The organism is Mycobacterium sp. (assembly GCF_029961025.1).
GTDB lineage: Bacteria > Actinomycetota > Actinomycetes > Mycobacteriales > Mycobacteriaceae > Mycobacterium.
The window spans coordinates 1-52,579 of the sequence record NZ_JASBVP010000017.1; the positions used below are offsets into that span (position 1 = coordinate 1).

General features: G+C 65.8%; 52 protein-coding genes. 36 read left to right on the top strand and 16 right to left on the bottom strand.

What is annotated here, in order from left to right; all coding sequences use genetic code 11:
• A partial coding sequence (locus QJR12_RS16520; protein ID WP_300584411.1) for an acyl carrier protein occupies positions 1–471 on the top strand: 471 nt, incomplete at its 5' end.
• A gap of 21 nt (positions 472–492) precedes the next feature.
• A complete protein-coding gene (locus QJR12_RS16525) occupies positions 493–3,183 on the top strand; it encodes an NAD-dependent epimerase/dehydratase family protein (RefSeq protein ID WP_300584413.1) in 2,691 nt (896 codons plus the stop codon).
• A 4-nt stretch (positions 3,184–3,187) separates the two neighbouring features.
• On the opposite strand, the gene QJR12_RS16530 is transcribed toward QJR12_RS16525, so the two are convergent.
• The gene (locus tag QJR12_RS16530; protein WP_300584415.1) at positions 3,188–3,868 is read right to left on the bottom strand and encodes a hypothetical protein; all 681 of its coding nucleotides are present in this window, start codon (positions 3,866–3,868) and stop codon (positions 3,188–3,190) included.
• A 189-nt stretch (positions 3,869–4,057) separates the two neighbouring features.
• On the opposite strand from QJR12_RS16530, the gene QJR12_RS16535 reads away from it, so the two are divergent.
• The 10 genes from QJR12_RS16535 to QJR12_RS16580 all read left to right on the top strand — a co-directional run bounded on the left by QJR12_RS16535 (position 4,058) and on the right by QJR12_RS16580 (position 12,498).
• A complete protein-coding gene (locus QJR12_RS16535; RefSeq protein WP_300584504.1) occupies positions 4,058–4,456 on the top strand; it encodes a DUF2784 domain-containing protein in 399 nt (132 codons plus the stop codon).
• A gap of 94 nt (positions 4,457–4,550) precedes the next feature.
• On the top strand, positions 4,551–4,820 hold the full coding sequence (locus QJR12_RS16540) for a DUF6400 family protein (RefSeq protein WP_300584417.1): 270 nt from the start codon (positions 4,551–4,553) through the stop codon (positions 4,818–4,820).
• 241 nt (positions 4,821–5,061) lie between these two features.
• A complete protein-coding gene (gene pncA, locus QJR12_RS16545) occupies positions 5,062–5,622 on the top strand; it encodes a pyrazinamidase PncA (protein WP_300584419.1) in 561 nt (186 codons plus the stop codon).
• Positions 5,623–5,637: 15 nt separating this feature from the next.
• The gene (locus QJR12_RS16550; protein ID WP_300584421.1) at positions 5,638–6,969 is read left to right on the top strand and encodes a sugar ABC transporter substrate-binding protein; all 1,332 of its coding nucleotides are present in this window, start codon (positions 5,638–5,640) and stop codon (positions 6,967–6,969) included.
• Positions 6,966–7,907, top strand: coding sequence for a sugar ABC transporter permease (locus QJR12_RS16555; protein WP_300584423.1), 942 nt, complete (start codon positions 6,966–6,968; stop codon positions 7,905–7,907). The genes QJR12_RS16550 and QJR12_RS16555 overlap by 4 nt, the downstream gene beginning before the upstream one ends.
• Positions 7,894–8,736 carry a carbohydrate ABC transporter permease gene (locus tag QJR12_RS16560; protein ID WP_300584425.1) on the top strand — a complete coding sequence of 281 codons (843 nt, stop codon included), beginning with the start codon at positions 7,894–7,896 and terminating at the stop codon, positions 8,734–8,736. The genes QJR12_RS16555 and QJR12_RS16560 overlap by 14 nt, the downstream gene beginning before the upstream one ends.
• Positions 8,737–8,785: 49 nt before the next feature.
• The gene (gene ugpC / locus QJR12_RS16565) at positions 8,786–9,853 is read left to right on the top strand and encodes a sn-glycerol-3-phosphate ABC transporter ATP-binding protein UgpC (RefSeq protein ID WP_300584427.1); all 1,068 of its coding nucleotides are present in this window, start codon (positions 8,786–8,788) and stop codon (positions 9,851–9,853) included.
• A 390-nt stretch (positions 9,854–10,243) separates the two neighbouring features.
• The gene (locus QJR12_RS16570; protein ID WP_300584429.1) at positions 10,244–10,537 is read left to right on the top strand and encodes a hypothetical protein; all 294 of its coding nucleotides are present in this window, start codon (positions 10,244–10,246) and stop codon (positions 10,535–10,537) included.
• A 432-nt stretch (positions 10,538–10,969) separates the two neighbouring features.
• Entirely contained in the window at positions 10,970–11,401 is a 432-nt protein-coding gene (locus QJR12_RS16575; protein WP_300584431.1) for a hypothetical protein, read from the top strand.
• Between the two features lie 65 nt (positions 11,402–11,466).
• A complete protein-coding gene (locus QJR12_RS16580) occupies positions 11,467–12,498 on the top strand; it encodes a histone deacetylase (protein ID WP_300584433.1) in 1,032 nt (343 codons plus the stop codon).
• A gap of 203 nt (positions 12,499–12,701) precedes the next feature.
• Here QJR12_RS16580 and QJR12_RS16585 read toward each other — a convergent pair whose 3' ends face one another.
• Positions 12,702–13,544, bottom strand: a complete 843-nt coding sequence (locus QJR12_RS16585; RefSeq protein WP_300584435.1) for an SDR family NAD(P)-dependent oxidoreductase — start codon at positions 13,542–13,544, stop codon at positions 12,702–12,704.
• Positions 13,545–13,639: 95 nt separating this feature from the next.
• On the opposite strand from QJR12_RS16585, the gene QJR12_RS16590 reads away from it, so the two are divergent.
• A complete protein-coding gene (locus QJR12_RS16590) occupies positions 13,640–14,290 on the top strand; it encodes a TetR/AcrR family transcriptional regulator (RefSeq protein WP_300584437.1) in 651 nt (216 codons plus the stop codon).
• 266 nt (positions 14,291–14,556) lie between these two features.
• On the opposite strand, the gene QJR12_RS16595 is transcribed toward QJR12_RS16590, so the two are convergent.
• Entirely contained in the window at positions 14,557–14,985 is a 429-nt protein-coding gene (locus QJR12_RS16595; RefSeq protein WP_300584439.1) for a cellulose-binding domain-containing protein, read from the bottom strand.
• Positions 14,986–15,226: 241 nt separating this feature from the next.
• Between QJR12_RS16595 and QJR12_RS16600 the strand changes: the two genes are divergently transcribed.
• Positions 15,227–15,649: an MOSC domain-containing protein gene (locus tag QJR12_RS16600; protein ID WP_300584506.1), complete on the top strand. Its 423-nt coding sequence runs from the start codon at positions 15,227–15,229 to the stop codon at positions 15,647–15,649.
• Between the two features lie 89 nt (positions 15,650–15,738).
• Here the strand turns inward: QJR12_RS16600 and QJR12_RS16605 are convergent, their stop codons facing one another.
• Entirely contained in the window at positions 15,739–16,995 is a 1,257-nt protein-coding gene (locus QJR12_RS16605) for an SLC13 family permease (protein ID WP_300584441.1), read from the bottom strand.
• Between the two features lie 15 nt (positions 16,996–17,010).
• Positions 17,011–18,294 carry an MFS transporter gene (locus tag QJR12_RS16610; RefSeq protein WP_300584443.1) on the bottom strand — a complete coding sequence of 428 codons (1,284 nt, stop codon included), beginning with the start codon at positions 18,292–18,294 and terminating at the stop codon, positions 17,011–17,013.
• Positions 18,295–18,624: 330 nt separating this feature from the next.
• Here QJR12_RS16610 and QJR12_RS16615 point away from each other — a divergent pair, with 330 nt between their 5' ends.
• Positions 18,625–19,284 carry a cutinase family protein gene (locus QJR12_RS16615; RefSeq protein WP_300584445.1) on the top strand — a complete coding sequence of 220 codons (660 nt, stop codon included), beginning with the start codon at positions 18,625–18,627 and terminating at the stop codon, positions 19,282–19,284.
• A gap of 130 nt (positions 19,285–19,414) precedes the next feature.
• On the opposite strand, the gene QJR12_RS16620 is transcribed toward QJR12_RS16615, so the two are convergent.
• Together QJR12_RS16620 and QJR12_RS16625 are read right to left on the bottom strand one after the other, a co-directional pair.
• Positions 19,415–19,708 (bottom strand): ANTAR domain-containing protein, encoded by a 294-nt coding sequence (locus tag QJR12_RS16620; RefSeq protein ID WP_300584447.1) that lies wholly within the window; start codon positions 19,706–19,708, stop codon positions 19,415–19,417.
• A 302-nt stretch (positions 19,709–20,010) separates the two neighbouring features.
• Positions 20,011–21,369, bottom strand: coding sequence for an AMP-binding protein (locus QJR12_RS16625; RefSeq protein ID WP_300584449.1), 1,359 nt, complete (start codon positions 21,367–21,369; stop codon positions 20,011–20,013).
• A gap of 286 nt (positions 21,370–21,655) precedes the next feature.
• Between QJR12_RS16625 and QJR12_RS16630 the strand changes: the two genes are divergently transcribed.
• Entirely contained in the window at positions 21,656–22,993 is a 1,338-nt protein-coding gene (locus QJR12_RS16630; RefSeq protein WP_300584451.1) for an acyltransferase, read from the top strand.
• Positions 22,994–23,036: 43 nt separating this feature from the next.
• Here the strand turns inward: QJR12_RS16630 and QJR12_RS16635 are convergent, their stop codons facing one another.
• Positions 23,037–24,380 carry a DUF2254 domain-containing protein gene (locus QJR12_RS16635; protein WP_300584453.1) on the bottom strand — a complete coding sequence of 448 codons (1,344 nt, stop codon included), beginning with the start codon at positions 24,378–24,380 and terminating at the stop codon, positions 23,037–23,039.
• Between the two features lie 99 nt (positions 24,381–24,479).
• Between QJR12_RS16635 and QJR12_RS16640 the strand changes: the two genes are divergently transcribed.
• Together QJR12_RS16640 and QJR12_RS16645 are read left to right on the top strand one after the other, a co-directional pair.
• Positions 24,480–24,983 (top strand): hypothetical protein, encoded by a 504-nt coding sequence (locus QJR12_RS16640; protein WP_300584455.1) that lies wholly within the window; start codon positions 24,480–24,482, stop codon positions 24,981–24,983.
• 149 nt (positions 24,984–25,132) lie between these two features.
• Positions 25,133–25,819: a hypothetical protein gene (locus QJR12_RS16645; RefSeq protein WP_300584456.1), complete on the top strand. Its 687-nt coding sequence runs from the start codon at positions 25,133–25,135 to the stop codon at positions 25,817–25,819.
• A gap of 25 nt (positions 25,820–25,844) precedes the next feature.
• On the opposite strand, the gene QJR12_RS16650 is transcribed toward QJR12_RS16645, so the two are convergent.
• A complete protein-coding gene (locus QJR12_RS16650) occupies positions 25,845–26,225 on the bottom strand; it encodes a hypothetical protein (protein ID WP_300584457.1) in 381 nt (126 codons plus the stop codon).
• Positions 26,226–26,348: 123 nt separating this feature from the next.
• Here QJR12_RS16650 and QJR12_RS16655 point away from each other — a divergent pair, with 123 nt between their 5' ends.
• From QJR12_RS16655 to katG, 3 genes are read left to right on the top strand one after another with little or no spacing between them, the layout of a single operon-like run.
• Positions 26,349–27,755: a glycosyltransferase 87 family protein gene (locus QJR12_RS16655; protein ID WP_300584459.1), complete on the top strand. Its 1,407-nt coding sequence runs from the start codon at positions 26,349–26,351 to the stop codon at positions 27,753–27,755.
• Positions 27,756–27,781: 26 nt separating this feature from the next.
• Positions 27,782–28,210 carry a Fur family transcriptional regulator gene (locus QJR12_RS16660; RefSeq protein WP_300584461.1) on the top strand — a complete coding sequence of 143 codons (429 nt, stop codon included), beginning with the start codon at positions 27,782–27,784 and terminating at the stop codon, positions 28,208–28,210.
• 32 nt (positions 28,211–28,242) lie between these two features.
• The gene (gene katG / locus QJR12_RS16665; protein ID WP_300584463.1) at positions 28,243–30,420 is read left to right on the top strand and encodes a catalase/peroxidase HPI; all 2,178 of its coding nucleotides are present in this window, start codon (positions 28,243–28,245) and stop codon (positions 30,418–30,420) included.
• A 14-nt stretch (positions 30,421–30,434) separates the two neighbouring features.
• On the opposite strand, the gene QJR12_RS16670 is transcribed toward katG, so the two are convergent.
• Together QJR12_RS16670 and QJR12_RS16675 are read right to left on the bottom strand one after the other, a co-directional pair.
• On the bottom strand, positions 30,435–31,127 hold the full coding sequence (locus QJR12_RS16670) for a GDSL lipase (RefSeq protein WP_300584465.1): 693 nt from the start codon (positions 31,125–31,127) through the stop codon (positions 30,435–30,437).
• Between the two features lie 137 nt (positions 31,128–31,264).
• Positions 31,265–32,476 (bottom strand): acyltransferase, encoded by a 1,212-nt coding sequence (locus QJR12_RS16675; protein ID WP_366526321.1) that lies wholly within the window; start codon positions 32,474–32,476, stop codon positions 31,265–31,267.
• 508 nt (positions 32,477–32,984) lie between these two features.
• Here QJR12_RS16675 and QJR12_RS16680 point away from each other — a divergent pair.
• The 6 genes from QJR12_RS16680 to fetB all read left to right on the top strand — a co-directional run bounded on the left by QJR12_RS16680 (position 32,985) and on the right by fetB (position 37,549).
• The gene (locus QJR12_RS16680; protein WP_300584467.1) at positions 32,985–33,425 is read left to right on the top strand and encodes an STAS domain-containing protein; all 441 of its coding nucleotides are present in this window, start codon (positions 32,985–32,987) and stop codon (positions 33,423–33,425) included.
• Between the two features lie 126 nt (positions 33,426–33,551).
• A complete protein-coding gene (locus QJR12_RS16685) occupies positions 33,552–34,046 on the top strand; it encodes a hypothetical protein (protein WP_300584469.1) in 495 nt (164 codons plus the stop codon).
• A 92-nt stretch (positions 34,047–34,138) separates the two neighbouring features.
• Positions 34,139–35,137, top strand: coding sequence for an FAD-dependent oxidoreductase (locus tag QJR12_RS16690; protein WP_300584470.1), 999 nt, complete (start codon positions 34,139–34,141; stop codon positions 35,135–35,137).
• A 130-nt stretch (positions 35,138–35,267) separates the two neighbouring features.
• Positions 35,268–35,882, top strand: a complete 615-nt coding sequence (locus QJR12_RS16695) for a YbhB/YbcL family Raf kinase inhibitor-like protein (RefSeq protein ID WP_300584472.1) — start codon at positions 35,268–35,270, stop codon at positions 35,880–35,882.
• Between the two features lie 123 nt (positions 35,883–36,005).
• Positions 36,006–36,689 carry a phosphate ABC transporter ATP-binding protein gene (locus QJR12_RS16700; protein ID WP_300584474.1) on the top strand — a complete coding sequence of 228 codons (684 nt, stop codon included), beginning with the start codon at positions 36,006–36,008 and terminating at the stop codon, positions 36,687–36,689.
• Positions 36,686–37,549 (top strand): iron export ABC transporter permease subunit FetB, encoded by an 864-nt coding sequence (gene fetB, locus QJR12_RS16705; protein WP_300584476.1) that lies wholly within the window; start codon positions 36,686–36,688, stop codon positions 37,547–37,549. Before QJR12_RS16700 ends, fetB begins: the two co-directional genes overlap by 4 nt.
• Before the next feature lie 43 nt (positions 37,550–37,592).
• Here the strand turns inward: fetB and QJR12_RS16710 are convergent, their stop codons facing one another.
• Together QJR12_RS16710 and QJR12_RS16715 are read right to left on the bottom strand one after the other, a co-directional pair.
• On the bottom strand, positions 37,593–38,165 hold the full coding sequence (locus QJR12_RS16710) for an XRE family transcriptional regulator (protein WP_300584478.1): 573 nt from the start codon (positions 38,163–38,165) through the stop codon (positions 37,593–37,595).
• A gap of 252 nt (positions 38,166–38,417) precedes the next feature.
• Complete coding sequence (locus QJR12_RS16715; protein ID WP_300584480.1) at positions 38,418–38,831, bottom strand: phage holin family protein; 414 nt, start codon at positions 38,829–38,831, stop codon at positions 38,418–38,420.
• Positions 38,832–39,233: 402 nt separating this feature from the next.
• On the opposite strand from QJR12_RS16715, the gene QJR12_RS16720 reads away from it, so the two are divergent.
• Complete coding sequence (locus tag QJR12_RS16720; protein ID WP_300584482.1) at positions 39,234–40,280, top strand: hypothetical protein; 1,047 nt, start codon at positions 39,234–39,236, stop codon at positions 40,278–40,280.
• A 92-nt stretch (positions 40,281–40,372) separates the two neighbouring features.
• Here QJR12_RS16720 and QJR12_RS16725 read toward each other — a convergent pair whose 3' ends face one another.
• The gene (locus tag QJR12_RS16725; RefSeq protein ID WP_300584484.1) at positions 40,373–41,653 is read right to left on the bottom strand and encodes a competence/damage-inducible protein A; all 1,281 of its coding nucleotides are present in this window, start codon (positions 41,651–41,653) and stop codon (positions 40,373–40,375) included.
• 318 nt (positions 41,654–41,971) lie between these two features.
• Between QJR12_RS16725 and QJR12_RS16730 the strand changes: the two genes are divergently transcribed.
• Both QJR12_RS16730 and QJR12_RS16735 read left to right on the top strand, forming a co-directional pair.
• On the top strand, positions 41,972–42,103 hold the full coding sequence (locus tag QJR12_RS16730; protein ID WP_300584486.1) for a hypothetical protein: 132 nt from the start codon (positions 41,972–41,974) through the stop codon (positions 42,101–42,103).
• An 83-nt stretch (positions 42,104–42,186) separates the two neighbouring features.
• Positions 42,187–42,681: a macro domain-containing protein gene (locus QJR12_RS16735; RefSeq protein ID WP_300584488.1), complete on the top strand. Its 495-nt coding sequence runs from the start codon at positions 42,187–42,189 to the stop codon at positions 42,679–42,681.
• A gap of 11 nt (positions 42,682–42,692) precedes the next feature.
• Here the strand turns inward: QJR12_RS16735 and QJR12_RS16740 are convergent, their stop codons facing one another.
• Entirely contained in the window at positions 42,693–43,010 is a 318-nt protein-coding gene (locus tag QJR12_RS16740; protein WP_300584490.1) for an MTH1187 family thiamine-binding protein, read from the bottom strand.
• A 94-nt stretch (positions 43,011–43,104) separates the two neighbouring features.
• Here QJR12_RS16740 and dtd point away from each other — a divergent pair, with 94 nt between their 5' ends.
• From dtd to QJR12_RS16770, 6 genes are all read left to right on the top strand, one after another.
• Positions 43,105–43,539: a D-aminoacyl-tRNA deacylase gene (gene dtd, locus QJR12_RS16745; RefSeq protein ID WP_300584492.1), complete on the top strand. Its 435-nt coding sequence runs from the start codon at positions 43,105–43,107 to the stop codon at positions 43,537–43,539.
• A 529-nt stretch (positions 43,540–44,068) separates the two neighbouring features.
• Entirely contained in the window at positions 44,069–44,362 is a 294-nt protein-coding gene (locus QJR12_RS16750; RefSeq protein WP_300584494.1) for a transposase, read from the top strand.
• A gap of 4 nt (positions 44,363–44,366) precedes the next feature.
• Entirely contained in the window at positions 44,367–44,627 is a 261-nt protein-coding gene (locus QJR12_RS16755) for a hypothetical protein (RefSeq protein WP_300584496.1), read from the top strand.
• A gap of 107 nt (positions 44,628–44,734) precedes the next feature.
• A complete protein-coding gene (locus QJR12_RS16760; protein WP_300575285.1) occupies positions 44,735–46,246 on the top strand; it encodes an IS1634 family transposase in 1,512 nt (503 codons plus the stop codon).
• An 87-nt stretch (positions 46,247–46,333) separates the two neighbouring features.
• Positions 46,334–46,576 carry a hypothetical protein gene (locus QJR12_RS16765; RefSeq protein WP_300584498.1) on the top strand — a complete coding sequence of 81 codons (243 nt, stop codon included), beginning with the start codon at positions 46,334–46,336 and terminating at the stop codon, positions 46,574–46,576.
• Complete coding sequence (locus QJR12_RS16770; RefSeq protein ID WP_300584500.1) at positions 46,527–46,847, top strand: integrase core domain-containing protein; 321 nt, start codon at positions 46,527–46,529, stop codon at positions 46,845–46,847. Before QJR12_RS16765 ends, QJR12_RS16770 begins: the two co-directional genes overlap by 50 nt.
• A gap of 293 nt (positions 46,848–47,140) precedes the next feature.
• Here QJR12_RS16770 and QJR12_RS16775 read toward each other — a convergent pair.
• Positions 47,141–52,579 (bottom strand): non-ribosomal peptide synthetase (locus tag QJR12_RS16775; RefSeq protein WP_300584502.1); only part of this gene is annotated, 5,439 nt, incomplete at its 5' end.

Sequence of the window (52,579 nt, forward strand, 5' to 3'; positions counted from 1 at the left end):
GAGCAGCACGCTGTTTTGCTGGATCTGGTGCGCTCGCACATCGCCACCGTGCTGGGCAACACCACCCCCGAAGCCATCGACCCCGAAAAAGCATTCCAGGACCTCGGCTTCGACTCGTTGACCGCCGTCGAAATGCGCAACCGGCTCAAAGCCGCCACCGGACTGGCACTCTCACCCACCCTGATCTTCGACTACCCGAATTCGGCCGCGCTGGCCGGCTACCTCCGCCAAGAACTTCTCGGGAGCACGCCGTCGGAGCCGCAAAAAGTCGCCCCCGGGGAAGAGGAGATTCAGCGGGTGCTGGCCACGATCCCGGTGAGGCGGCTGCGGCAGGCCGGTGTGTTGGACCTGCTGCTCAAACTGGCGGACGAAACCGGGGACACCACGGCGCCGGAGACCACCGAAGAACAGCTTGCGGGCATGGACCTCGACGACTTGGTCAACGCGGCATTGCACACCGACGACGAGTAAGCACCACCCGGAGGTCACCAGGTGAGAGTCGCCGTCACCGGCGCGAGCGGGGTAATCGGCCGCGGCCTTGTCGCTCGGCTGCTCAGCCGGGGCCACGAGGTCGTCGGCCTGGCACGTCATCGTCCGGACAGCTGGCCCGGCACCGTCGAATTCGTGCAGGGCGACATTCGGGATCCGGCCGCGGTCCGGCGTGCTCTCGCGGGTGCGGAGGTGGTCGCGCACTGTGCCTGGGCGGCGGGCACCGGCGCCGGTGAGCACGGCGGTCACCAGGTCAACATCGACGGCACCGCCAATGTGCTTGCCGCGATGGCCGACACCGGAGCCAGGCGTATCGTGTTCGGTTCGGCGGCGCACGTCTACGCCACCCACCCCCCGGCGACCCCGCCGAGGACAGAGCGCGACCAGACCACTGCGGCATCCCCGCATGCCCGCGTCGAGCGGCTGCTGGCCGCCTGCGGCGCGGAATGGGTGGCGGTCCGCTGCGGGCTCATCCTCGGCCGTGATACCGGTGATCGGGTGCGCCGGCTGCTGGCATCGCCGGTGCTGCTCGACATCGCCGGGGCCGCCGATCGGCCCGTGCAGGTGGTGCATCCCGACGACGTCTGGCGGGTATTCCTGCGTGCGGTCCTCGACCCCGGCCTGACCAGCGGTCCGGTCAATCTCGCGGCACCGGGGGAGTTGACGCTGCGCCTCATCGCCACCACTATCGGGCGCCCGCTGATACCGATCAGCGCCACACTGATCGGAGCGCTGCGACGATTCGGCGTAACCTCGCTCGCCGCGTTCGAAGCGTTGTCGGCGGCCCCCGTGATGGATTGCTCGCGGCTGCACCGGCAGTGGGGGTTCACGCCGGCGTGGGACGCGGCCGAATGCGCCGCAGACTTCGCCATGGCGCTTCGCGGCCAGGTCAGCCTGGGTAAGCATGTGGTTTCACTGCCCTGGAGGCTGCGCCGTGTCCCGGACGTGCCCGCGGTGGATGTCCCGGCCGCGGACGGCGTGGCGCCCCGATTCGCCGGCCCCGAGGGACTTAACGGTGAATTCGACACCCCGATCGACCCGCGCTTCCCGACGTTTCTCGCCACCAATTTGTCGGAGGCGCTGCCCGGACCGTTCACGCCGTCGTCGGCGTCGGTCACCGTACGCGGATTGCGGGCCGCCGGCGTACTCACCGCCGAGCGGTTGCGGCCCGGCGGGTTGATCCAACGCGAGATCGCGACCCGCATGGTTGCCGTCTTCGCGCACCGACTCTATGGGGCCATCACCTCCGCGCACTTCATGGCGGCCACCGTGCCGTTCGTGAAACCCGCGACGATCGTGGCCAACAGTGGGTTTTTCGGTCCCAGCGCCGCAACGTTGCCGGTCTTCGGCGACCAGCCGGTGCCGCCCGAGCTCGTCCGGGCTGCCGCAAAATCGGTGCGGACCATCCGCAACATCGGGGTCTTCGGCGTCAACCTGGCCGGTCTCATCACCGGCGCGGCCCAAGACACCCGGGACTACATCGCCGACGTCGATCGGCTGGAACGGCTGGTCGGCGACGACCTCAGCACATTGGGTGAGGATCGGCTGCTGAGCCTGATCTTGGCGGCCCGCGACCGGGTGGTGTACGGGTGGGTGCTGGCAGCGGGATCGTTTCTGGTGTGCGCCGCGCTCAACGCGATGCTGCGCGGCATTTGGGGCCCGGCCGCCGCGCCGCCGGCCGGGCCGCAGTTGGTCAGTGCACGACCCCTGGACGCGGTTTACCGGTTGGCGGCGGCGGCGCGGCGCGACGCCACCGTCGCTCGTCTGCTGACCGAGCCGGGTGAACACCTGGAGGAGTCGCTGGCTGCCCAGGCGCCGGAATTTCACGCCGCCCTGCATGCCGAGCTGGCGTGGATCGGGCACCGCGGGCCGGCAGAGGTGGAGATGGCCGCGACCACCTACGGCGACGATCCGCAGTTGCTGCTTCGGATGGTGGCCAAATCGTTGGATGCTCCCACCACCGCGGAGCCCAAGCATCCGGTCATTCCGTTGCGGGCGAAGGCGATCGCCCTGTTGGCGGCGAGCCAACTGCGGGAGCGGGAAGTCCGTCGGGACAAAATGGTTCGGGCCATCTGGGTGCTGCGGCGGCTGCTGCGTGAGTGCGGCCGCCGGCTCACGGATTCCGGTGTTCTCAACACCGTCGACGACGTGTTCTACCTGCTGGTCGACGAACTCGACGCGCTGCCGCCCGATGCCTCGGCCCTGGTGGCACGTCGCCGCGCCGAACAGCGCAGGCTGGCGAGCGTGACCCCGCCCCCCGTGTTCAGCGGCAGCTGGCGGCCGGGCAGCACCCTGGCCACGGTGCTGGCGGTCGGGGAGACCCTGCACGGCCTGGGTGTCTGCGGCGGGCGGGTTCGGGGCCGGGTGCGCATCGTTCGGCCCGAGACCATCGCCGAATTGGAGCCCGGCGAGGTTTTAGTCGCCCAGGTGACTGACGTCGGCTACACCGCCGCCTTTTCCTACGCGGCAGCCGTGGTGACCGAGCTGGGTGGGCCGATGTCGCACGCGGCGATCGTGGCCCGCGAGTTCGGTGTCCCGTGCGTGGTGGATGCGCCGGGAGCCACCCGGCGCCTGCCGCCCGGGGCACTCGTGGAGGTGGACGGCCAAGCGGGGGAAGTCCGGGTGCTCGAACTCGCTCCCGTGGACAGCCGTTGGGTGCCGAGCGCGAACCGCAACCGCAAAACGCGCCATTAGCAAGTTAACAGCTGAATTTTTCGCCGACACCTTCCGGCGGCGGCACGGGCCGCAAGCAGCCGAACGGTTCGACACCGGCCGCCGAAAGCCGCACCGCCGACCGGTGGGCATAGTTCACGCACCACACGCCGGATTGACCGGCGCGACAGCGGAAGTCGCCGAATGTCAGCGACTGCCCCTCGGGCAACTCCGGTCCGTCGCCATAAATAAACGCCCCCGGATCTCCGTGCACCGACCCCACCTGCAGGTTTGCACCGTCGAAGTCGACCCAGCCGCCTTTCCACGCCCCATAGGTGATCGGCGGCCGGGGCGGCGGCTTGGACAAGTCGACGAGGCAGGACAACGTACCGCTGGTGTGTTTGGAGTCGGTCAGGCAGGTGACCTTGCCGCCCGGGGCGGTGAAGGCGATGTCATCGCCGAGTTCGGTGGTGGCCCCGTCACGCGTCGCGCTGTGATAGCGGGCGGTATCGGCGGGGACGCCGGCTTTGACCCAGGCGATGACCTCGGAGATCGGCGCTCCCGGCCCCGGTGGTCCCGGGGGCGCGGGCGGCTTGGCCGCCGACGGCGCGGCGACGGTCACCGTCGTCGACGGCGCACGGCTGAGGGTGTGCTGAGATCCGTCACCGACGGTGTGCGTGCACCCGGCCAGCAACGACGCCGCTCCCAGTACGACGGGGATTCGCATTCCGCCAGGCTAACCGGCACCCACCCGATTTACCGGGCCGGGCGAGGCTGTGCCGGCGTGCCGCACCGAAATGCGGGACGCCGTCGCGTGTCGGGCGGGCGTAGGGTAGGTGGGGCATAGCCGTTTGCTTTCGTCTCGCAGAACCACCTGGCACGGTGGCGGTTGGCAGGGTCCTCGCCGATGTATGCGATGTATGAAACCGTGGTTGCGCTGACCGCGCTCACCCACTTCACGTTCCTCGGCTACCTGGTCGTCGGGGGGTTTCTCGCCCTGCGCTGGCCGCGCACGCTTGGGTTGCACGCCGCGGCGGTGACCTGGGGCATCGTGACGACGATTGCGCATCTCGACTGTCCGTTGACCGAATTGGAGCGCTGGGCTCGCGCCCAGGCGGGGATGCCGGCGCTCCCGCCGCAGGGATTCATCGCGCACTACCTAACCGGTGTGCTTTATCCCGCCGGTTGGGTGGGCGCGGTGCAGGCCGGCGCGTTCGCGACGGTCGCGGTTTCGTGGGCGCTGTGCTTGCGGCGCTACCGGCGGCCTGCGCCCGTTCTCCGCCGCGGGTCCGCACGCCGCCCCTGCGGGCAGTGATGGATCTCATTCCCGTCGTGTGACGCCCGCCATTGTGCGCCAAGCCCCGCGCGATTAGGTTTAGGTTAACCTAACCTTATATCATCCGAACGACGTGCAGCCGCACACCCCGGGAGTTGCCGTGCTGATCGACCCGCCTAACTGGGAATTCGCCTACGACCTGACGCTCGACGAGCTCCGGCGGCGCGGTGCCGTGCTGGCGGCGATCGGCGAGGACTGGGACCCCTTGCGGGCGCTGGCTGAGGAGGAGCGGGCCTACGCCATGCTGTACGGCGATCTGGATTCCGAGCAACAGCGCTGCTACGAGCGCCTGGTCATGGCCGGGGTGCTGCCGGATCGGGCGGTGGATCGTGCTCCCGATTGACCCGGACGCCGACCGGAGCCGGCGTGCCTGGCTGGCCTGCCCGAACTGCGATCACGGTGCCGGGTGCCACGACTGCCGGCGGGGCCGCAATTGTCACAGCCATTGGCAGTATCTGCTCGGCAACGACGCCGCCGTTGTGCACCTGCAATGTCCGACCTGCGCGCATCTGTGGTCGATGGACACCAGGGCCCGGCGCCGGGGATCCGCCGCCTAAGCTCACCGGCGGCGATACCGTGGCGCTATGCGCGCGTTGATCATCGTTGACGTCCAAAACGACTTCTGCGAGGGGGGTGCGCTGCCCGTGGCGGGGGGCTGCGCGGTGGTCGGAGCCATCAACGACTACCTGGCCCGCCATCCCGGCTATGACCACGTCGTGGCCACCCAAGACTTCCACATCGACCCCGGCGATCATTTCTCGGATCATCCGGACTACTCGTCGTCCTGGCCGCCGCACTGCATCGCCGGAACCCGTGGGGCGGATTTGCACCCCGGCCTCGACACCCGCCGGATCGAGGCGGTGTTCAAAAAGGGCGCCTACGGCGCCGGATACAGCGGGTTTGAGGGCATCGACGACGACGGCACCCCGCTGCTGGACTGGCTGCGCCAACGCGGGGTCGACCAGGTCGACGTGGTGGGCATCGCGACCGATCACTGTGTGCGCGCGACGGCCGAGGACGCGGCCCGGGCGGGTTTCACCACGAGAGTGCTGCCGGATTTGACCGCCGGCGCGACGGCCGAGTCGACGGCGGCCGCCCTCGAGGAGATGCGCGCCGCGGGCGTCGCGGTGGTCCCGGGCACCTGAGGGCATAGGAGCACCATGCTCGACCAGCCGTTGAGGCGGCGGACGCTGTTGCGTGGCGCCGCAGCGCTCGGCGCCGCGTCACTGGTGCCGTGGTCGGCGAGCTGCGGCGGCGACGAGGATGCGGTGACGTTTTTCTTCGCGGCCAACCCGGAGGAAGCCGATGCCCGCATGCGGGTCATCGAGGCGTTCCAGCGTCGCCATCCCGGGATCACGGTGCGGCCGCTGTTGTCCGGGCCGGGGCCAATGCAGCAGATCTCCACCTTTTGCGCCGGCGGCAAGTGCCCGGATGTGGTGATGGCCTGGGAATTCACCTACGCCGAGCTGGCTGACCGGGGGGTGTTGCTGGACCTGGGAACCCTGTTGGCCGACGATCGGGCGTTTGCCGCGGAGCTCAACTCCGACAGCATCAGATCGCTGTACGACACGTTCACCTACAACGGCGGGCAGTACGCCTTCCCGGAGCAGTGGTCGGGAAACTTCTTGTTCTACAACAAGGAACTTTTCGCCCAGGCCGGTGTGCCGCCGCCGCCCACAAGCTGGGAGCGGCCGTGGACCTTCGGTGACTTCCTCGACACGGCGAAAGCGCTCACCAAACGCTCCCGGTCGGGCAGGACCAGCCAGTGGGGATTCGTCGACACCTGGGCACCGGCATACTCGGCGGGGCTGTTTGGCATGAACAACGGGGTCCCGTGGTCGGTTCCGCGAATGAACCCCACGCATCTGAATTTCGACAAACCCGCTTTCATCGCCGGTGTCCAGTTCTACGCCGATCTGGCCAACACACACCATGTCGCACCGAGTCCGTCGGAAACACAGTCGACGTCGACGATGGATCTGTTCTCCACCGGCAGGGCGGCGATGGCGCTGGGCGGGCACTGGCGATACCAGACATTCGACCGCGCCCGGGGCCTGGATTTCGACGTCACGGTGTTGCCGACGGGGCCGTCCGCACGCCGGCGGGGATTGAGCGCGCGCTCCAACATCGGCACTACCGGCCTCGCCATAGCGGCAAGCAGTCGCCGCAAGCAGCAGGCCTGGGAGTTCGTCAAATTCAGTACCGGCCCGGTCGGGCAGGCATTGATCGCCGAATCCGGACTGTTCGTGCCGGTGCTGAAGTCCGCGATCGACTCGGCCGGCTTCGCCGCGGCCCACCGCAGGATCGCTAATCTGGCGGTGCTGACCGGCGGGCCGGCTCACTCCGAAGGCCTGCCCGTCACCCCGGCGTGGGAAAAGGTCAACGCCCTGATGGACCGCAACTTCGGACCGGTGCTGCGGGGCAGTCGTCCGGCGGCGTCGTTGGCCGACGGGCTGTCCCGCGAGATCGACGAGGTGCTGCGCGGCTCATGACACCGACCCACCGACCCCGCGTTGCAGTAATCCGCAGCCGCAGGGCTTTCGGCCGCCGCGCCTGGGCCGGACGGCTTTTCATCGCACCGAATCTTGCCGCCGTCGCGGCTTTTATGCTCTTCCCGCTGGGATTTTCACTCTACATGAGTTTCCAGCGATGGGATTTGTTCACGCCGCCGAAGTTCGTGGGCCTGGCCAACTTTCGCACCCTCTTCACCGCCGATCCGCTATTTCCCATTGCAGTGCGCAACACGGTGGTTTTCACCGTGGGGACCATTGTTCCGACGGTGCTCATCAGCCTGGCAGTCGCCGCCACGTTAAACCGGAAAGTCAAGGGTGTCAGCATCTTTCGAACGGTGGCCTTTCTGCCGCTCGCGGTGTCGTCGGTGGTGATGGCGGTGGTGTGGCAGTTCGTCTTCAATACCGACAACGGGCTGCTCAACATCGTTCTCGGCTGGGTCGGCATCAGGCCCGTATCATGGCTTATCGAACCCAAATGGGCCATGGTTTCCCTGTGTCTGGTCAGCATTTGGCGCAGCGTGCCCTTCGCCACCGTCATCTTGCTGGCCGCCATGCAAGGTGTTCCCGAGACCCTTTATGAAGCCGCCAGAATCGACGGTGCCGGAGGGCTACGGCAATTCGCTTCCATCACTGTCCCGTTGATTCGTGGGGCGCTGTCATTCGTGGTGATCATCTCGGTCATCCACGCGTTTCAGGCTTTTGATTTGGTCTATGTCCTCACCGGTGGCAACGGCGGACCGGAGACCGGCACTTATGTCTTAGGAATCATGCTCTTTCAGAATGCCTTTGCTTTTTTGGAGTTCGGATACGCGTCCGCACTGGCATGGGTGATGTTCGCCATCCTGCTGGTGCTGACCGTGCTGCAGTTGCGGCTGGCGCACCGGCGCTCGTGGGAGGCCAATCGTGGGCTTAGCTGAGCGAGTAGCCAAAGCCAACATCGTTCCCGCCTTGGCGACCTATGCCGCACTGATCGGAATTGCGTGGTGTGCTCTTTTCCCGATCCTGTGGGCGCTATCGGGTTCGTTGAAGAATGAAGGCGAGGTGGCCGAACCGACACTGCTTCCGGCGCATCCGCAGTGGTCCAATTACGCCGAGGTATTCCGTCTGATGCCATTCTGGCGGATGTTTTTCAACACCGTGCTCTACGCCGGGTGCGTGACAGCAGGTCAGGTGTTCTTCTGCTCGCTGGCAGGATATGCGTTCGCGCGACTGCAATTTCGAGGTAGAGACACGTTATTCGTTTTGTATCTAGGCACATTGATGGTGCCGCTGACGGTGACGGTGATCCCGCAGTTCATCCTGATGCGGATCCTCGGCTGGACCGACACCCCGTGGGCGATGATCATTCCCGGATTGTTCGGCAGCGCGTTCGGAACCTATCTTATGCGGGAGTTTTTTCGCACCCTTCCGGCCGATCTCGAGGAAGCGGCGATTCTCGACGGCTGCTCCCCGTGGCAGATCTATTGGCGGATTCTGCTGCCCCACGCGAAACCCGCGGTGATGGTGCTTGCCGTGCTCACCTGGGTCAGCATGTGGAACGATTTTTTGTGGCCCCTGTTGATGATCCAGCGTAACAGCCTCGCCACGCTGACTCTCGGACTGGTCCGGATGCGTGGTGAATACGTTGCCAGGTGGCCGGTCTTGATGGCGGCATCGATGCTGATCCTGGTGCCCTTGATCATCCTCTACGCCGTCGCTCAACGCGCTTTCATCCGAGGTATCGCGGTGACCGGGCTTGGCGGATAGAGCGGATAGACATGAGCAGCACAGGTTTCGACGTGATGGGTGTTCTTCGGTGGCGTCGGTGAGTTTCGAGGAGGCGACGCGGCGGTACCCCGGGACGAACCGCCCGGCACTGGACCGCCTGGATCTCAGCGTAGGCGACGGAGAGTTCGTCGTTCTGGTCGGACCGTCCGGATGCGGGAAGACAACGTCGCTACGGCTGGTGGCCGGACTGGAACCGGTGGACTCCGGGCGGATCCGTATCGATGAGCGAGACGTCACCGATGTCGACCCCAAAGACCGTGATGTCGCGATGGTGTTGCAGAATTACGCGCTTTACCCGCACATGACCGTGGCGCAGAACATGGGCTTTGCGTTGAAGGTCGCCAAAACACCTAAATCCGTTGTCCGTCAACGAGTGCTGGACGCTGCCCGGCTGCTCGACCTGCAACCGTATCTGAATCGCAAGCCCAAAGATCTGTCTGGCGGGCAACGCCAGCGGGTGGCCATGGGCCGCGCCATCGTGCGCCACCCGAAGGTGTTTTTGATGGATGAGCCGCTGTCCAACCTCGACGCCAAACTGCGGGTCCAGACCCGCAAGCAGATCGCCGCGCTGCAACGGCGGCTGGGCACCACCACCATCTACGTCACCCATGACCAGGTTGAGGCCATGACCATGGGGGACCGGGTCGCGGTGTTGCGTGACGGCCGGCTGCAGCAGTGCGATGCACCCCGGGAGCTCTACCGCAATCCGGTCAACGTGTTTGTCGCGGAGTTCATCGGCTCTCCGGCGATGAACCTCTTTACGCTGCCGATCGTCGATGGATCAGCGTTTTTGGGGGACTGGACGATTCGAGTTCCCCGTGAGATCAGCGCCGCCACCGGCGAGGTCGTCGTCGGTATCCGGCCCGAGCACTTCGAGCTGGGTGCAACCGGTGCGCAAATGGAGGTCGACATGGTCGAAGAACTCGGCGCCGACGCCTACCTCTACGGTCGCATCGTCGGTGACGGCACACCCGATCGGCCCGTCGTGGCCCGGGCCGACGGGAACGACCCGCCCCGGCGGGGCAGCCGGCTGCGCCTGCACCCGCAGTCCGAACATCTGCATTTCTTCGGTACCGACGGCCGCCGGATCCAATGAGTGGTCTCGAGTCCTGCACTCCGGTCTTGGGGCGACGACGCAGCGGTTCCGTCGCGCCCGCTGCGCATCGGCGGACAGCACCATCGTGCCCGTCGCTCGCGCGGCCCGGTAAAAGACCATTCGGTGAACGCCGTATGACCCAGATGGCGATCGGGTTAACAACGTTGCTTGGGCGGTTCAGTTCGGTGCCGACGAGATACCGTTCCATTTGGTTTTAGAGCATGGGTACTTCGTGGCTGCGTCTAGTTGGATGTCGACATGTCGGGAGGTCCTCTCATGATGCAACACACCACGGCAATGCCTTCGACGCCTTCGACGACGCCGCCCCCGCGCATGATCGACCGCCCGGTGCACGGCCGTGTGACCGCCCGCATCCCGAGGTCTGCGACGATGCCCAGAAGTCCCGGCGGTCATCCGAAGCCCCCGGCAGTCGACACCGCGACCGGGCCGGTACATCCCGCTGACGCCGCCCAGGCGGGACTTTTCGAGGGCATTCTGCAAGCCGAGATCGCCGAGTTGCGACAACTGGCGATGCTCACGGTCGCCCGGTGGGCAGATACCGGCGCGCACCACCAGCCGAAGCCGCTTACCGAGCTGACGGCGAGCATCGAAGAACTGCACCGTCTGCTCAAGGCGTTGCGCAACCGGTTCCCGCCGGGCCCGGTGCTGCGCGAGCCCGCTTGACACCTGGTAAATTGCGCGGGTGCCAGCACGATCGCAACGGCCTAGTAGCACTGACGTATCCCGCCCTCGGTGTGATATCCGTTCCGGAGTGTGGTCGCGGACGGTATCGCAGAGACCCCGGGGAACCGAAAAATGGCGCCCGGACAGGGTGCTGAAGTCGCGTTCGAGGTGCGAAACGATTCGAGGACACATGGTGTTTTCCGGGCACCGGTACCCGCCCGAGGTGTTTTCCGCCCGGCACCGGTACCCGCCCGAGGTGAGCCTCTGCGGCCACCGGCGCGGCCGCGGTGGTGAATGCCGGCGATTTTCCGGCAAGGCCGTCTTAGTGCCGGTGCTACCGGAAGCCCGCACACCACCGTGCGTTTACGCTAGGGAACGGCGACCGGGCAAACGACCAGGTGAAAGAAACCCGGGGGTGGGGAGGTTCCGATGATGCAGTCCGCGGATTCGGGGCCGCACGCGTTGCCGCGCGACGACATGATCGATCGGCGGCGGGCCGGCAGGTCGCCGGACTACAGACGCCTGTCCCACCGGTCCAGGCGGCCAAATACCCCACGCAAATCTCCGCGTGGCGATGACGTCACCGAACCGCTCAATGCCGCCGAGGTGGCCCAGGCCCGGCTTTTCGAGGCCGTATTGCGGATGGAGATCGCGCAGTTGGAGCAGCTCGCCAGGCCCCTGGCGGATCGCTGGATGAGGGCGCGTCGGGGCCGTGTCGGCGGTGGTCAGCCACCCGAGGAACTCGTGCGGCTCCGTGGGCAAATCGAGGAGGCCTACCGGCTCTTAGAAACGTTGCGGCGCCGATTTCTGCCCGACCGCGAACGGCTCCGAGGCCGTGACAACCCGGACACGTCGCGGCCCTGATTCGCCGACGCCGGGCGGAGACCCACGTCGCGGCGCCCGGGTGCACATATAGCACATAGAGCAAGATGACGACGATCTATGTAACGCATCCGCGTTACACCGAACACGACCTGCCCGGCCACCCCGAGAATGCCGAGCGCATCCGCGCGGTATGGCGCGGTTTGGACGAGACTGGCTTAAGTGCGCGGATGCATTCGGTTCAAGCCGAACCCCTCGATCCAGGGCTCGCCCTTGCCGTGCACACGCCCGATTACCTGGATGTGCTGCGGCGTATCAGCGCCGCGCCGCGGGTGACGCATCTGGACGCGGACACCTATGCCGGACCGGACGCGCTGACCCTCGCGCTGTTGTCGGCGGGCGGAGCGGTCGGGGCGGTCGATGCGGTGCTGCGCGGGGCGGCCGGCAACGGGTTGGCGGCCATTCGTCCGCCGGGACACCACGCCATGCCGGCCCGTGCCATGGGGTTCTGCCTGCTGGGAAACGTCGCCATCGCCGCACGGTACGCGCAGGCGCGATACGGTGTTGAGCGGGTCTTGATCATCGACTACGACGTGCATCACGGCAACGGCACCGAAGCCATGTTTTACGACGACCCGTCGGTGCTATACATCTCGACACACCAATACCCGTTCTATCCGGGCACCGGCGCGGCGACCGACGTCGGCGCAGGTCGGGGTGAGGGCTACACGATCAACATTCCGTTGCCCGCCGGGAGCGGTGACACCACCTACGCAACGGTTCTCGACCGGGTCATCTGGCCAGCCGTCCTGCGCTATGACCCTCAGCTGATCCTCGTTTCCATGGGATTCGACGCCTACTGGGCGGACCCTCTGGCGGCGATGCGGCTGACGCTGAACGGCTATTCACACCTTGCCGGCGAGGTGATCCGCCTGGCGCGACGGTGCTGCCGGGGCAAGGTCGTGTTCGTGCTCGAGGGCGGCTACCATACGGAGGCACTGCGATACGGCGTCAGCGACGTGGCGCGGTTGCTGCTCGGCGAGCTCCCGGATGATCGGGCGGTCGGCGGGCCGAGCCCGCGGCCGGAGCCGGACATCGCCGCGTTACTGGCCCGGCTTCAGCAGCTACACCGGCTGTAGGGCGGCAGCTGCGGGTCGGTGAGGTCACCGGCGTTGCCGGGCCGACCGACTGAAGAACCGCGGGAAATCTGACAAGCGACGCCCACCTGGCCGCTTTGGCTATCGAACACGGCGCGGAATTGTGCTCCACCGACATCGACTTCAATGGCCGTCGTGGCACCGCAAGTTCTGCGACGGCGCCGGGGTGCATACCGTGCGGTGACTTACCGGTCTGTGCCGGGTTGCGGGAACTGGGTGGCCAGGAAGCGGTCCCACATCGCGTCGGTCATCACGCGGCGTTGCGCGATGAGCAACCTCGCCGAGAGCGTCACCCGGTAGCGGCTTTTCGGTGATCGCGCGGTGATCGCGTGCTCGATGGCCTTCGCGACGGCCTCTGGCCCGCCGCCGAGTCGGGCCATCAGTCCCTTTTTGTAGACCTCCTTGGTCGTTTGAGCCACCGTGGCGTTGAAGTCGGCGTAGGCGCCGCGGTCCGTCCCGATCCCGCTGGCCGCGGTCTCGCCGAACTCGGTGCGGATCAGCCCGGGCTGCACGATGGACACCTTCACCCCGAAGCCCGCGACCTCGAAGCGCAGGGCGTCGCTGATCGCGTCCACCGCGTATTTTGTGGCGTGATAGACACCCCCGCCAGGGAAAGCGAAATTCGCGCCCATCGAACTGACGTTGACGATCCTGCCGGACCTCTGCGCCCGCATGCCCGGCAAACACAACTGGCACATCCGGATCAGCCCGAACACGTTCGTCTCGAACTGGCGCTGCACGGCATCCATCGCCACGGTCTCGATCGCGCCGGACTGGCTGTAGCCGGCGTTGTTGACCAGCGCGCCGACCGCTCCGTGCTCGGTCATCACCGTCTCGACCGCTGCCCGCATCGAAGCCTCGTCGGTGACATCCAGTTCTAGCGTGCGGCAGCCCTGCCGTTCGAGTTCCTCCAGCGAACCGAGATTGCGTGCGGTGGCGTACACGAGATGGCCGCGCCGGGCGAGATGAGCAGCAGTGGCCCGGCCGATTCCCGTTGAGCAGCCGGTAATGAGAACGGCCTTGGACACTTCGCTGGTTTGGGTAATTATCAGAACATAATAGACATAATAGGTATTTTTTGTCAACGATGCTACGGTCGATTGTTCTACAATCAATTCCATGTTTGACGACGTTTGTCGGTGTGGAGGCTGACCGCCGGCGTCCCCGCGCGACCACCGCGCGCAGCCGTGCCACCCGCGCCGCCCTGCTGCACGCCGCGATCGCTGAGTTCGCCACGTTCGGTTTTCGCCGGGCGTCGATCGAAGGTGTTGCCCGCCGGGCGGGAGTGTCGCGCGCGACGCTTTATCTGCACTGGTCGAGCAAGGAGGCGCTGATTCGTGCTCTGGTGCAGCACCTGCACGATGAGCATCTCGCCGCCATGCAAAGGGTGCTCAACGACCCACCCGCGGGCCTGGAGGCGCGGTTGACGGCGGTTTTGGAGGCGCGCTTTCTACGGTTCGTCGAGTTGATGTCGGGCTCCCCACATGCCGCCGAGTTCTACGACATGCACAACCGGTTGTGCGGCGACATAGCCCGCGAGTCGCAGCGACGCTCTCGACAACTCCTGGCGCGATTGCTGCGGGACGCCGACCGTGCCGGGGAGGTGGACCTCGGCCGCGTCGGGCTCAATGCCGCACGGGTGGCCGAAGTGCTGTTCGACTGCGCTCACGGCGCCAAGGGCGAAGAACCGTCACTGATAAGCCCCGAGGAGTTCAAGGCACGGCTTCGGCACGCAGTACACATCCTGGTGACCGGATTGCAGGCCCGCCGCTGACACTCGCGGCCATCGCGATCGGATTCGGCGGTGCTCGAAATCGATGAATCATCAAGGAGCGCAAGTGCTATCACATGCCAGCTCGCGTGGGTCAAATGCCGATAAGCGACATTATGTAAAGTAAACAGCCGCCATCTGTGGGTACCGTCCTCAACCGGCTTGCCGAAATGCCTACCCCCGAGGCCGACATCACACCGGACTGGAACCCGGCTCACCGCGGACTGCAACCCACGATCACAGATGGCGAGGCCCCAGCCCCATACGGTCTAGGTGCACGGATATTGCCCGTTGAGCACGCAATTCATCGGTGGTAAGTAGGAACCGTTGAGCACGCCTCTCATACCACCTGTGGCTGAACCACCAGGTGCGATGATGCGATTCCAATTTGCTGGGATGAGAATATAGTGCGTGCCATATCGTGTGATAGTGCTATTCCACGTATGCGAGACGGATTCCCCTGCCGGCAAGTCGAATTCAAGCTTCCAATCAGTTAGCGGCACCGTGCTCAAGTTGGTGATGGTGAAACGAGCGATGAAACCGGTCTTCCACGTCGATGTCACGGCCAACGTCGCCGTGGCCGCAGCCGCATGAGCTACCGGTATAGCGGCGAGTCCAAGGATGGCAACGATCGATGCGCAGACGGTTACCTGAAGCGCTACTCGCCAATGCGTCACGCATTTGTTCAGGCCGGTCATAGCCTCCCACGTTAAAGGTGAACCGGCGCTATTAGCCGTGCTGTCGGGAGCAGGCTGCAGTAACTTTGTGCAACCGAAACCGTCGTGAAATTTTTGCGCCTTGACCTGCCCCTGCCGGAGTCAAGCGGTGGGTCGGACTCTTACACCGTGTCCGCCGGCATCGCCCCGGCGGTTCCGGGCCGTAGACTTCGTGCGTGTGCGAGTCGTGGCTATTCATATCGCGCCAGCCCGGCGATTGCCGATGCGATTGCTCGAAACCGTTGTCGCCGAAGCGGGGAAGGGGTTGGTCGGAGACCGCTATCACGGGAGCCGGCACCGGCAGGTGACAATTCAGTTCCTAAAGCTGCTCGACTGTGCGGCTGACGAGCTCGGGCGTTCATTTGACTGCGGCGCCACCCGCCGTAATCTCACGGTCGACGCCGGAGATATTCCGGCGCAAACCGGTACCAGGATTTTGATCGGTGATGTAGAACTTGAGGTCGTGCGTGTGGCAGCCCCGTGCAAGCTACTCGACGATGCCATAGGTCCTGGAGCCGTTACGGCGTTGCGTGGGCGGGCGGGCTTGGCATGTCGGACGCTCACCTCAGGCATGATCCGAGTGGGAGACACCGTTACCGTGCGGCCGGCGACGAAGACGCCAAATTCTGCACAATCTGATATTTAGGGTGATCGGTTGTAAGTCGTCGTTTTCAGCGAGTGAATCACTTGCGACACCGCGCCAGCCCCCGACCCAACCATGCCCCTCCTCTGCCGTTAGCTTCCGAACAGGTGCAGTGATGCCCATAACGCCACCAGGGCGGTGAGAAGTGCCGCCGGTGTGGTGAGCGCGCTAAGCCTGGTGAATTCCGTCAAGCTGGTGGCGTGGTGGTGTTGGTGCAGAATCCGTCGCCACAACATCGTGGCCAGTGAGCCGGTGTAGGTGAGGTTAGGGCCGATGTTGACCCCGATGAGCACAGCGAGCACCGCCGCGGGCCCGCCCGCGGCGGTCAGGGGCAGAAGGACCAGGACCGCGGGCAGGTTGCTGATCAGGTTGGCGGCGACTGCGGCCACTGCGGCGATGCCGAGTAAACCGGTCAGCCCACCGGTGTGGGGCAGCCAACCGTCAATTGTGTGATCGAGGCCGTTGTCGATGACCGCGTGCACCACGAGGGCTAGCGCGAGCACGAACGCTAGAAATGGCGGGTCGGCGGCACCGATGATCGTGGTGAGCCGCAGCCGCCGACACCGAGCGGCGCGTCCTGCCATCGCCAGCGCTCCTACCGCTGCCGCCCACGCCGGGTTCACACCGAGCGCTGAGGTGATGGCGAACCCAGCCAGGGTGGCGGCCAAGGTGGCGATGGCAAACCGCGGTGGGGCGCTGGGCTGGGGAGCCGCTGACTGCGCCGGTGCAGCGGCGAGATCACGGCGAAAGAAGTACCGGAACACCGCAAATTCGGTGACTATCGCGATGAGCCAGGGCAGCGCCATCAGACACGCGAACCGCAGAAAACTCAACCCGCTGGCGTGAAAAGCCAGCAGGTTGGTCAGGTTGGACACGGGCAGCAGCAGCGAGCCGGTGTTGGAGAGATGGGTACAGGCATACACGTGGGGGCGAGCCCGCGCTGCCAGGCGGGTGGCGGTAGCAAACACGACCGGGGTGAGGAGCACCACCGTGGCATCGAGGCCGAACACCGCGGTCACCAGCGAAGCCACCACGAACACCGAGGTCAGCAACCGACCTGGCTGGCCCCGGGCCATGCGCGCCATCGCGGTGCCGCACCAGCTGAACAGGCCCTCGTGGGCGCATAGTCGGGCCAACACCAGCACCGCGGCTAAAAATCCGACGACCGGTGCCAGCTCGGTCAACTCGGTGCGGGCGTCGGTCGGCGAGATCACCCCGACGCCAACCAGAAACGTGGCGATGGGCACCGCGACGACGGCCTCGGGCCAGCCGAAGGGGCGAACCGCCGCCCACGCCAATACCGTTGCCAACCCGACAACCGACCATGTTTCGGCCTCGATCGCTCCCATAACGGTGATCTGCGGCTATTCGACCGGCGAATGCGCTACACCGGGCCCACCACCCGCGCTTGTCACCCCACTGCCGTAGGCGGTGTTGTCGGGTTGCAGCACCGAGCGGTACTTGACCCAAATGATCAATGCTCCCACCGACAGCGCGCCAAGCACCGTGAATGTTGTTGGGTAACCGAATTCTTGAGCGAGGTGTCCCCCTAACAAGGGGCTTATCGCGGCGCCAATGCCCTGGGCGGTCAGCACCGCACCCTGGCCGGCGTTAATGTGGCCGGTGCCGTCCAGCAGCCGGGCCACCAGCCCGGGGACGGCCACCGAGAGCATGCCCGCGCCGATGCCGTCGAGGATTTGCACGGGGATGATTCCCCATGGGGTGATGATCCCGGCGGCGATGAGCCCGCGGATGGGTAAAGCGGTGAACGCGATCATGATGGCCAACCAGTAGCCTTGGCTTTCAGCGACACGCATGGCGCTCAGCGACGCGACGATCATCACGGTTTGGGCGATCACGACGGTGCTGGACACGGTGATAAAAGGGTTGGCGTGGGTGGCGACCACGGCCAGCCCGTATAGCGGCAGCATGGCGGCATTTCCGAGGTGAAACAGAGCGACCGCACCGGCTAGTGCCAGCAGTGCAGGGGATTCGATCAATGCCCGCAGTCCTTTCACGCGAAGCCGGTGGTCGGTTCCGGCGGCGCCGCGGGCTGCCTGATGGTCGATGCGGCATGCCGGGATCATCAGCACCGCGGTGATGGTGATCAATGCGAACAGGGCAGCCAGCCAGAACACCGCGGCAAATCCGAAACGCCAGCCCAGCAGGCCGGACAGCGCCGCGCCGGCCATGTTGCCGGCGTGGTTGTAGGCCTGATTGCGCCCGATTTGGGCGGTGAACCCGGTTTGGCGAACCACACCGAGGGTGATGCCGATAACCGCGGGGCCGAGCGCCGCGCCGGCGATCGCGGTGGCCGCTTGGGCACCGGCGATGACCCAGAATTGCCGCGACAGCAGGATCAGGCCCGAGGCCGCGACGGTGAACACACCAGCGACGATGACGATGGTCCGTTTGCGGATGGTGGCATCGATCAACGTTCCCGCTGGGGTGACCGCCACCAGCCCGGCGATGCCGCCGATAGCGGTGACGGTACCGATTGCCCCGGTGCCCCACCCACGGCTGGCCAGTAGCACCCCCAGAAATGAGCCGATGCCCGCGTGCATGTCGGCCATGAAGAAATTCACCGCCAGCAACGCCGCCCGATCGCGGGCCCGGCTCGCCGACGTTGCACGGTCCGGTGGAACCAATGGGGATGGTCCTTTCTCGCATGGCCAGCGCGGCAAGCGGCGGTGCCGCGACGGGCCGCTGTGGCGGGTGGACATGTCAAACCGGGTTCGTGGCTGCCCGACCGGGCCGGCCATGGTGCAGGAGCCGGTGCCGACAGCCAGTCACACGCTAGCGATATAAAACGATATATCTATTACTATCGCATGAAAAGACGGGATCCACATGTGCGCTGTGGTCATGTGTGCTGTGGTTAACCTGCCGCGGCCACGCGGTGCAGGTGGGGCTCGGTGGTGTCGGTCACCGCCACCCTCGTGCTGCCGATACCCTCGCCGGTATGTCAGCATTGGCAGATGATCGCACGCATCCTCGCTCGCATCGTTGGTGTCTCGGTTGTGACGACGTCGTCGCTGGCAAGCGCGCCCCTTGGCAGCCCCGCAGCAGCTGCCGATCCTTGCAGCGACATCGCGGTGACTTTTGCCCGCGGCACCCATCAGCCCCCTGGTCTCGGTGACGTCGGCCAGGCATTCGTCGACTCGCTGAGCTCGCAGGTCGGCGGGCGGTCCGTCGCGGTGTACGCGGTTAACTACCCGGCGAATGACGACTACCACGCAAGCGCGTCAGCGGGTGCGGACGATGCAAGTACGCATATCCAGGAAACGATCACCAACTGTCCGAAAACACAGCTTGTTCTTGGCGGATACTCTCAGGGTTCGACGGTGATCGATTTGGCCACATCGGAGATGCCGGCCCAAGTCGCCGATCACGTTGCCGCTGTTGCTCTTTTCGGGGAGCCGTCGAGTGGATTGTCCAGCGCGCTATGGGGTGGGCCGCTGCCGACGATCAGTCCGCTATACGCGTCCAAAACCATCAGCTTGTGTGCTCCCGATGATCCGATCTGCAGCGGAGGCGGGAACCTGATGGCGCATGTTTCCTACGTCCGGTCCGGGATGACAAGCCAGGCAGCCGAATTCGTTGCTCATAAGCTCGATCAAGGGCGTGTCCATGCCTAGCTGCTTTACCGCTAATAAAGCAGCACGTTGTCACGCAGTTGGTTGCAGCCCGCCACTGCTACTTGAGGTGACCACTGCTACTTGAGGTGAAGTATCCGCATGCGCGACCTAGCCCCGTGATCCGCTGATCTCACCAGCCGGACACGGCGGGCCCGGCCAACAGCTGACCCCATTCGTGACGAGCCGCCGATTGCGCATCGATGAAGATGTCCGGTGATTTTCCGCCGCCACCCGCGAGATGGACGAGCGCCCAGGCCATTGCGAACACCGGCACCTGGTGCCGTTGTGCCGCGCTGAGCAACTCATGCAACGCCGTCTCCGAAGAGCACCGGCGAAGGCCGATCAGGATGCCTTGTGCGGTACCGAGGAGACGCCCGCCGTGTGGGTCGGAAGAGACCTGGGCCGGCACCCAGTTTGCCATCATGCCCTACGTACCTCTCGTTGGGTTCTCCTGCCGTCATCCGCAACGGCATCCGCAACGCGGAGCCGGAAACCGCGAGGACATTCCTAATGCCTGAGCTGATCCGTTGTGGCGTACTGTGCCATGATTTGCGCCTCACCGCCGCGGCACCAGATCACCGTGCAGATCGGTACGCGCCCGTGATCGTCTTGATACCCAATGGCGCCCAATGGCGCCGATGCCGTCACCGCGTAATAAGATGCGCACGCACCACCGTGGTCGGTGGCGACCGCTCCCCGACCACCGGGATGGACGCCGGCGCCGGTTTAGCGCACACCCAAAACGCCGCTGAGGTATTGGGCGCGACACTCCCGGCGGGCCAGTTTGCCGCTGGTGGTGCGGGGAATCGCGCCGGCCGGCAGAAAACGCACGTCGGCGGCGACCAGCCCATGCCGATCCAATACCGCTGCCCGGATCGCCTCGATTGCGGGCCGGGGATCGGCGTCAGGGGAATCGGCCGGGACACGCACCGCGTGACCGGCGCAGAGTTGCCGCCGGTCCAGGTGGACTACCGTCGCCTCGGCGGCGGGTTCGATGGTTGAGACGAACAATGTCGCCACGGCCAGACCATAGGAAGGCTTGATCGCTTTACGCGGCAACCCGAACGGCGCGAACGCCTTGGTGAAGACGCTGATCGCGTCGAGGCTGACCGGTTCGGAACCGATAATCATCAGGACGTTGCTCAGGTCGACGTCCTCGCCGGGCGTGGGCAGGCCGCGCTGTGCGGTCCACTCGTAGGCGAAGTTCGGCGCTGCGGTGACCACCCGGACCTGTCGCGACTCGGCGGGCAGGGCGTGAATCCAGCGCAGGGGCCTTCGGAGGAAGGCGGTCGGCGACATCAGCGTGCAATGCCCCCCGTAGACGATCGGAAAGCCGATCAGGGACAGACCCATATCGTGATAGAGCGGCAACCAACTGACACCGCGGGTGTTTCGGTCCAGCAGCCCGATGGTGAGAATCATCTGCAGCAGGTTGGTGCCGACCGCCCGATGCGTGACCGCGACGCCGACCGGGGGTCGGGTCGCGCCCGAGGTGTACTGCAGGTGAGAAACGTCGTCCGGATCGAAATCGATGGGGACGAACGCATCTCCCGCCGGGTCGGGTACCTGGTCGATGGCGATCAGGTGCGGCTGTCCAAGCTGCGGGAGCTTGAGCAAAAACGCCTGCACAGCTTCCGCCGCCGCGGCTGTGGTCAATACGGCGGCGGGCTGCGCATCGCGCAGCGCCGTATCGAGACGTTCGGTATGGCCCGGCAATTCGGGCGCGAACAACGGCACCGCAATGCCGCCCGCTTTGACCGCTGCGTACATTCCGATGACATAGTCCAGACCCTGGGGTGCAAGGATCGCCACCCGATCACCACGGCTGGTGACGAGCTGCAAACGCGCGGCGACGGCCCGTAATTGGGTGGCGAAGCGGCTCCAGGTCAGCTCGAAGACCTGACCATCACCCGGGTGCGTGTAGTCCAGGTAGCGATACGCCACGCAGTCACCGACATTCGCGGCGTTCCGGTCGATGAGCGATATCAGCGTCACACCCGCTGGCAATGCGATCCGGCCCGTGGCATCCAGACAATCCTCGATCTGCAGCATGCCCCGGTGAGCCGCGGATTGGTGGCCGTTCATTGGCGCAGTGTAAGCAGCCAGGACGATTCGCGGCCCGCGGCGCGTTCGGCCGTGTCGGCGCCGCACTCGCACGGTACGCTCGCTACTCGCTAGCCTGAAAGGTGTCCTGGAAGAAAATGTTTGAGCCTTCCGGCCCCGGCAACTGCTGGGTACCCCTTTCAATTGTCAATTCAATTGTCAACCCGTCTTTCAACACCTCTTTACCCCTTTCATCCTTCGAGGAACAGTTGGGTTTTTTCCTCCTGGACTGGCAGCGCGGACCCGGCGCATTTCTCGCGGCCCGCTGATGGACCACCCAGACAGCGAGCTCCCGGTTCGCGACCTGGCGGTGGACTGCTACCGGGTGTCCGGTGTGGTTCTCATCGTGCTGGGCCACTGGCTGGATGCCTGTGTGACCTACCATGACGGACATTTCGGCCGGCAGAACCCGTTGGTCGACCTGCCCTGGACCCAGTGGCTCACCTGGGTTTTCCAGGCGGTTCCGGTGTTCTTCCTGGTCGCCGGCTATGCCGGTGCGGTGTCGTGGACCCATCGGCGCGACGTGGCCGGCATGTCGCGGCAGGCCTGGCTGCAGCATCGACTGGCCCGGGTGCTCGGGCCCACCACGGTGTACGTCGCGGTGGTGTCGGTGGTCGTGGTGGCTCTCGGCATCGCCGACGTGGCCGGTTCCGCGCTGGAATACGGCGGCTGGGCGGTGGCCATGCATCTGTGGTTTCTGGCCGTCTACCTGCTGGTGGTGTCGCTGACCCCGCTCGCGATGGCCGCACAGCGCCGGTGGGGCCTGTGGACGCTTGCAGTGCTGGCGGCGGGACTCGCCGCGCTGGACGCCGCGTCGCTCGGCGGCCATCTGCGTTACCTGGGCCAGCTGAAATACCTGTTGTGCTGGGGAACGCTCTACCAGCTCGGAATAGCTTGGCACGCTGGACTGTTCGCCGGGCGCAGGGCTGTGGCGCTCGCCGCCGGCACGGCGGCCGTGTTGGGACTGCTAGTCGGGCTGGGGCCCTACCCGGTCAGCATGATCGGCGTCCCCGGCCAGCCGGTGCAAAACTCGGACCCGCCCTCGCTGGCGATGCTGGCGTACGCGGGCACACAGGCCGGGGTGGTGATGGCGCTCGCTCCGGCGCTCAACCGTGCGCTGCGGTCCCCCGCTGTGCACCGGGCGGTGTCGGTAGCCAATAGCACTGTGATGGGGCTCTACTTGTGGCACATGGTGCCCGTGGTAATCGTGGCTATTGCCGGCTACCCGGCCGGGCTGTTGCCGCAACCGCCAGAGGGAACGGCGAGCTGGTGGCTGGCCAGGCTGGTGTGGGTGGTGATTCTCGGCCTGGTAACGACGGTCGAGATGACACTGCTGTGGTGGTGGCGGCGCTTTTTCGCGGCTCCCCTCCCCCTGCTCGGCACCGCGCTCCCGGGCCGCCGGGCCGAGCCGATGATGCTGGTCGGCGCCGCAATGGCGGTCTACGGCTTGTGGGTGTTTGCCGCCGATGGTTTTGCTCCGGGGGGGCGCTTTGCGTGGCTGACCGCGCTGGTATTCGCGGTGGGGGTATTCGTGGTGGCGTTGCGCCCCGCGGCGCAGGCCAGCCGGCGCCCGCTTGGTTCGCGCAGCGACGAACACGACGACTAAGGCGGGCTCCGCCGGTGGCGTCGGAGACCGTGCCCGGGTGGTGTCAGCCGTTCAGCCGGGCGTACAGCGCGGTCAGGGCCCGGTAGCGGCGTTCCACGTCGGCGCGATCCGATTCGTCGGGAACCGACTCGAGGTTGGCGCGCTGGATCATCACCGCTTGATCCATCAGCACCCGGGCCTGGTGGGCGTCGGTCGTTTGCTCCATGATCGTGGTGAGGGCATCGAGTTGGCGGATCATCAACGCGGGCATGCCGCGGCTGGCCTGACGGATCTTCTCGAAGGAACGCTGCACCAATCTTTCGTAGCTGACCTGATCGGTGATGACGCGGATGGACCCGGCACGATCGCGATACACCTGCGCCGGTGCCCACACCCGGGCGATCTTGCACAGGCTGTCGCCGAGCCAGTCCACGCACGTCATGCCCGTGAAGGTGTCGTTCACCGCCGGAGAGAGCGCCCGGATGGCGATCTCGACAAGCTGGTCGATGCCGAAGGCAACGTCTTGGGTGAGGGTGCGGTGCGGTCCGGTGGCCTGCGCGCGTTCCAGGTAACGTGCGACGTGGTCCGCAGCCTCGGGAGGCCATACGGCCGCCAGCTCACGACCTTCCACCAAAAAGTGCCCCGGACGGTAGGGCAGGCGTATCACGGCATTGGCCGCCGCCGCGACACGGACCAGCGTTTCGTGGCGGATGAACTGCAGGTAACCACTTTTCGGGGTGCGGATTACCGCACCCGAAGACTCGATGGTCTCGATCAGCGAGGCCAGTTCCGCACCATCGTCTCGCTGACTTCCGGGGTGGTCGGGGGTGTCGGCGCTTTGCACCTCGACAGCGTGAGCCAGGTCCTTGGCGATACTGGCGATCACCGAGGGGAGCTGGATTTGGGTTGCGGTGTGGTGGATGAAGTAGATGAGCACGGCCAGATCGACGAGGGTCAGCGCGAACGTGGTCGTGATCGACAGGTGCGGCACGAACTCGCCGTGATCGGCGGGGCCGATCGAGACCAGCACCAGGATGCAGTAGACGAATGTCGCCACAAACGTGCCCAGCGTCAGTTGGCTCCCGGGATCCCGGATGAAATTGCGCAGCATCCGCGGTCCGAACTGAGTCGACGCCAGCGTCAACGTGACAATGGTGATCGAGAAGTTGAGGGCGATCACCGTAATGATCGACGTGGCGATCGCGATGAGAATTTGCCGCGCCGTGTCGGCGCTGCCGCTGATCACCCACCCCGGCGGGGTGAAGGCGCCACGGTAAGCGGCACGGTCTGCGGTTAGCGTGCCGGCGAACAGGGCGATCGCCGCGAGCACTTCCAGGGCCGGCATCAGCCACAAGTTGGTCCGCAATTCTTCGCGTCGCCCCTGCGGCAATCCCGGAATCCACGGCACTCCTGCGAGGTTAGAGCACGCCGTCCGGCAGAGTATGGCGCGCGCCAGCTTGGATATGGTTGGTTAGAGTCAAACTCTCACGCGAAGCGGGAACTGGCGATGCGTTTCAACCCTCCCCCGAACTGGCCCAAGCCGCCCGAGGGCTGGGTGCCGCCACCCGACTGGTCACCGGATCCGTCGTGGCCGCCGCCCCCGCCGGGCTGGCAACTGTGGGTTGAGGATGCTCCCGTCGCTTCGGACAAAAAGCCCGCGCCGAGTCGACCCGCACGCACCGGCGATGACGTGGAGTATTTCGGCGACGATCGCGCGTGGTCCGCGGATGTCGAACAGCCACCCGCTCCGCTGCAGCCGGGTGCCGGTCCGGTTGCGTTACCACCGCGGCCTACCGAAGTGGCACCCGAAGAGCTTTCGGTGCACCACCTGGGGTGCCGCGCAACCATCAGGTGGGACGACAGCCGGTACGAAATCGGGACGATCGTCGCTGTCTCCGCGGATTCCGTGGGGATTAGCGTCAAACTCGCCGGGTTGGAACCGCCGGTTGCTTTTCAGCGCGAGGTGCCGCGTCGGGGTCCCGCCAATCCCCGGATCTACGTGTGGATCTAACAGATTGATCCGCTTTCTTAGGGCTTCCGGCTCGCGCCTGCGTGCCGGAAAACTATCCAAGCTCTCCGGGCGCCGGCTGCGGGCCACGCCGCACGGGGCGGGCAGCGTCCGGCACCGATCCGGAGCGGCCGTGGTGGCATCATCGCCGTATGGGTTTGCTGTTCCGGCTGGCCGAGTTCCTGCTGGTGCTGATACCGCTGGCCGGGGTGATCGGCGCGGCGGTCAAGGCTTTCCTGGCGGGCCAGCGGCGCGGATTCGGGTTTCGGGTCTCCCCTCCGCCGGAGCAGCCAGACGGCACACCGGCAGCTGCGTCCCCCGGGCGCCCCGGCGGGAGCCAGACCGCCCGATGGGCGACGATCAAACGGGTCCTCGAGGAGCACGCCAGAACCGACGCGCGCTGGCTCGAGTACGAGCTGGATTTTGCCAAGCTGCTGGACTTCCCGCTGATGACCGACATGCGCAATCCGCTCACGGTGGAGTTCCACAAGGCCAAATTACGGGCGGACTTCCTGCGGCCGGCGAAAGCCGAGGATCTCCTCGATGACCGTGACGCTGCCGCACAGTATTTCGCCGCTGTTCAAGACTATGTCAGCGCATTCAATGTGGCAGAGACGGAGGCGATCCGGCGGCGCCGCAATGACTTCACTCGCGAAGGCCAGCAACGGATTGCGCGCGCCCAGAGCCTGATGCGGGTGGCGTCCGATTCGGCCGCGACCGCCGAAGAGCGTCAACACGCCTACGACCTGGCGCGCCGAGAACTCGAAGGCCTGATCGTGCTGCCGGCCACGACCCAGGCGCAAATCGAACGCGGAATTTCCGGTCAGCTCGACGGCTAAAGCCGTTGAGTCCACGCCGAGCCGGTTACAGCGGCCACTCGTGCAGTGTCAGGCCGACGAACAAACAGACTATGCACAGCAGTAGATTCAGCGCGACCAGAACCAGGGCGCCGACGACAAGCCATCGGATCCAGCATCGCCGCCGGCGTTTTAACCGCGCAAGGCGTTCTGCACGTCTTATCTCGATCGCCGCGAGCGCGAAATCCACAGACAACAACTCGTCGGAGCCGGCGGGCGCGCCCGCCGCTATTTGCTGAAGACGGGTCGCAGGTATCTTCACGCCGACGCCGGCAAACCGCTGACTTAGGCGTCGCGCCTGTCTGCTGCTGAGCATCGATTCTCGCACGCCTGGCCGCCGGGACGGGTGTCCCCCGTTGCCGCCCCACAGGTTGGACGGGGTCGTCATAGGCTGTGACTTTAGTTCCACATCACCCGCCCCGCGGGTCCCGCCCAGCTGCAAACGAATTGCCTTGCCGCCCGCCGAGCACCGCCAAAGCGCGGAACTTTCGGTGGGTACCCTGGGTCATTCGTGAATCAGGACAGGATCCGGGGTCTGGCGCCGGGTAGGAGAAAGTCGCGGCGGTACGGCGCACCCATCGGGACGGCTTCACCGTGGATTCGCCGCGGGGGTCCGGCCGTCCTGGCCGTCGCAACACTGCTCTATGTGGCGGCGTATGCGCACTGGCCCACCCTGCCGGCCCAGGTTGATCTGCAGGTCTACCGCTTCGGGGCGATGCGGGCTTGGGACGGATGCGATCTCTATTCGGTCGGCCTCACCGGCAATCGCAAAGAGTTGCTGTTCGTCTACCCCCCATTCGCGGCGTTGTGCTTCTTGCCGTTGACATTCATCAGCGAGCGGGCCGCCGAGCTGGTGTGGTTGCCGACCGCAGGCGTCCTATTGACCTGCGCGGTCTGGCGCATGCTGAGGGCGCTGCGGGTTGCCCGGCCGGGTGAATTGTGGAGCCTCGCAGCGCTGCTGATCGGTCTGGCGGCCTGGCTTGAGCCCTTCAGGCTTTCCCTGCAGCTCGGCCAGATCAACATCGCGCTGTTCGCACTGGTGCTTGTGGACCTCTTAGGGTCGGCCCACCGGAAATGGGCGGGCATCGGAATCGGCCTGGCGACCGGGATCAAGCTGACCCCGGCGTTGTTCATCGTCTATCTGGCCATGATCGGGCGTCGGCGCGCTGCGTTGGTGGCCACCGCAACGTTTGCCGCCACTATCGGTGTCGGGTTCGCGCTGTTTCCCGCCGACTCCCGCTACTACTGGTTGCGGGAAGGCTTTCATGACGTCGGCCGCATCTCCCAGGATCCGCGAGCCAACACCTCCGCCGCGGGATTGCTGCTTCGTCTGCACGTTCCGGATCCGCTGGTCATCGGCGCAACGATTGCGCTCACCCTCGCCGCCCTGGCGCTCGCTGCGCTCGCCCACCGGCTGGGTCAGGCCGTGCTGGCCGCAGCCGTCGTGGGGATGGCTTCGGCCGCCGCTGCCCCGTTCAGTTGGAGCCACCACTGGGTGTGGTTCACGCCGCTATTGGTTCACCTCGGATACCGGGCGTACCTCCTGGGATGCGGGTATTCGGCTTGGGCGCTATGGCTTTCGTGGGCCCTACTGGCGGGTTGGCCGACCGCCGTGCGGGGCGGTACCCCGGAAACGGGGGTGCTCTCCTTGCGGCCCGGCGGAATGTGGAACGACATCGTCCCAGGGAGCTACCTCGTCGTCTTGCTGGCCACGATGGCAGCTACGGCAACGTGGCTGTGGCGTTCGACAAGACCCCGGGACGGAGCACCGTCCCGCCCCGGCGAAGAGGCAGCGCCCGCCGGTAACCCCGGTGAAATCCTCAACCCGGCAACCCCGGACCCGATACCCGGTCACCGAGGCGTCGACCCGGGCGGGCATCCGGCGGGATTAAAAGCGACCGGCAGAAGTATTGACTGAGTCCAGAAAAGTGCAACGATTGTGTGGTGTCCCACATGTCGGGGTACGCGCCGCGGCTGCGGATGGCCGGTTTGCGTGTAACCCGTCCGCGGGTCGCCGTGCTGGAGGCGGTGCGGGTGCACCCACATGCGGACACCGACACGATTTTCGCAGCGGTGCGCAGCGTTCTGCCCGAGGTCTCCCGTCAAGCGGTATACGACGTACTGCATGCCCTGACCGCAGCGGGTGTGATCCGGCGGATCCAGCCATCGGGCTTTGTCGCTCGCTATGAATCACGGGTCGGCGACAACCACCATCACGTCGTTTGCCGATCCTGCGGGGTGATCGCCGACGCCGACTGCGCCGTGGGTGAGGCCCCGTGTCTGACCCCATCCGATGACTACGGGTTCGACCTTGACGAGGCGGAGGTCATCTACTGGGGTTTATGCCCCGACTGCTCGACCCCGCCGGCGTGACCTATTCACCTACTCCTGAAAGGAATTATCCAGTGTCCGAAAGCACGACGAGCCCGGCAATCTCCGCCCCCGCACCCGAGTCGGGCCGACCCATGACCAACCGGGACTGGTGGCCCAACCAGCCGGATCTCTCGGTGCTGCACAAGCACGGATCCACCAGCCCGATGGGGGCGGGGTTCAACTACAGAGAGGAGTTCAAGAAACTCGATGTCGAGGCGCTCAAACGCGACATCTTCGAGGTGATGACCACCTCGCAGGATTGGTGGCCGGCCGACTACGGGCATTACGGACCGCTTTTCATCCGGATGAGCTGGCATGCCGCGGGCACCTACCGCATCCACGACGGCCGCGGCGGTGGCGGTGAGGGCGCTCAACGCTTCGCCCCGCTCAACAGCTGGCCCGACAACTGCCTCCTCGACAAGGCGCGCCGGCTGCTTTGGCCGGTCAAGAAGAAGTACGGCCGCAAGATCTCCTGGGCGGACCTGATCATCTTTGCCGGCAACTGTGCCTACGAAGCCATGGGGTTCAAGACATTCGGCTTCGGCTTCGGGCGAGAGGACATGTGGGAGCCCGAGGAGGTCTTCTGGGGCCCCGAGCACACCTGGCTTGGTGACGAGCGCTACCGCGGTGACCGGGAGCTTGCCAAGCCGTTCGCCGCTGTGCAGATGGGCCTGATCTATGTGAATCCTGAAGGACCCAACGGTAATCCCGACCCGCTCAAGGCGGCCATCGACATCCGCGAGACCTTCGGGCGGATGGCGATGAACGACGTCGAGACGGCCGCACTGATCGTCGGTGGCCATACGGTCGGCAAGACCCACGGCGCCGGCCCCGCCGACCTGGTAGGTCCCGAACCCGAGGCCGCCCCGATAGAACAGCAGGGCCTGGGCTGGAAGAGCGCGTTCGGCAGCGGCAAAGGCCGGGACGCGATTTGCAGCGGCCTGGAGGTGGTGTGGACGCCTACCCCGACGAAGTGGGACAACAGCTACCTGGAGACCCTCTACGGTTACGAATGGGAGCTGACCAAGAGCCCCGCCGGGGCGTGGCAATACGTCGCCAAAGACGCCGAGCCCGTTATCCCCGACCCGTTCGACCCGTCGGTCAAGCGGCTTCCGACAATGCTGACGACGGATCTGTCGCTGCGGATGGATCCCATCTACGGCAAGATCACCCGCCGCTGGCTGGATCACCCCGAGGAATTGGAGGAAGAGTTCGCCAAGGCGTGGTACAAGCTGCTGCACCGTGACATGGGGCCGGTCTCGCGCTACCTCGGGCCCTGGGTTCCCGAGCCGCAGCTCTGGCAGGATCCCGTCCCGGAGGTCGACCACGAACTGGTCTCGGATGCGGACATCGCCGCCTTGAAGACCAAGGTCCTCGGATCGGGATTGTCCATCTCCCAGCTGGTGTCCACCGCGTGGGCGTCGGCGGCGAGCTTCCGCGGCACCGACAAGCGCGGTGGTGCTAACGGAGCACGCATTCGCCTTGCGCCGCAAAAGGATTGGGAGGTCAATAACCCGCCGGAGCTGGCTAAGGTGCTGCAAGTACTCGAGAAGCTTCAGCAGGACTTCAACAGCTCGCAGTCCGGGGGGAAGAGGATTTCGCTTGCCGACCTGATCGTCCTGGGCGGGTGCGCGGCCGTCGAGCAGGCGGCGAAGAAAGCCGGGTACGACATCACGGTGCCGTTTGCCCCCGGGCGTACCGACGCCTCTCAGGAGCAGACCGATGTGGAGTCGTTCGCCGTTCTCGAGCCGAAGGCCGACGGGTTCCGCAACTACCTGCGGGCCGGAGAAAAGCAGCCGCCGGAACACCTGTTGGTGGACCGCGCCTACATGCTGAACCTCACCGCACCCGAGATGACGGTTCTCGTCGGCGGCATGCGTGCCCTGAACGCCAATTTCGCCCAATCCAAGCACGGCGTCTTTACCGATCGGCCGGAGACGTTGACCAACGACTTCTTCGTCAACCTGTGCGACATGGCCAACGAGTGGAAGGCGTCCGAGTCCGCGGAGAATGTGTACGAGGTTCGCGATCGCGCCACCGGTCGGCTCAAATGGACGGCTACCGCCGTTGACCTGATCTTCGGGTCCAACTCGGTGCTGCGCGGTCTGGCCGAGGTCTACGCCTGTGACGACGCGCAGGAGAAGTTCGTGCGTGACTTCGTGGCGGCGTGGGATAAAGTGATGAACCTCGACCGGTTTGACCTTCGCTGAAGACTGGCGGGTGGTCAGGGCCGCCGGGATAGCTGGGCGCCGATAAGCGGTGCGATCCTGTCCGCCAGATAGGCATGGCCGTTGTCGTTGGGGTGCACACCGTCCGGTCCGATCAGATCGGGCCGGCCGACGAGCCAGCGGTCGCCGATCGGGTCGACGAATGTTGCTCCGGCGGCGCGGGCCTCGGCGTTGAGGATGTCGCGGATCTGCAGCATGCCGTCGGGAACATCGGCCGTCGGCCATGGCGGCCCGATCACCAACAGTCTCGCCGTCGGCGCAACGCGGCGCGCCAAACCGAAGGTATCGCGCGCTTTTTCGGCCAGCAATGCGGGGTCGGCCCCCTGATCATTGCGGGAACCGAAGAACACCACCAGCGCGTCGTCGGGCCGGGCCGCGGCGGCGGTCAGATCTTCGAAAACGCTGCCGTGATCGCCACGCGCGACGTAACCGGCCCTGCCCTCCGCCGCCACATTGGCCAGGACCCGCATCCCCCGTTGGGCAAGCATGCGCCAGGCTCGTGCCGTCCATGATTGCGCACCAAGACCACCCGCATCGGTGCCGTTGGTGTAGGAGTCACCGATCACCGCGACGAGGCTTAACGGCGTGTCCAAGGTCAGCGTCCGAAAAATCCGCACCGGTAAGCGATGTCCGCCGACAGTGCTGACCAGCAACGCCAGTGAGAGGATGAAGGGCGTCAGACGGCTCAACTGCTACCTCCAGGGTCACAAACGCAGGGGCCCGGCGCCGCAATTATCGCCGGCCGATGGCCTACCCGCGGGAAAACCCGGCGTCAACGCGCGGCTTTCGCCGAGCAACCGGCCCATGGGACCGGCAACCGGCCGACTCACCCAGCAAGTGCACCGTCGATCGACTGGAGCTTGCCACCCATCGGCCCGCGGCGCTGGTCGATACGGGGCTGTGCATCGGCCCCGCGGACATCGACCATCTTGCGCATCCACCGGCGGGCCGGCTCTTCGACCAGGTGATACAGCAGGACCGCGGCACCCACGGCGATCGTCACCAGGCCCACGACGTTCCACTTCCACGGAAAGCTCTGCAGCGGAAGCTCGAACTGCTCGACGGCCCATCCCCAGGCGGTGTGCACCAGCTCGTGCACCATGTAGAGACAAAACGAGATCTTTCCGCCGTAAACCATCAACCGGGTTGACAACAATCGGGGCAGGCTCCCGGCGCCGATCGCCAGCGTGATCACCAGCGGCACGAACAGCACGTCAACGATCCCGCCGCTGTCGGTCACTCCGCTCAAGGGATGCGCGTCGAGCAGGTAGAGGATGCCACCGATGGCGAGCATCAACAGCGTGGCGAGATAGCCGGCGGCGCGGCGGGCCCGGCCGGTCAACCGTAGCCTGAGGACGGCGGCACAGGCCAGCGCGCCCGCGGTGAATTGCGTGACGATGCGCGGCAACCAGCTCCACGGGGTGTAGAACTGCCCGCTGACCAACAACAGCATCACCGGCGGCAACGACGCCGCCACAGCCAGCCAGATCAGGTTGCGTGCCCTCGTCGTCTGCTTCATCCGGAAGATCGCCAAAACAAGCAGGCCGAACAGCAGGTAGGCCAGCCATTCCGCGCTGATCGACCAGGCCGGTCCATCCCAGCTGGACCCATCGAAGAACGGCTGAAACCACAGCTGCACCAGCAGGACCTGGCGCAGGTAGCTGGCCGCCGTCAGCCGGCTCGCGTCCGGTGACGGGACATGACCGACATGCAGTGTGAAGATCACCCACAGGGCGGCGAGGTGCAATGTGACCAGGTAGACCGGCCACACCCGGGCCAGCCGCAGCCACAGGAAATGCACGGTGGCGCGCACCGACCAGGACCGGCCCATGCGCTCGAGGTAATTCCAGGTCAGGACGAACCCGCTGAGGATGAAAAACAAGTCGACACCTTGCGCACCGCAGTTGAGCACTGGCGCCAGCGCATCACGGAAATCAGGGGCTGCGTCACCCAACATCGGCCGAAAGTGAAACAGCACCACCCACGCGGCGGCGACGATGCGCAGTCCGGTCAGTGCTTTGATCTCTGCGGTATGCACACCACTCTTTCTGTTCTGTTCTTTCTGTTCTTTCTGTTCTTTCTGTTCTTTCTGTTCTTTCTGTGCCGACGCTGCCGGTCCGCCGGCCACCGGCGCAGCCGGGCGGCCATTGCGCGGTTCCGCGCACGTTAACCCGCAGCCCTCGCAGACTAACAGCGAAACCTCCGCAATCGCGCGGATAGACCGCCGTTGCTACCGGGAAAGGCCGGCAACTGCGGATAGGGGCGGATAGCGGGCGAACAGGGGTAGGGCATGGCAATCCACCGGGGTCCGCCGCGATGGCCGGGGCACGCCGGGACCGGAAAGCGCATAGCGTGCCCGCTGACCACGGCGGGTGAGCTGTCGGAACAGAATGTTGCTTGAGGCTGACACCGTGGTACGAAAGTGGTTTCTTAGCAAAGAGTTAGACGCTACTTCCGGCCTCCTTAGATTTTGCGGGCTAACGTTGGAGTCTCAAGGTTGGCTGGGCAATTAGTCGGCCGCGCATTTCTCCGGAACGAGGCTGCTGATGACTTTCGCGAGTACCACGACTCGATACGGAAACCCCGCCTTCGACTGCGGCGGCGCCCAGATTCGGGCTCATTGCCGTCATCTGGCGACCGTGGTGGCGGTCCACGGTGCAATCGAGCCGGGCAACGTCGATCGGATCGGCGCGTATATCCGACAATGCGCACGGGTGAAAAACTCCCTTGTGCTCGACCTGAGCGGTGTGAATTCCTTTGCTCCGGTTGGCTTCTCGCTTGTGTATCTTGTCGATGAGGAGTGTGGCGCAGCCGGGGTGCAGTGGTTGCTGGTCGCCAGTCCGGCCGTGATGGAGGTGCTTCGTGACTATTACGACGAGGCCGCATTCCCGGTGACGTCTTCGGTGCACGAGGCGTTGCACAACCTCGCTGACACGATCGTCCGTCGCCGCCAGCTGTTGCTGCCCCTGATCAAAAAGTCGGCATAGCGCCCGGGTGATCCCGCTGTCATCCGGCGATGCTCGACACGCCACCCGGTGACGGCCCGCCACGTGAGGCGGGTGGCAGCCGGGTATCTGACCCGCGGCGCCGGCTGCCCGGGTAGGCTTTGGTGGATGCGGTCGATGAAAGCGGTGAGTGTCGCTGCAGCTTTCGTTTTGGCGGCCTGGGGCGCGTCCGGGGCTATCGCCGGCGCCGAGCCACCCGGGCCACCCGGCCCTACTCCCAATCCGCATCAGCCCGGGTCGCCGCCGCCCGGTCCCAAGACCACCATCGACCACGACGGCACCTACGCGGTGGGAACCGATATCGTGCCGGGCACCTACAGCTCGGCGGGACCGGTGGGCAAGGGAACCTGCTACTGGAAGCGGGTCAGCGGCCCCAACGGCACCGACATCGTTGACAACGCTATGACCAAAAAGCCGCAGGTTGTCCAGATCGATCCCAGCGACAAGGCATTCAAGACCGATGGCTGTCAGCCGTGGCAGAAGACCGACCCGGCGGACACCCGACCTCCGCTGGGGCTGCCACCGTCGGCGTTGCAGGCAATCCTCGGCGGTCTCAACGGTGTCGTCGGCCAGCCCGGTGCGCCGCCGGCTCCCGGGCCCTGACGGTGCCGCCGACCCGTTGCCCTGCGGGGACACCCCGACGGTAGTGGCCGCGCCCACCAGTGGCCGGCGGGTGCTTCGGTTACCGTGCAGGTATGGCGGACGATCGGAGAGATGCGCTGGTGCTCGGTGCCGGCGTCAGCGGGCTGACCACTGCCATCTGCCTGGCGGAGTCCGGCTGGGCGGTGCGCGTGTGGGCGGCCGCAATGCCGGAGGCAACAACGTCGGCGGTGGCCGGCGCGGTGTGGACGCCGGTGTTCGCCGAACCGGTCACCAAGACCCTGGCCTGGAGCGAAACCTCGTTGCACGCATTTCACGAGCTATCAAAGGATCCCGCCACCGGTGTGCGTCTGGCGCCGGCGCTGATCGTCGGTGCGCCACCCCACCCCGATGAGCCGCCCAGGGCCGATGGGTTACCCGGACCCGGTGAGCTGGCACCGCACGCCGAGCTGGTTCCCGACCTGCGTCCGGCGGATCCCACCGAAATCCCCGACGGTTTCCGGATGGGGTTTCACGCCACGCTGCCGTTGATCGACATGCCCCGATACCTGGTCTATCTGACCGGACGCCTGGCGGCGGCCGGCGGCACAATCGAAACGCATCCGGTGCGATCCCTGGAGGAGGCCGCGGAGGCCGCGGCGACGGTCGTGAATTGTGCGGGCCTCGGCGCCCGCGACTTGACCGGCGACGAGACGGTGCGACCGGTGTTCGGCCAACACGTCGTGCTCACCAACCCCGGCTTGGAGCAGCTGTTCCTCGAGTTGACCACGGACACGGAATGGACCTGCTATTTCCCGCATCCGCAACGCGTGGTCTGCGGCGGTATCCGCATTCCCGGACGCTGGGACACCAGCCCGGACCCTGACATCACGGAGCGAATCCTGCGCCGCTGCCGCCGGATCGAGCCGCGGCTGGACAATGCGGAGGTCGTCGAGACGATTACCGGGCTTCGTCCCGACCGCCCCGCCGTTCGGGTGGCAGCCGAGCCCCTCCGGCGGGCTCGCTGCATTCACAACTACGGCCATGGCAGCAGCGGTGTCACCCTGTCCTGGGGGTGTGCCCGGGAGGCGGCCGAACTGGCCGCCCGTACCTAACTAACTGTCACTAACTGTCAGCCCTCCGCGCTGCTGAGCAACGCCGCATGACACCCGGCAGTTTCCGCACCGAGCGGCAGATGCGTCAAACGAGGCATTTCGGACCCCGGTTAGCGCGACACTAGGGGCCATGGATACTGAGGACTCGACGGTGCGCGTAGTTAACAAAGTCGTGGCGGTAGCCGCCGGCCTGGCGCTCCTGGTGGCGCAAACCGGCTGCGCCGGCGGTCGGAAGACGTCATCGCCACCGGCTACCCAAGCCACGACCGCCGGACCGTCCAGCGTGACGCCGGTCGCTGAGCACCTGACGATCGCCAGCCCGGCGTTCGCAGACGGGGCGCCGATCCCGGTTCAATTCACCTGCAAAGGCGCCAACATCGCGCCCCCGTTGACGTGGTCGGCTCCCCCGGATGCCGCGGAGCTCGCGCTCGTTGTCGATGACCCGGATGCGGTCGGCGGGCTGTACATCCACTGGATCGTGACCGGGATAGCCCCCGGTTCGGGCAGCACCACCGACGGTCAGACTCCCGACAACGGTCACAGCATCGCCAACTCCGGCGGTCAGCAAAGCTACTTCGGGCCCTGCCCGCCATCGGGCAGCGGCACCCACCACTACCGGTTCACCCTTTACCAGTTTTCCACCCCGCTCCAATTGCCCGCGGGATCGGCCGGCGCGCAGGCAGCGCACGCGATTGCGCAGGCCGCAACCGCGCGGGCCACCCTCACCGGGACCTTCCAGGGGTGATGCCCTGGCGTCGCGGGTGGGGTGGCGGTGCACGACACCCGTCGGCGACCGTCGTGGTGGTATCGACGAGTCCCCCTCGGCCACGCCTGTCGGCTCCCGGCGACTGGGCTAGGTTGGCGGGTGGTGACCGAACCAGCGTTGTTTGCCTTCGAAGAGGTCGTGGTCGAGCGCGCCGGAGTCCGTGCCCTCGACGGTTTCACGGCCGCCGTACCGGGCGAGGGGGTGACGGCGGTGGTCGGACCGTCGGGGTCGGGCAAATCGACGATGCTGAGGTTGTGTAATCGGCTCGAGGTTCCCACCGCGGGCCGGGTGCTATTCCGCGGAGCCGACATCGCCGGCCTGGATCCGCTGCGGTTACGCCGCCGGGTGGGCATGGCTTTTCAGCGTCCGACACCATTCCCCGGCACCGTGGCCGACAACTTGCGTATCGCCGATCCGCAGGCCGGCGAGTCGCAGATGCGTGACGTGCTGGCGCGGGTGGCGCTGACCGGCTCGTGGCTCGACCGTGACGCCACCACGCTGTCGGGTGGAGAGGCACAACGAATGTGCCTGGCGCGTGCCCTGATTGCGAGACCGGAAGTCCTTCTGCTGGATGAGCCCACCTCCTCGGAGGACGCGGAGACGGCCATAGCGATCGAACGGGCGGTGCGAAAGCTGGCCGACCTGGGAATGAGTGCGCTGTGGGTCAGCCATGACGAGGCGCAGGTGCGGCGCATCGCCGACCGGGTCCTGCGCCTCGAGCGGGGCCGTTGCCTGGGGATCGAACCGGTCATCGCCGACCCGGGACGTGGGCAGGTGCCGTGGTGAGCGGCCAGGTTTCTTGGATTGGGTTGACGACATCGCTGGCGCTGGTGGCGATCGCAGCCGGGATCTCGCTCTGGCAGCGCCTTGGGCTGGAACGGCAGGTGCTCTGGGCGGCGTCCCGCGCGCTGATCCAGCTCCTGCTGGTCGGCGGACTGCTGGCGCTGCTGCTAAAGCCGGGTGTGTCGCTGTGGTGGTCGTGGGCCTGGACCGCCGCCATGATCCTCTACGCCGGTGACGTCGCACACCGGCGGGCGCCCGAGGTCCCACGTTTGGGGACACTGACCGTCGCCGCTTTCACCGTTGCAGCGGTCATCACCTTGGGAGTGTTGTTCGGGCTGCGGGTTTTTCCGCTCCAGGCTCGCACCCTGGTCCCCATCGCCGGCATGATGATCGGCAATTCGATGACTGCTACCGTGCTAGTGGCCCGGCGTCTGGTCGATGAGCTGCGCGACAAACGCGCCGAGGTGGAAGCGCGGCTCGCGCTCGGTCAGTCTTCCCGCCAGGCGGCCACGCCTTATCTGCGTATCGCCCTGCGAGCTGCGGTGTCACCGCAGGTCGAAACCACCAAGGCCACCGGGCTGGTGTTCCTGCCCGGTGCCATGACCGGCCTCATCTTGGCCGGCGTGCCACCGGTGCAGGCCGTAATCGTGCAGGCCGTGGTCATGTTCCTTATTCTCGGTTCGGTGGCGGCCACCACGGTTATCGTTGCGCTGGGTCTAGTCCACCGGGTGTTCACCACCGACCACCGCCTGCCGCCGCTGCCCCAGCGTGCAGAACCCGCTTTTGCTCGTGGAAGCCGCAGCAGGCCCGTATCTTCTCGTCGATTCGGTGGCTTCGCCGCACCGGACATACCGCGCACGTGACATGGCCGGGCGGTGCTAATCGCTGACAGCTCGATAAACCAGCTCAATAAACCGCTGTGTCGAACGGCTGGCCGGCGCCATTGGCGGGCAGTGAGTGGTCCATCCCGTCGAGGTGTTCCTCCGGCGGCGGTGTGTGCTCGAAGTCTTCGGAGCCGGCTACCCCGCCGAGCGCAGCGATAACCTCTTTAACCTTTGCCGCCTCCTCGTCGGTCGGTGTTTCACCGGCCTCCAGGGCATCCGGCAGGTCCACCCGAAGTCCCGCCCCCCTCGCCACCTCCGGGGCGGACAGTTTGGCGCGAATACGGACCGCATACAGCTGCTGTCCCAGCGTTGACTGCGGTGCCGCCGCCGCGCGTGCCATCAGATCGTCGTAGCGCCGCCTGACATCACTGAGCGCCACGATCACCGCGGGGGTGGATCGGCTGCGGCCGGCCGCTTCCGTCAGGGCTGCCCGCAGTTTGCGCAAACCGGAGAGCACCACCTCCGCCCGCTTCTGGAACTTCTTGTCCTCGGGGAAGGGCAGGGAGTCGATGGCCGCGTTGTACATGTGCATCGCCGCCTCGGCGAGACTGACGATGACTTGCGATTCACCGTCCTGTGGATCGAATTCGTTCATAGCCCCTCAATTCTGTGGTGGTGTCCGGGGATGGCGGTACGCCAACCGACCGCTATCGCCGGTGACTGCCCGTCGAGGGTATCCGGTGATCGGCCGGCTGCACACGACAATCACGGTCTTGCTTACAACACTTCGGCTGGACTCGACACCCCGGGTGTGCCCGCGGGTGCCCACCCCGGTTCCCAGGAACCGGCGTCAGCAAAACCGGATTATTCTTGAGCCTTATTCTTGAGCCGTCTCAGGACACGGCGTTCACAACCCGCGATCACCCGCGCCTAACGCCCAGAAATCGCGAACCAGCAAAGACAACATCCAGCTCACGATCGACAACAGGATCGCGGCCCAGATCGCGGTCCACCAAAAATGGTCGATTTGCAATCCCCAGTGGGTGGTGTGACCGGTGATCCAGGCGGTGATCCACAGCATCAACGCATTGACGACGACGTGGAAAAGACCGAGGGTGAGAATGTAGAGCGGGATCGACAGGATTTGCACGATAGGTTTGATGAACGCATTGACCAGACCGAAGATCACCGCGACGACGAAAATGATGCCGATCTTTTCCACCGTCGTCTCGCCACCCACGAACCGGACCCCGTGGACAAACAGGGTGACCACCCACAATGCGAATCCGGTCAGCGCGGCGCGCACGAGAAAAGATGCCACCCCGTTGATCCTGCCACCGCGCGCCACCGGCGGAGTCGGGTTGCCTGCCGGGCGACTCGTTACCCGAACTCGCTACCGGCGGGCCTTCGGCGGCACCGCGCTGGGCATCGCTATCCAGGGCTCCCCCCTGCAGCAAATGTGGTTGAAGAACCCGTGTTGGCCGGCTCAGATCGTGCCGGCGCTGCGGTGTGGGCTTGCACGCCCGGAGATCCGGCGGCAGGATGCTACAGCAGCAGCAAACCCCCGGCCAGGTAATCCGTGAGCTTTCGCCTGCTGTCGTTATGGGTGGCCGTGTCCCTGCTGGCCATCGGATGTTCGGCGGGCCCGGCGGTTCACCCACCGGTTTCGGTGCCCGCCGCACCCGGCATGGGAGCCGGCGATCCGAAACTTGCACCTCTGACAATGCCTCCCGTGCCTCCCGCCAAACCGACGGCGCCCGAGCGGCTGAACGTCTACGCCCACGCGGGTGCGGGCAGCCTGGTCCCCGGGGTGGCTGCCGATCGGCCGCTGGTCTATGTCCCACATGACCGTTCGGGCGATGTGTGGGAGATCGACCCGGCGACCTACGAGGTGGTCGGGAGGTACCCGGTGGGCCGCGAGATCCAGCACATTGTGCCCGCTTACGACATGCGCACCTTGTACGCCACCGATGACGTCGGGAACCTCATGCTCGCCTTCGACCCGCGCACCGGTCAGCCGGGCCGCAAGATCCCGATCATCGATCCGTACAACTTGTACTTCACCCCCGACGGCCGGTTCGCGATCTCGGCAGCCGAGCGGCAGCGCGAGCTCGTCTGGTATGACCCGGTGACCTGGCAGCTCCTGGACAAGACGTCGATCCCGGCGTGCGCGGGAATCAACCACGCCGACTTCTCGGTCGACGGGCACACCGCGGTTTTCAGCTGCGAATTCGCCGGGCGTGTCGCCGTCGTCGACGTCACCACTCACCGATTGCTGCGCATGATTGACATGCCGGTGCGTCACACCCACATGGGCCCGCAGGATGTGCGGCTCGCACCGGACGGTTCGGTGTACTACATCGCCGATTGCGACGGCGGTGGACTGTGGATCCTCGACGGCGCGGCCAGCCGGGTCCTGCGGTTTGTTCCCACCGGCAAAGGCGCCCACGGGCTGTACTTCTCGCGCGATGCCACCCGGCTGTTCGTGACGAACCGTTCGGAGGGGTCGATCTCTGTGCTGGACGCCTACACCGGCGCGCCGATCAGCCTGTGGCGGATTCCCGGTGGGGGCAGCCCCGACATGGGCAACCTCACCGCCGACGGCACCCAGCTGTGGGTGTCCGGCCGCTACAACGACGTCGTCTATGTCTTCTCCACCGCTGACGGCAGGCTGCTGCACACGATCAGGGTGGGCAGCGAACCGCACGGGCTGACGGTCTGGCCCCAGCCGGGCCGTCACTCCCTGGGTCACACCGGCATCACCCGCTGACGTCCCCGGCGTCAGCGACGGGATGACCGGCCGCGATTCCACGGGATTTGCGGTGGCAGTGGCTGACCCAACCCTGTCACAAGATGGCTCGGTCACTCCTGCGTCTCGGCGGTGCCGCTCAGCGCGCGCCGCAAAAGGTGCAGCGCCACCGTCGTCGAACGCTCGCGGACCTCGGCGCGGTTACCCGGCAGCACTACGGTTCGGGTGAGCGTCCGGCCACCGGCCAGCGCCACGCTGAAGCACACCGTTCCCACCGGCTTTTCCGCTGTGCCCCCGCCGGGGCCCGCGATCCCGGTGATCGCGATCGCGGTGTCCGCACGGAAACGGCTCAGCGCGCCCCTGGCCATCGCGTGCGCAACCGGCTCGGACACCGCCCCGTGCTGCTCGATCAGCGCCGGGTCCACCCCCAGCAGCTCTACTTTCGCCTCGTTGGCGTAGGCCACCACCCCACCCGCAACATAGCCGGACGAGCCGGGGAGCTCGGTCAGCCGGGCCGCCAAAAGCCCCGCCGTACAGGACTCCGCCGTCGCGATTCGCCGACCGGCCAGAAGCCGCGCGACCTGATCGTCCACCCATGAGCCGTCTTCGGAGTAGATCTGATGGCCGTGCCGGTCGCGCAGCAGCTCCAGCAGCTGCGCATAGACGTTCGCCGCGGGCGGCTCAAATCGGGTGACCATCTCAATCTCGCCGCGACGCAGGCAGGTGGTGATCTCGAGCGACTCGAAACCGGGAATGCGACGTTGCGCCTCGCGCAGGGTCTCGGCCAGACCCGACTCGGGCAGCCCGAACATCCGCACCGTTGCCTGCCGGTAGATCGTTCGCCCGGCGATCGCCTGCTGCACCGCCGGCGTCATCACCGCCGCCGGCCACATCGGCTGAAGTTCGTGCGGCGGACCCGGCAGCACAACAATCGTCGGCTTCCCGGGCACCACCAGGCCCGGCGCAGTGCCGATCGGGTCGATCACCTGTGCTCCGGCCGGAATCAGGGCCTGCTTGCGGTTGGCCGCTCGCAGCGCATCGACGTCGACGTGGTCGAAGCGCGCCGCCATGGGTTTCAGGATCGCGGCGATCTTGTCCTCCAGCTCGGCGTCCAGCAGCAGTTCGCGGCCGGCGAAGCGGGCCACCGTCTCCACGGTTACGTCGTCGGCCGTGGGGCCCAGACCGCCACTGGTGATGATCAGGTCCACGCTTTCGGCGGCCAGGAACCGCAGCTGGGCCTCGATGTCGGGCGGACGATCACCACAGATCGTGAGGTGGGCCAGCTCGATCCCCAGCTCAAAGAGCCGCTCGGCGATCCAGGGGCCGTTGCGGTCTTGCACCCGCCCGGTCAGGATCTCGGTGCCGGTGACCACGATGCCCGCGCGTGCGCTCACCCGGTCGAGACTACGCACCGCCGGCCGGGGGCGAACTCCGGTGAACCGCCTCGCGAGTGTCTCCGCCCGGCCGTGAGGGGCGTCCCGAGCGTTCTCGGCGGCCTCGCGAACCAGCCTTTCTCGTGGTGCGGTGTTGTAGTGGTGCGGCTTCCGCGAACTCGCTACGCCAAGTGCGGTGACGGATCTGAAGCGAGACATCGCCTATCACGTTCTCGACAAGACGCTGACCCCGTAACAGCGCTCCGGCTTTGATCCTGTGCTTCGGTAACCCCGGCCTTCAGCCCGGCCGGCCACGGTCGGCGCCTCGCCAAGCACGCCGTGGTCGCACGCCATGGGGAACTGGAAAAGATTCCCGATATAGGCTCGGCGGCAGCGGGGATGCTCGACGAGATCGAGGGGTTCACCGCCGGTGTGCGTGGCTGTGGACAACTCGACCCCCGCTGTGGATGAGGTTGTGCGGCGGTGGAAGCGTCCGGACCAGGCCGTCACCACAACTCTCGGGCAACGCAGGGCGATGCGAGAGAATAAGCTCGATGATCGAGTTAGAAGTACTTCAAGCCGACGTCACCAAACTCGAGGTGGACGCGATCACCAATGCCGCCAACACCCAACTGCGCCACGGCGGCGGGGTTGCGGCGGCGATCGCCCGCGCGGCCGGCCCCGAGTTGCAGCACGAGTCGCGCGAGAGGGCGCCGATCGGTCTCGGGGAGGCGGTGGAAACCACTGCCGGCGCATTGCCCGCACGCTATGTGATCCACGCGGCGACGATGGAGCCCGGCGGACCGACCTCGGCAGAGATTATCGCGAAGGCCACCCGCTCCAGCTTGCGCAAGGCCGACGAGCTTGGCTGTCGCTCCCTTGCGCTGGTGGCCTTCGGCACGGGTGTCGGTGGCTTTCCACTCGACGAGGCAGCCCGGCTGATGGTTGGCGCTGTTCGGGAGCACCAGCCGCGGTCGCTGCAGCGAGTGGTCTTCGCGGTCCACGGCGACGCGGCCGAGCGGGCCTTTCGGGCCGCGGTTGAAGGCTGAGAGACCCGGTTTTAGGGGCCGGTAACCGGATTGGACAGGTACCGCTCCACCGACGTGACTTTCCGCGTTATCGCGTCGGTGACCGCCGGCCTGCAGTCCGCTTTTATCACCGCGTCGACGCGGGGCGCTCGGGCCGCCACGGCTTCCACGGCGCGCTGCACGACGGCCATTACTTCGCCCCAGGTAGCGCCTTCGATTTCGGTGAACATCGCACCGACCTTGTGGGGCAGACCGGAGTCTCGAACTACCCGCACCGCCTCAGCGACGATCTCACCGACGCTCTCGCCAACACCTAATGGTGTGACGGAGAACGCGACCAGCACCGACACCTCTTCTCACCTCTTCCTGGGGAGAGCATCGGGATGAGCGTACTCGCTACCTCGGCTGGTCATCCCGCCTCGGTCGATGGCAGCATCTGGACCCGTGCGGGTATTGGTGCAACGGGTGTCACGAGCGACGGTGTCGGTGAAGGGACGAACGGTCGGCGCCATCCGGCCCGACCGGCAGGGACTGCTCGCATTCGTCGGTGTCACCCACGGCGACAATGCCGATATTGCGCAGCGTCTCGCCGAAAAGCTTTGGCACCTCCGCATTCTCGATGATGAACAGTCGGCTGCCGCGGTTGATGCGCCAATCTTGGTGGTCAGCCAATTCACTTTGTACGCGGATACCGCGAAAGGCCGGCGACCCTCATGGAACGCCGCCGCTCCAGGCGCGGTTGCCGAGCCGCTGGTGACAGCATTCGCAAACGCATTGCGAAAGCTGGGTGCGCACGTAGAAACCGGCGTTTTCGGTGCGCACATGGACGTCGAACTGGTCAACGACGGTCCGCTCACCGTGCTACTGGAACTCGGATAACTTTGCATTGGATAGCGCTATGGACGCTATGGATAGCGCTATGGACGCTATGGATAGCGCGGTACTTGTTTCCCAGCCAGTAGCAGTTAGGCATAACTACCGGCGACATCCCTAACCCGTCTTCGACGGCGGATTTGTTGCAGGAATCCCCTCTCATCCTGCGGGACACTACATTCCAGCAGCTTATGTGGTGTGCAAATATCGTCTGCCGAGTCACAGCACACCCCAAGTTTTACCGCCCTGATGAAGGGTGATCGCCAGTGACTCCGGCGAAATCACAGTTTCACCGAATATATGGCGCCTGTTATAGGGGTGATCGGCTCTTGCACCGTCCAATGATTCCATGAGAGTTGGATAGCCACTGCGGTGGTCCGGGTTGTGACGATTTCTCTGCTTGCGCTTGAGGTAAGTGGGGTGTTCCCGGTGAATGAGTCCGCCTTGTTTTAGAGTCCTGTGGCCCCGTGGATGGGGCTGGCAGGGACGGTGAAACACATGGCTGGTCGGAAAGCGGCATTCCGCGGAGGACATCGTGCGCAAGCTGCGCCGTGCGGATGAGTTGGGGGCGGCAGGCAAGACCGGTGAGGAGATCGCCGCCGAGCTGGAGGTGTCGCCGGCGACGCTGGACAACGGGCGGTGCGCCTATGGCGGGATGGGTATCGACGCCGCCCGGCGGCTCAAGGAGTTGCGGGGGCAGAACGCGAGGTTGAAGCGGCTTTTGGCCGAGGCGGAGTTGCAGAAGGATGCGTTGCGCGAGGTTGCGAAGGGAAAATTCTCAAGCCCGGCCGCCAAGCGTCGCGCCGTGGGCATGCTCAACGAGGGTTGAGCATGTGGGAGCGGTTGTCGGGCGCGGCGGTCGGGTTGGCTCGTTCCACCTCCCGGCGCACTGCGGTCGCGCAGACCTCGGCCGACCCGATGCCGATCTGCGGGTCTGGCTGCCCGCGTATGCCACCACACATCCGTGCCAGGGGTTTCGGCGCGCCGGGGCGGCGTTGCGCCACGATGAGGGCCGTGAGGTCAACAAAAACACGGTCCACCGGCTGGGGGTGCGGAAGGACCGCAGCGGCGGGCGCATTCGCCGCGTAACCTGACTTGGCTCACGTTTCCGGGTTTTTTGACCGTTAGCTGTTTGACCTGCTGGTTTGGGTGCCGCGTGGCCGGGATTTGCGCACTAATTTTGGGTTCGTAGGCTGCCTGGATGGCGTATGTCCGCACCGTGAAGACCGCATCCGGGGCGGTCGCGGTACAAGTCGTGTGGTCCTCGCGGCGCGGAGCCCGCCAGATCGAGCACATCGGCTCAGCCCACGATGCCGCGGAAGTGGCCGTGTTGAAAGCAGCCGCCGCCCAGCGGTTGACCGCGGGCCAACAAGTGCTGGATCTGGGTGTGCAGGCCCCGGCTGGAACTGAGCCGCTGCCGATCACCTCGTCGCAGGCGGCTCATTTGTGGGACGCCCTGTGCACAGCCTACAGAGTGCTTGGATTTGAGTCAGCGACCAAAAGCGACAACGTGTTTCGTGAACTGACGCTGGCCAGGATCATCGAATCGGCCAGCAAGCTCGACACCACCCGGGTACTCAATGAGATCGGAATACCCGCGGCCTCGTATGCCACGCTCAAACGCCGTCTGCCGACCTATGCTAAACCCAGCTGGCGCCAAGCACTGGCCAAGGCCCGCTCCGCGCACGCCGGGTTGGGGCCAACCTCGCTGGTGCTCTTCGATGTGTCCACGCTGTACTTCGAGACCGATAGCGGCGATGGATTCCGCGAACCCGGTTTTTCCAAGGAACGACGCCTCGAACCCCAGATTGTTCTCGGCTTACTCACCGACGCATCAGGATTCCCGTTGACAGTGGAAGCATTCGAGGGCAACAAGGTCGAGACCGCGACTATGCTGCCGGTCATCAACGCCTTCAAAACCGCACACGGCCTCACTGATGTCACGATAGTCGCCGATGCCGGGATGATCCTCGAAGCCAACCAGATCGCGCTGCACGCTGCGAGTGTGCGGTTCATCTTGGGCACCCGTATCCCACATCTGCCCGGTGTGGTCAGCGAATGGCAGGCCCAACACCCCGGCGAGACGGTTCCCGATCAGCTGGTGCTGACCCAACCCTGGCCGGCCAGCTCGACCGAGAAGACCCGCGGTGTCCCTGACCGGATGATCTACTACCAGTACCGTGTTGACCGGGCCAGGCGCACCCTGCACGGTATCGATGAGCAGATCGCCAAAGCCGAACGGGCCGTCGCCGGAAAAGCCCCGGTCAAACGCAACCGCTACATCCAGCTCACCGGCGCCGCTACAACGGTCAACCGGGAGTTGGAAGCCAAAAACCGCGCCCTGGCCGGGTGGAAGGGCTACACCACCAACCTGACCGACCACACCCCTGACTTCGTCATCAGCGCCTACCACCAGCTGTGGCACATCGAGAAAAGCTTCCGAATGTCCAAGCACGACCTGGCTGCCAGACCCATCTACCATCGGCTACGCGACTCCATCGAAGCGCACCTGAGCATCGTCGTCACCGCGCTGGCCGTCAGCCACTGGATCGAACGCCAAACCGGCTGGAGTATAAAGAAATTCATACGCACCGCCCGTCGCTATCGGACTATCACCATCCAAGCCGGCGACCACACCCTCACTGCCGCACACCCACTACCCGACGACCTCCACCAAGCCCTCACCGCCATCGGCGACGCAACTGCGCACTAAATTGAGCCAAGTCGGGAAAACACGGTCCACCGGCTGGGGGTGCGGAAGGACCGCAGCGGCGGGCGCATTCGCCGCGTAAGCGCGGGGGTGTCGTCGGCGCCGCAGGTCGTCGCGGACGCACCCAAGGTGATGGGGGCGATCGATTCTCAGTTCGACGCCACCATCGACGGCAACGCCGTCAAGATCGCGTCGATGCTCGACGAGCACACCCGCGAATCGCTGCTGAACATCGTGGAGCGCCCGGTTCGCCTCCGCCGGTGGACCGCCGCTGGTGCTGCGCATGGACAACGGCCCGGAGATGATTTCGCAAGCGTTGCAACAGTTTTGTGACGGCACAGTCGGATTGTCCGACATTCCACCCGGAGCGCCGTGGGACAACGCCTACATCGAATCGTTCAACAGCAGGCTCAGGAAGGAGTGCCTCAACCGCAACCACTGGACCAACCTGCTGGCGGTCCGCGTCGTCATCGGCGACGTTAAGCACGAACATAATCACCGGCACCGTCACTCCGCACTGGGCTACTTCAGCTACTTCACCCCGGCCGAGTACGCTGCCCGATGGAGCCACACCCACACCCCTGTGGCCTGCGAAATCAACTGAATCCAGAACAACAAAACCCGACTCTAGATCTAGAACCGGGTGGACTCAGTATCGGGGACTCGCCATAAGTGCCGGTTCACCGTCAACGCCGAAACGCTTCGGGAGTCGATTCCTCGGGCGCGAACACCAGTCATAACGGCGGTTTGCCGTGAAAGGCAGCGCCTGGCTTGAGCAGCGGCATCCAAGCAGGGCCACTGACGAGCATGGTCACCAGCCTGACGTGTAGCTGAAGTTGAAATTCCATGCACTGGTCGGACGGTGTTTCCGCTGTGACGTAGATTTGGCCATGTCGTTTATCTACCCACACGGTCCAGTGAATGTTTGAGTTCTTTATCATACATGCTAAGTGATTCGCTGGTTAGCATCTCCTGATGCGTACAGTCGACCGAATACATAGCGATGTCACCGCTGACATACGGTCGCCAACTTTCCAGAAGAAACGCACTGCGATCGCCCTGCCCACGCACAGCGGAAAAGATAACCGTATGACCATTGAAAACACGTGGTCGGTGAGTTTGATAGAGCGGCATATTGCGGTTGAAATTGCGAAGCAGAACATCCAAAATATGCTTGTACCGGAGAAGTTCTCCAGCATCCTGTTCGTTAAGTAATTCCACTATCTGGTCGTAAGTGTATGGTGTGTCATGTTCTGGTGTATCGATACGATAGAATCGTAAGAATTCTTCTAAAACATCTTGTTCCCTTAAGGCACGGTTAGGTATCAAGCTGCTGTCGATGCTGGGTTGAGAATCGAGAAGGATCAGTGTACCAATTACGCATCCACGTCGCTGAAGCTCGATGGCAATTTCGTGGGCCACGACACCCCCAAAAGACCAGCCGAGCAGGTTATAGGGTCCGGAAGGATGGGCCTTCTGTATTCTGTCGGCATGGCATTTTGCCAGATCACAGATTGATTGAGGTTCATCCTGTCCATCCTGTGGAATTTGTTGAACTCCAAGGATGGGGTAATCCAGATAGTTCCCAAGAACCTGATATGGCCAACTTAGGCCACTTGCGGGATGAATGCAAAAAACCGGAGTGCCGACGCCATTCTTGAGAGTCTGGATCGGAACTATTTCCTCCGCAGAGGCATTACCTGATTGCAGGAGTTGACTTAAGCTTCTCACCGTGGGGGCCTCAAACACCGCCCGCACCGGCAGCGCCGCATCCAGGCCGGTGTTGATCGCCGCGATCAGGCGCATCGCCGACAGCGAATCCCCACCCAAATCGAAAAACGAGTCCTCCACCCCGACCCGCTCAAGCCCCAGCACCTGGGCGTAGATCCCGGCCAGGATCTCCTCCACCGCGCTGGTGGGGGCCCGATAACCCCCGGCGTCCCCGTAGTCGGGGGCCGGCAGGGCGCGCCGATCCAGTTTGCCGTTGGGGGTCAACGGCAAACCATCCACCCGCACCACCGCCGCGGGCACCATATACCCGGGCAGTCGCTCGGCCAGCGCCGCGCGCACCCACCCCGGGTCCGCCCCCCCGGTGATGTATCCCACCAGGCGTTTGTCCCCCGGGTGGTCCTCCCGGGCGATCACCACCGCCTGGCCCACCCCCTCCAGGGCGGCCAGCGCCGCCTGCACCTCCCCCACCTCGATGCGATACCCGCGGATTTTCACCTGCTCATCGGCGCGGCCCACATACTCCAGCTGCCCATCAGCACCCCAGCGCACCACATCCCCGGTGCGATACATCCGTATCCCCGGCGCCCCCGCCCCCCCAAACGGGCAGGCCACAAACCGCGACGCGGTCAACCCCGCCCGCCGCACATACCCGCAGCCCACCCCCGCACCGGCCACATACAACTCCCCGGCCACCCCCACCGGCACCGGGCGCAACCAGCCATCCAGCACAAACACCGCCGCCCCCGCCACCGGTGACCCGATCGGCGGCACCCCCGCCCCCGCCACCAACGGCGCACTGACGGTGACACACATCGTGGTCTCGGTGGGCCCGTAGGCGTTGATCATCACCCGCCCCGGCGCCCAGCGATCCACCACCCCCGCCGGGCAGGGCTCCCCGGCCACCACCAGCGCCACCGACTCCAACCCCTGCGGGGACAACACCCCCACCGCCGAGGGGGTTTGGGTCAACACACTGACCCGCTCGGCCACCAGCAGCGCGTGAAAATCCTCCGGGGAGCCCGCCACTTCTTCGGGCACCACCACCAGCCGGCCCCCATGCAAAAGCGCCCCGAAAATCTCCCACACCGAAAAGTCGAACGCCAGCGAATGACACTGCGTCCACACCTGCCCCGGCCCCAGCCCCACACCGGCACCCGCGCCCCCCAGCACCTCGGTGATGTTGCGGTGGGTGATCGCCACCCCCTTGGGCGCCCCGGTGGTGCCCGAGGTGTAGATGATGTAGGCGATGTCTTCGGCCACCGGCCCCGCCACCGCCGCGGCCGGCTGCCCCCCCAGCGGGGCCCCCACATCGATGACCTCCCCGGCAAAGCCCCCCAATCGAGACCCCAGCCCCCCAGCGGTGAGCACCACCACCGGCTCGGCGTCGGCCAGCATGAACCCGATACGCGCATCCGGCAGCGCGGGATCGATCGGCACATAGGCCGCCCCGGTCTTTAACACCGCTAAAATCGCCACCACCGCCTGCCCCGACCGCGGCATCAGCACCCCCACACACCCCCCCGGGCCCACCCCGCGAGCCGCCAACACCCCCGCCAGCCGCGCCGCGGCCGCATCCAGCTCCCGGTAACTCCACGAGCGCCCCCCACAGCACAGCGCCACCGCATCCGGGGTGCGCGCCACCTGCGCGGCAAACACCACCGGAACCGACACCCCACCCCCGGGGCGGGCCAACACCCCCCGATGACCGATCACCCCCAAACGGGCATGCTCGGCCTCATCGAGCACATCAATCCCCGACACCAGCCGCCCCGGATCGGTGAGCATCCCCGCCAGCACCCGCTGCAACCGCGTGATCAGGGCCTCGATGCTGGCGCGATCAAACACATCGGTGTCGTATTCGATGCGAAAACCCAGTTCACTGCCGGGCTGGGCCACCACCGCCAGCGGGTAGTGGGTGGATTCATGCACCCGAAACCCGGTGATGGCCAGCCCCTGCTCACCGGGGAACACCGCGGGGTCAATCGGATAGTTTTCGTAGACAAACAGCGTGTCAAACAGCACGTCGAGGCCGCTGATGCGGTGAATCTCGGGCAGCGCCAGATGCTGGTGCTCCACCGTGCTGTGGTGGGTGCGGTGCAGCTGATCGAGCAACCCCGCGACGGTGGTGGTGGCGGTCAGGCGGGCCCGCACCGGCACCGTGTTGATCAGCAAACCCACCAGGGATTCCGCACCGGCCACCTCCGCCGGGCGCCCGGAGACCGTGGTGCCGAAAACCACATCATGCTGCCCGGTCAACCAGCACAACAGCTGCGCGAAACCGCCCTGCAACACCGTGTTGAGGGTGGTGTGATGCGCCCGGGCCAGCTCCCCCAGCTCCCGGGTGATCTGTTCGGGCAGCCGAAACGCGGCCACACCGCGGGGCCCCACCCCCACCCGCTGCGCCGGGCCGACCAGGGTGGGGGTCTCCACACCGGCAAGCACCTCACCCCAGGCCGCGCGGGCGCCCTCACGATCACGCCCGGCCAACCAGGCCACAAACCGCCGATACGACCCGGGGGCACCCAGCCGCTGACCGTGATAACTGGCGAAAAGCTCACCCAACAGGATCGGCAGCGACCAGCCGTCGAGCACGATGTGGTGACTGGTCAGCACCAACCGGTGCCGCTGCGGCGCGGTGCGGATCAACACCGCCCGCAACGCCGGCTGGTGGGCGAGGTCACAGACCGCGGCGCGCTCGGCGGCGCACAACCGCTCGATCTGCTCGCCGGGATCCTGCTCAGCGTCGAACTCCACATACCCCCACCCCGGGGCGGGATCGGCGAGAATGACCTGCACCGGCTCATCGAAGCGGTCCCAAAATCGGGCCACCAGATGCGGGTGGCGGGTGATCACCGTGTGCAGCGCCGCACCCAGCCGGCACGGATCCAGGGCACCACTGAGCGCAATATCCACCTGCACCGCATACACATCGTCGTCCCCCCGCGCGGTGTGGGCGTGAAACAGCAGCCCCTGCTGCAGCGGGGTCAACGGCAAAATATCGGCGATCCGATAGCGCTGCTGCAGCTGCTCGATTTGGGCCTGGCTTAACCGGGCCGGGACGATATCGGAGGGAGTCAACCCGCCCCCACCGGCGCGCACATGCGCACAAATCCCCGCCAGGGCCTCCCCCCACAATCGGCTTAACCGGCCAACCCGGCGCCGATCAAGCACCGAAGGCGCCCACATCCAATCCCCGTGCAGGCGCGCCCCGCTGCCGGTGTCGATGACGGCGGCGTTGAGCTCCACGCTGTGGGCCAACGGCATGGGAATCGCCGCGCTGAGAGCGCTTAACGCCAAGCCCTGCGGGCTGACCCGCCACCGCTCGGCCTCGGTGGGCGGCCCACCCGCCGAGGCCGTCACCCGCCCCAGATAGTTAAACCCGATCACCGGATCCCCGCCGGCCAGCTCAACCTCGGGAGTCAAATAGCGCAGCACCCCATAGCTCAACGGGTGCGGCAAGGCCCGAAGCTGCTCTTTAGCGTCTTTAACCAGCGCCCCCAGCGCGGCCCCACCGGCGCGCACCTGCGCCCAAGACAATCCCCCCACCCGCAACGCCACCGGGTGCTTGCTGGTAAACCACCCCACCGTGTGGGACAAGTCCACCCCGGCGGCCAGCTCCTCATGGCGCCCGTGACCCTCCACATCGATACCGATCGGCGTGTCGGGATCGCCCACAAACTCGGCCACCGCCACGGCGAAGGCGATCAACAGGATCTCCTGCACCCCGGCATGAAACGCCGCCGGCACCTCCCCCAGCAGCATCCCGGTGATCTCAGCGTCCAGCCACACCGACACATGCCCCGCGGCGGCAAACGTATCCACCGCAGCACACAGCGCCGGCAACACCGCCGGAACCGCCGCCACCTGCCGCCACACCCCCGCCTGGGCCAGCACCTCCGGGCGGCGCGCATACTCGGCCAGCACCCCCGACCAGCGGGCAAACGAGGTCCCGGTCACCGGCAACACCACCGGCCGCCCACCGCGGCGCTGGGCCCAGGCGGTGTTGAGATCCTCCACCAGGATCCGCCACGACACCGCATCGATAACCAGATGGTGAACCATCACCACCAGTTGACCGGTCGCGGGCGCCCACAGCGCGCTGAGCATCACCCCACCAGCCGGGTCGAGCCGTGAACGCGCCTCAACTAGGGCCTGCTCACACACCTCCGCCACCACCTGCACACACCCGCGGGCATCCACCGACCCCGCCTCGGGCACCCGCAGCAGCCACCCCCCAGCCCCGTCATCGTCCACCCGCGCCCGCAGCATGGCATGCCGATCCAGCAACGCCTGCACCAGCACCACCACATCCTCATGACTCACCCCCGCGGGCGCCTGCAGCACCAGCGTCTGATTGAACTGGCCCACCGGGCCCGCAACCCCCCGCAGCCAGCACATGATCGGGGTGGCCGCCACCGGCCCCACACCCTCATCCACCGAAGCGGCCTCACCAGCGGCCACCACCACCCGGGCCAGCCCGGCCACCGTCTGCTCCACAAAAACATCACGCGGCCGGCACCGCAGCCCAGCCGCCCGGGCCCGCGCCACCACCTGCATCGCCGAGATACTGTCCCCACCCAAATCGAAAAACGAGTCCTCCACCCC

What these genes read in the sequence shown, in the direction of transcription:
- QJR12_RS16550 (WP_300584421.1), top strand. Translation starts at nt 5,638, where the DNA reads ATGCTCGACCAGCCGTTGAGGCGGCGGACGCTGTTGCGTGGCGCCGCA.
- QJR12_RS16595 (WP_300584439.1), bottom strand. Translation starts at nt 14,985, where the DNA reads ATGACCGGCCTGAACAAATGCGTGACGCATTGGCGAGTAGCGCTTCAG.
- QJR12_RS16620 (WP_300584447.1), bottom strand. Translation starts at nt 19,708, where the DNA reads ATGATGGCAAACTGGGTGCCGGCCCAGGTCTCTTCCGACCCACACGGC.
- pncA (WP_300584419.1), top strand. Translation starts at nt 5,062, where the DNA reads ATGCGCGCGTTGATCATCGTTGACGTCCAAAACGACTTCTGCGAGGGG.
- QJR12_RS16685 (WP_300584469.1), top strand. Translation starts at nt 33,552, where the DNA reads ATGCGGTCGATGAAAGCGGTGAGTGTCGCTGCAGCTTTCGTTTTGGCG.
- QJR12_RS16650 (WP_300584457.1), bottom strand. Translation starts at nt 26,225, where the DNA reads ATGACGACCCCGTCCAACCTGTGGGGCGGCAACGGGGGACACCCGTCC.
- QJR12_RS16600 (WP_300584506.1), top strand. Translation starts at nt 15,227, where the DNA reads ATGCGATTGCTCGAAACCGTTGTCGCCGAAGCGGGGAAGGGGTTGGTC.
- QJR12_RS16695 (WP_300584472.1), top strand. Translation starts at nt 35,268, where the DNA reads ATGGATACTGAGGACTCGACGGTGCGCGTAGTTAACAAAGTCGTGGCG.
- QJR12_RS16555 (WP_300584423.1), top strand. Translation starts at nt 6,966, where the DNA reads ATGACACCGACCCACCGACCCCGCGTTGCAGTAATCCGCAGCCGCAGG.
- QJR12_RS16615 (WP_300584445.1), top strand. Translation starts at nt 18,625, where the DNA reads ATGATCGCACGCATCCTCGCTCGCATCGTTGGTGTCTCGGTTGTGACG.
- QJR12_RS16530 (WP_300584415.1), bottom strand. Translation starts at nt 3,868, where the DNA reads ATGCGAATCCCCGTCGTACTGGGAGCGGCGTCGTTGCTGGCCGGGTGC.
- QJR12_RS16680 (WP_300584467.1), top strand. Translation starts at nt 32,985, where the DNA reads ATGACTTTCGCGAGTACCACGACTCGATACGGAAACCCCGCCTTCGAC.
- QJR12_RS16710 (WP_300584478.1), bottom strand. Translation starts at nt 38,165, where the DNA reads ATGAACGAATTCGATCCACAGGACGGTGAATCGCAAGTCATCGTCAGT.
- QJR12_RS16770 (WP_300584500.1), top strand. Translation starts at nt 46,527, where the DNA reads ATGGACAACGGCCCGGAGATGATTTCGCAAGCGTTGCAACAGTTTTGT.
- QJR12_RS16690 (WP_300584470.1), top strand. Translation starts at nt 34,139, where the DNA reads ATGGCGGACGATCGGAGAGATGCGCTGGTGCTCGGTGCCGGCGTCAGC.
- QJR12_RS16640 (WP_300584455.1), top strand. Translation starts at nt 24,480, where the DNA reads ATGCGTTTCAACCCTCCCCCGAACTGGCCCAAGCCGCCCGAGGGCTGG.
- QJR12_RS16535 (WP_300584504.1), top strand. Translation starts at nt 4,058, where the DNA reads ATGTATGAAACCGTGGTTGCGCTGACCGCGCTCACCCACTTCACGTTC.
- QJR12_RS16625 (WP_300584449.1), bottom strand. Translation starts at nt 21,369, where the DNA reads ATGAACGGCCACCAATCCGCGGCTCACCGGGGCATGCTGCAGATCGAG.
- QJR12_RS16580 (WP_300584433.1), top strand. Translation starts at nt 11,467, where the DNA reads ATGACGACGATCTATGTAACGCATCCGCGTTACACCGAACACGACCTG.
- QJR12_RS16760 (WP_300575285.1), top strand. Translation starts at nt 44,735, where the DNA reads ATGGCGTATGTCCGCACCGTGAAGACCGCATCCGGGGCGGTCGCGGTA.
- QJR12_RS16735 (WP_300584488.1), top strand. Translation starts at nt 42,187, where the DNA reads ATGATCGAGTTAGAAGTACTTCAAGCCGACGTCACCAAACTCGAGGTG.
- QJR12_RS16630 (WP_300584451.1), top strand. Translation starts at nt 21,656, where the DNA reads ATGGACCACCCAGACAGCGAGCTCCCGGTTCGCGACCTGGCGGTGGAC.
- QJR12_RS16575 (WP_300584431.1), top strand. Translation starts at nt 10,970, where the DNA reads ATGCAGTCCGCGGATTCGGGGCCGCACGCGTTGCCGCGCGACGACATG.
- QJR12_RS16605 (WP_300584441.1), bottom strand. Translation starts at nt 16,995, where the DNA reads ATGGGAGCGATCGAGGCCGAAACATGGTCGGTTGTCGGGTTGGCAACG.
- QJR12_RS16570 (WP_300584429.1), top strand. Translation starts at nt 10,244, where the DNA reads ATGCCCAGAAGTCCCGGCGGTCATCCGAAGCCCCCGGCAGTCGACACC.
- QJR12_RS16720 (WP_300584482.1), top strand. Translation starts at nt 39,234, where the DNA reads ATGCCTCCCGTGCCTCCCGCCAAACCGACGGCGCCCGAGCGGCTGAAC.
- QJR12_RS16645 (WP_300584456.1), top strand. Translation starts at nt 25,133, where the DNA reads ATGGGTTTGCTGTTCCGGCTGGCCGAGTTCCTGCTGGTGCTGATACCG.